Origin of the sequence: Ruegeria sp. MALMAid1280, from assembly GCF_049195285.1 — a bacterium.
Classification (GTDB): Bacteria; Pseudomonadota; Alphaproteobacteria; order Rhodobacterales; family Rhodobacteraceae; genus Ruegeria.
Genome location: NZ_JBMIRT010000049.1, coordinates 166,746 through 221,115, shown reverse-complemented (window position 1 = coordinate 221,115; position 54,370 = coordinate 166,746). Strand labels below are relative to the sequence as shown.

61 protein-coding genes (1 of these 61 running past the window's edge) are annotated in these 54,370 nt (G+C 59.8%); 27 read left to right on the top strand and 34 right to left on the bottom strand.

Translation table 11 applies throughout. The features are described 5' to 3' along the window. The 7 genes from ACOQFT_RS12905 to ACOQFT_RS12875 all read left to right on the top strand — a co-directional run. Positions 1–1,049, top strand: partial view of a phosphoglycerate kinase gene (locus ACOQFT_RS12905; protein WP_421598311.1) — the 3' portion only. The gene continues 142 nt to the left of window position 1, outside the view; 1,049 of the gene's 1,191 nt are visible here — the last part of the coding sequence; its start codon lies beyond the left edge, outside the window; it ends in the stop codon at positions 1,047–1,049. A gap of 65 nt (positions 1,050–1,114) precedes the next feature. Further along, positions 1,115–1,459, top strand: a complete 345-nt coding sequence (locus tag ACOQFT_RS12900) for a lysozyme inhibitor LprI family protein (protein WP_421598309.1) — start codon at positions 1,115–1,117, stop codon at positions 1,457–1,459. Between the two features lie 129 nt (positions 1,460–1,588). Next, positions 1,589–1,888 (top strand): septum formation initiator family protein, encoded by a 300-nt coding sequence (locus ACOQFT_RS12895; RefSeq protein WP_170443389.1) that lies wholly within the window; start codon positions 1,589–1,591, stop codon positions 1,886–1,888. A gap of 175 nt (positions 1,889–2,063) precedes the next feature. Beyond that, positions 2,064–3,053, top strand: coding sequence for a pyruvate dehydrogenase (acetyl-transferring) E1 component subunit alpha (gene pdhA, locus ACOQFT_RS12890; protein ID WP_170443387.1), 990 nt, complete (start codon positions 2,064–2,066; stop codon positions 3,051–3,053). Positions 3,054–3,068: 15 nt separating this feature from the next. Continuing rightward, positions 3,069–4,439 carry a pyruvate dehydrogenase complex E1 component subunit beta gene (locus tag ACOQFT_RS12885; RefSeq protein WP_421598308.1) on the top strand — a complete coding sequence of 457 codons (1,371 nt, stop codon included), beginning with the start codon at positions 3,069–3,071 and terminating at the stop codon, positions 4,437–4,439. Between the two features lie 14 nt (positions 4,440–4,453). Next, the gene (locus tag ACOQFT_RS12880; RefSeq protein WP_421598307.1) at positions 4,454–5,755 is read left to right on the top strand and encodes a pyruvate dehydrogenase complex dihydrolipoamide acetyltransferase; all 1,302 of its coding nucleotides are present in this window, start codon (positions 4,454–4,456) and stop codon (positions 5,753–5,755) included. A 148-nt stretch (positions 5,756–5,903) separates the two neighbouring features. Continuing rightward, positions 5,904–6,053, top strand: a complete 150-nt coding sequence (locus ACOQFT_RS12875) for a hypothetical protein (protein WP_421598306.1) — start codon at positions 5,904–5,906, stop codon at positions 6,051–6,053. A 96-nt stretch (positions 6,054–6,149) separates the two neighbouring features. Here the strand turns inward: ACOQFT_RS12875 and cysE are convergent, their stop codons facing one another. Beyond that, complete coding sequence (gene cysE / locus ACOQFT_RS12870; RefSeq protein ID WP_421598305.1) at positions 6,150–6,959, bottom strand: serine O-acetyltransferase; 810 nt, start codon at positions 6,957–6,959, stop codon at positions 6,150–6,152. An 84-nt stretch (positions 6,960–7,043) separates the two neighbouring features. Here cysE and ACOQFT_RS12865 point away from each other — a divergent pair, with 84 nt between their 5' ends. After that, positions 7,044–7,382 (top strand): TraR/DksA family transcriptional regulator, encoded by a 339-nt coding sequence (locus ACOQFT_RS12865; RefSeq protein ID WP_421598304.1) that lies wholly within the window; start codon positions 7,044–7,046, stop codon positions 7,380–7,382. On the opposite strand, the gene ACOQFT_RS12860 is transcribed toward ACOQFT_RS12865, so the two are convergent. From ACOQFT_RS12860 to ACOQFT_RS12785, 16 genes are all read right to left on the bottom strand, one after another. Then, on the bottom strand, positions 7,363–7,659 hold the full coding sequence (locus ACOQFT_RS12860; protein WP_421598303.1) for a hypothetical protein: 297 nt from the start codon (positions 7,657–7,659) through the stop codon (positions 7,363–7,365). The two genes, ACOQFT_RS12865 and ACOQFT_RS12860, sit on opposite strands and share 20 nt — an antisense overlap. 8 nt (positions 7,660–7,667) lie before the next feature. Continuing rightward, positions 7,668–11,633, bottom strand: a complete 3,966-nt coding sequence (locus ACOQFT_RS12855; protein ID WP_421598302.1) for a baseplate multidomain protein megatron — start codon at positions 11,631–11,633, stop codon at positions 7,668–7,670. Further along, positions 11,634–12,080 carry an NlpC/P60 family protein gene (locus ACOQFT_RS12850; protein WP_421598301.1) on the bottom strand — a complete coding sequence of 149 codons (447 nt, stop codon included), beginning with the start codon at positions 12,078–12,080 and terminating at the stop codon, positions 11,634–11,636. It abuts the gene before it with no gap. Next, complete coding sequence (locus tag ACOQFT_RS12845; protein WP_421598300.1) at positions 12,077–12,964, bottom strand: DUF2163 domain-containing protein; 888 nt, start codon at positions 12,962–12,964, stop codon at positions 12,077–12,079. Before ACOQFT_RS12845 ends, ACOQFT_RS12850 begins: the two co-directional genes overlap by 4 nt. Continuing rightward, complete coding sequence (locus tag ACOQFT_RS12840) at positions 12,964–13,596, bottom strand: phage distal tail protein, Rcc01695 family (RefSeq protein WP_421598299.1); 633 nt, start codon at positions 13,594–13,596, stop codon at positions 12,964–12,966. Before ACOQFT_RS12840 ends, ACOQFT_RS12845 begins: the two co-directional genes overlap by 1 nt. 16 nt (positions 13,597–13,612) lie before the next feature. Further along, positions 13,613–14,275: a phage tail tape measure protein gene (locus ACOQFT_RS12835; RefSeq protein ID WP_421598298.1), complete on the bottom strand. Its 663-nt coding sequence runs from the start codon at positions 14,273–14,275 to the stop codon at positions 13,613–13,615. Next, a complete protein-coding gene (locus ACOQFT_RS12830) occupies positions 14,262–14,471 on the bottom strand; it encodes a rcc01693 family protein (RefSeq protein WP_421598297.1) in 210 nt (69 codons plus the stop codon). Before ACOQFT_RS12830 ends, ACOQFT_RS12835 begins: the two co-directional genes overlap by 14 nt. After that, positions 14,468–14,785 (bottom strand): gene transfer agent family protein, encoded by a 318-nt coding sequence (locus ACOQFT_RS12825; protein WP_421598296.1) that lies wholly within the window; start codon positions 14,783–14,785, stop codon positions 14,468–14,470. The genes ACOQFT_RS12830 and ACOQFT_RS12825 overlap by 4 nt, the downstream gene beginning before the upstream one ends. A 4-nt stretch (positions 14,786–14,789) precedes the next feature. After that, a complete protein-coding gene (locus ACOQFT_RS12820; protein WP_421598295.1) occupies positions 14,790–15,203 on the bottom strand; it encodes a phage major tail protein, TP901-1 family in 414 nt (137 codons plus the stop codon). A 20-nt stretch (positions 15,204–15,223) separates the two neighbouring features. Further along, positions 15,224–15,637, bottom strand: coding sequence for a DUF3168 domain-containing protein (locus tag ACOQFT_RS12815; protein ID WP_421598294.1), 414 nt, complete (start codon positions 15,635–15,637; stop codon positions 15,224–15,226). Continuing rightward, the gene (locus ACOQFT_RS12810) at positions 15,634–15,972 is read right to left on the bottom strand and encodes a phage head closure protein (RefSeq protein ID WP_421598293.1); all 339 of its coding nucleotides are present in this window, start codon (positions 15,970–15,972) and stop codon (positions 15,634–15,636) included. The genes ACOQFT_RS12815 and ACOQFT_RS12810 overlap by 4 nt, the downstream gene beginning before the upstream one ends. After that, on the bottom strand, positions 15,969–16,568 hold the full coding sequence (locus tag ACOQFT_RS12805) for a head-tail connector protein (RefSeq protein WP_421598292.1): 600 nt from the start codon (positions 16,566–16,568) through the stop codon (positions 15,969–15,971). The genes ACOQFT_RS12810 and ACOQFT_RS12805 overlap by 4 nt, the downstream gene beginning before the upstream one ends. Before the next feature lie 178 nt (positions 16,569–16,746). Further along, positions 16,747–17,925, bottom strand: coding sequence for a phage major capsid protein (locus ACOQFT_RS12800; protein WP_421598291.1), 1,179 nt, complete (start codon positions 17,923–17,925; stop codon positions 16,747–16,749). A gap of 35 nt (positions 17,926–17,960) precedes the next feature. Next, positions 17,961–18,506: an HK97 family phage prohead protease gene (locus ACOQFT_RS12795; protein ID WP_421598290.1), complete on the bottom strand. Its 546-nt coding sequence runs from the start codon at positions 18,504–18,506 to the stop codon at positions 17,961–17,963. A 26-nt stretch (positions 18,507–18,532) separates the two neighbouring features. After that, a complete protein-coding gene (locus tag ACOQFT_RS12790; RefSeq protein ID WP_170399828.1) occupies positions 18,533–18,751 on the bottom strand; it encodes a GTA head formation protein, RCAP_rcc01685 family in 219 nt (72 codons plus the stop codon). After that, the gene (locus ACOQFT_RS12785; protein ID WP_421598289.1) at positions 18,744–19,916 is read right to left on the bottom strand and encodes a phage portal protein; all 1,173 of its coding nucleotides are present in this window, start codon (positions 19,914–19,916) and stop codon (positions 18,744–18,746) included. The genes ACOQFT_RS12790 and ACOQFT_RS12785 overlap by 8 nt, the downstream gene beginning before the upstream one ends. A 215-nt stretch (positions 19,917–20,131) precedes the next feature. On the opposite strand from ACOQFT_RS12785, the gene ACOQFT_RS12780 reads away from it, so the two are divergent. Further along, positions 20,132–20,830 (top strand): hypothetical protein, encoded by a 699-nt coding sequence (locus tag ACOQFT_RS12780; RefSeq protein ID WP_421598288.1) that lies wholly within the window; start codon positions 20,132–20,134, stop codon positions 20,828–20,830. A gap of 12 nt (positions 20,831–20,842) precedes the next feature. Here ACOQFT_RS12780 and ACOQFT_RS12775 read toward each other — a convergent pair whose 3' ends face one another. Further along, a complete protein-coding gene (locus tag ACOQFT_RS12775; protein ID WP_421598539.1) occupies positions 20,843–22,069 on the bottom strand; it encodes a DNA-packaging protein in 1,227 nt (408 codons plus the stop codon). A gap of 1,145 nt (positions 22,070–23,214) precedes the next feature. Between ACOQFT_RS12775 and ACOQFT_RS12770 the strand changes: the two genes are divergently transcribed. After that, positions 23,215–24,471, top strand: coding sequence for a DEAD/DEAH box helicase (locus ACOQFT_RS12770; protein WP_421598287.1), 1,257 nt, complete (start codon positions 23,215–23,217; stop codon positions 24,469–24,471). Positions 24,472–24,508: 37 nt separating this feature from the next. Here the strand turns inward: ACOQFT_RS12770 and mltG are convergent, their stop codons facing one another. From mltG to fabD, 7 genes are all read right to left on the bottom strand, one after another. Beyond that, the gene (gene mltG / locus ACOQFT_RS12765) at positions 24,509–25,669 is read right to left on the bottom strand and encodes an endolytic transglycosylase MltG (protein ID WP_421598286.1); all 1,161 of its coding nucleotides are present in this window, start codon (positions 25,667–25,669) and stop codon (positions 24,509–24,511) included. Further along, entirely contained in the window at positions 25,670–26,935 is a 1,266-nt protein-coding gene (fabF, locus tag ACOQFT_RS12760) for a beta-ketoacyl-ACP synthase II (protein ID WP_421598285.1), read from the bottom strand. A gap of 204 nt (positions 26,936–27,139) precedes the next feature. Next, positions 27,140–27,883, bottom strand: coding sequence for a HisA/HisF-related TIM barrel protein (locus tag ACOQFT_RS12755; RefSeq protein ID WP_421598284.1), 744 nt, complete (start codon positions 27,881–27,883; stop codon positions 27,140–27,142). A gap of 120 nt (positions 27,884–28,003) precedes the next feature. Continuing rightward, complete coding sequence (locus ACOQFT_RS12750; protein ID WP_421598283.1) at positions 28,004–28,543, bottom strand: GNAT family N-acetyltransferase; 540 nt, start codon at positions 28,541–28,543, stop codon at positions 28,004–28,006. 142 nt (positions 28,544–28,685) lie between these two features. Next, on the bottom strand, positions 28,686–28,919 hold the full coding sequence (locus tag ACOQFT_RS12745; RefSeq protein ID WP_008756330.1) for an acyl carrier protein: 234 nt from the start codon (positions 28,917–28,919) through the stop codon (positions 28,686–28,688). 212 nt (positions 28,920–29,131) lie between these two features. Next, positions 29,132–29,869, bottom strand: coding sequence for a 3-oxoacyl-[acyl-carrier-protein] reductase (gene fabG / locus ACOQFT_RS12740; RefSeq protein WP_421598282.1), 738 nt, complete (start codon positions 29,867–29,869; stop codon positions 29,132–29,134). Positions 29,870–29,910: 41 nt separating this feature from the next. After that, positions 29,911–30,849, bottom strand: coding sequence for an ACP S-malonyltransferase (fabD, locus tag ACOQFT_RS12735; protein ID WP_421598281.1), 939 nt, complete (start codon positions 30,847–30,849; stop codon positions 29,911–29,913). 171 nt (positions 30,850–31,020) lie between these two features. On the opposite strand from fabD, the gene ACOQFT_RS12730 reads away from it, so the two are divergent. After that, positions 31,021–32,247 (top strand): cytochrome b/b6 domain-containing protein, encoded by a 1,227-nt coding sequence (locus ACOQFT_RS12730; RefSeq protein ID WP_421598280.1) that lies wholly within the window; start codon positions 31,021–31,023, stop codon positions 32,245–32,247. Between the two features lie 54 nt (positions 32,248–32,301). On the opposite strand, the gene ACOQFT_RS12725 is transcribed toward ACOQFT_RS12730, so the two are convergent. Beyond that, positions 32,302–32,874 (bottom strand): YceI family protein, encoded by a 573-nt coding sequence (locus tag ACOQFT_RS12725; RefSeq protein ID WP_421598279.1) that lies wholly within the window; start codon positions 32,872–32,874, stop codon positions 32,302–32,304. A gap of 126 nt (positions 32,875–33,000) precedes the next feature. After that, entirely contained in the window at positions 33,001–33,519 is a 519-nt protein-coding gene (locus ACOQFT_RS12720; RefSeq protein ID WP_421598278.1) for a hypothetical protein, read from the bottom strand. Between the two features lie 283 nt (positions 33,520–33,802). On the opposite strand from ACOQFT_RS12720, the gene rpsF reads away from it, so the two are divergent. From rpsF to ACOQFT_RS12690, 6 genes are all read left to right on the top strand, one after another. After that, a complete protein-coding gene (gene rpsF / locus ACOQFT_RS12715) occupies positions 33,803–34,156 on the top strand; it encodes a 30S ribosomal protein S6 (RefSeq protein ID WP_170399869.1) in 354 nt (117 codons plus the stop codon). Positions 34,157–34,183: 27 nt separating this feature from the next. After that, entirely contained in the window at positions 34,184–34,411 is a 228-nt protein-coding gene (rpsR, locus tag ACOQFT_RS12710) for a 30S ribosomal protein S18 (RefSeq protein WP_005608650.1), read from the top strand. A gap of 12 nt (positions 34,412–34,423) precedes the next feature. After that, positions 34,424–35,044, top strand: coding sequence for a 50S ribosomal protein L9 (gene rplI, locus ACOQFT_RS12705; protein ID WP_421598277.1), 621 nt, complete (start codon positions 34,424–34,426; stop codon positions 35,042–35,044). A gap of 152 nt (positions 35,045–35,196) precedes the next feature. After that, entirely contained in the window at positions 35,197–35,676 is a 480-nt protein-coding gene (locus tag ACOQFT_RS12700) for a transglycosylase SLT domain-containing protein (RefSeq protein WP_421598276.1), read from the top strand. Between the two features lie 236 nt (positions 35,677–35,912). Continuing rightward, positions 35,913–36,614 carry a LuxR family transcriptional regulator gene (locus ACOQFT_RS12695; protein ID WP_421598275.1) on the top strand — a complete coding sequence of 234 codons (702 nt, stop codon included), beginning with the start codon at positions 35,913–35,915 and terminating at the stop codon, positions 36,612–36,614. A 107-nt stretch (positions 36,615–36,721) separates the two neighbouring features. Further along, the gene (locus tag ACOQFT_RS12690) at positions 36,722–37,576 is read left to right on the top strand and encodes an acyl-homoserine-lactone synthase (RefSeq protein ID WP_421598274.1); all 855 of its coding nucleotides are present in this window, start codon (positions 36,722–36,724) and stop codon (positions 37,574–37,576) included. 98 nt (positions 37,577–37,674) lie between these two features. Here the strand turns inward: ACOQFT_RS12690 and tig are convergent, their stop codons facing one another. From tig to ACOQFT_RS12675, 3 genes are all read right to left on the bottom strand, one after another. Beyond that, entirely contained in the window at positions 37,675–39,006 is a 1,332-nt protein-coding gene (gene tig / locus ACOQFT_RS12685; protein ID WP_421598273.1) for a trigger factor, read from the bottom strand. 183 nt (positions 39,007–39,189) lie between these two features. Next, positions 39,190–40,314, bottom strand: coding sequence for a porin (locus ACOQFT_RS12680; RefSeq protein WP_421598272.1), 1,125 nt, complete (start codon positions 40,312–40,314; stop codon positions 39,190–39,192). Positions 40,315–40,617: 303 nt separating this feature from the next. After that, positions 40,618–42,306 carry an NAD(P)H-hydrate dehydratase gene (locus ACOQFT_RS12675; protein ID WP_421598271.1) on the bottom strand — a complete coding sequence of 563 codons (1,689 nt, stop codon included), beginning with the start codon at positions 42,304–42,306 and terminating at the stop codon, positions 40,618–40,620. A 169-nt stretch (positions 42,307–42,475) separates the two neighbouring features. On the opposite strand from ACOQFT_RS12675, the gene ACOQFT_RS12670 reads away from it, so the two are divergent. From ACOQFT_RS12670 to ACOQFT_RS12650, 5 genes are all read left to right on the top strand, one after another. After that, on the top strand, positions 42,476–42,814 hold the full coding sequence (locus ACOQFT_RS12670) for a P-II family nitrogen regulator (protein WP_170325301.1): 339 nt from the start codon (positions 42,476–42,478) through the stop codon (positions 42,812–42,814). Positions 42,815–42,844: 30 nt separating this feature from the next. Next, a complete protein-coding gene (gene glnA, locus ACOQFT_RS12665; protein ID WP_421598270.1) occupies positions 42,845–44,251 on the top strand; it encodes a type I glutamate--ammonia ligase in 1,407 nt (468 codons plus the stop codon). Positions 44,252–44,353: 102 nt separating this feature from the next. Further along, positions 44,354–44,998, top strand: a complete 645-nt coding sequence (locus ACOQFT_RS12660) for an MSMEG_1061 family FMN-dependent PPOX-type flavoprotein (RefSeq protein WP_421598269.1) — start codon at positions 44,354–44,356, stop codon at positions 44,996–44,998. 66 nt (positions 44,999–45,064) lie between these two features. Beyond that, entirely contained in the window at positions 45,065–45,853 is a 789-nt protein-coding gene (locus ACOQFT_RS12655) for a lytic murein transglycosylase (RefSeq protein ID WP_421598268.1), read from the top strand. A gap of 199 nt (positions 45,854–46,052) precedes the next feature. Next, entirely contained in the window at positions 46,053–46,967 is a 915-nt protein-coding gene (locus ACOQFT_RS12650; RefSeq protein WP_421598267.1) for a hypothetical protein, read from the top strand. 20 nt (positions 46,968–46,987) lie between these two features. Here the strand turns inward: ACOQFT_RS12650 and ACOQFT_RS12645 are convergent, their stop codons facing one another. Then, positions 46,988–47,743 carry a heme-dependent oxidative N-demethylase family protein gene (locus tag ACOQFT_RS12645; protein WP_421598266.1) on the bottom strand — a complete coding sequence of 252 codons (756 nt, stop codon included), beginning with the start codon at positions 47,741–47,743 and terminating at the stop codon, positions 46,988–46,990. Between the two features lie 120 nt (positions 47,744–47,863). On the opposite strand from ACOQFT_RS12645, the gene dddP reads away from it, so the two are divergent. Then, positions 47,864–49,207 carry a dimethylsulfonioproprionate lyase DddP gene (gene dddP, locus ACOQFT_RS12640; RefSeq protein ID WP_421598265.1) on the top strand — a complete coding sequence of 448 codons (1,344 nt, stop codon included), beginning with the start codon at positions 47,864–47,866 and terminating at the stop codon, positions 49,205–49,207. A 4-nt stretch (positions 49,208–49,211) separates the two neighbouring features. Here the strand turns inward: dddP and ACOQFT_RS12635 are convergent, their stop codons facing one another. After that, positions 49,212–49,400 carry a hypothetical protein gene (locus ACOQFT_RS12635; protein WP_421598264.1) on the bottom strand — a complete coding sequence of 63 codons (189 nt, stop codon included), beginning with the start codon at positions 49,398–49,400 and terminating at the stop codon, positions 49,212–49,214. Between the two features lie 235 nt (positions 49,401–49,635). On the opposite strand from ACOQFT_RS12635, the gene ACOQFT_RS12630 reads away from it, so the two are divergent. Then, positions 49,636–50,850: an alpha/beta fold hydrolase gene (locus ACOQFT_RS12630; protein WP_421598263.1), complete on the top strand. Its 1,215-nt coding sequence runs from the start codon at positions 49,636–49,638 to the stop codon at positions 50,848–50,850. 10 nt (positions 50,851–50,860) lie between these two features. Here the strand turns inward: ACOQFT_RS12630 and ACOQFT_RS12625 are convergent, their stop codons facing one another. Next, a complete protein-coding gene (locus ACOQFT_RS12625; RefSeq protein WP_421598262.1) occupies positions 50,861–51,190 on the bottom strand; it encodes a hypothetical protein in 330 nt (109 codons plus the stop codon). A gap of 12 nt (positions 51,191–51,202) precedes the next feature. Next, positions 51,203–51,763: a hypothetical protein gene (locus ACOQFT_RS12620; RefSeq protein WP_421598261.1), complete on the bottom strand. Its 561-nt coding sequence runs from the start codon at positions 51,761–51,763 to the stop codon at positions 51,203–51,205. 318 nt (positions 51,764–52,081) lie between these two features. On the opposite strand from ACOQFT_RS12620, the gene purB reads away from it, so the two are divergent. From purB to ACOQFT_RS12605, 3 genes are all read left to right on the top strand, one after another. Further along, positions 52,082–53,386: an adenylosuccinate lyase gene (gene purB, locus ACOQFT_RS12615; protein ID WP_421598260.1), complete on the top strand. Its 1,305-nt coding sequence runs from the start codon at positions 52,082–52,084 to the stop codon at positions 53,384–53,386. Positions 53,387–53,509: 123 nt separating this feature from the next. After that, entirely contained in the window at positions 53,510–53,662 is a 153-nt protein-coding gene (locus ACOQFT_RS12610; RefSeq protein ID WP_421598259.1) for a chitin-binding domain-containing protein, read from the top strand. Between the two features lie 104 nt (positions 53,663–53,766). Next, entirely contained in the window at positions 53,767–54,312 is a 546-nt protein-coding gene (locus ACOQFT_RS12605) for a tetratricopeptide repeat protein (protein ID WP_421598258.1), read from the top strand. Positions 54,313–54,370 lie beyond the last annotated feature (58 nt).

Below are 54,370 nucleotides of genomic sequence, written 5' to 3'. Positions count from 1 at the left end.
TGGCCACCGGTGGCAAGCCCATCCTGCTGGCGCATTTCGGACGTCCGGGCGGCGAGCGGCGCGAGAACCTGTCGTTGAAGCAACTCGTCCCCACGCTGGAAGATGCCTTTGGTTCCTCGGTCCTGTTTGCCGCCGATTGCGTCGGCACCGAGGCCGAACTGGCCGCCGAGGCGCTGCAGCCCGGTCAGGTGCTGCTGCTGGAAAACACCCGCTTCCACGCGACTGAAACCAAGAATGACGCCGATCTGGCCGCCGGAATGGCCAAGCTGGGCGACGTCTATTGCAACGATGCGTTCTCGGCCGCCCACCGCGCCCACAGCTCGACCGAAGCCATCGCCCGCCTGCTGCCCTCATGCGCTGGCCGCCTGATGCAGGCCGAGCTTGAGGCGCTGGAAGGCGCTCTGGGTGCGCCCAAACGCCCTGTGACCGCCGTGGTCGGCGGCGCGAAGGTTTCGACCAAGCTGGAGTTGCTGGGCAATCTGATCACCAAGGTGGACTATCTGGTGATCGGTGGCGGCATGGCGAACACGTTCCTTGTCGCTCAGGGCCTGAACGTGGGCAAATCGCTGGCCGAAACCGCGATGAAAGACACCGCGGTCGAGATCCTGACCAAAGCCGAAGGCGCGGGCTGCACCATCGTACTGCCCACCGACATTGTTGTTGCCGACAAGTTCGAGGCCAACGCCCCGCATCAGGTATTGCCCACCGATCAATGCACCGAGGACGGCATGATCCTGGACGCAGGTCCCGAAAGCGTCGCCGCTATCACCGAGATCTTCTCCAAAAGCCAGACCCTGATCTGGAACGGTCCGCTGGGCGCGTTCGAGATCGAGCCCTTTGACGCCGCCACCAATGCCGCGGCGCTGAAAGCCGCCGCGCTGACCCGCTCGGGGCAACTGGTGTCGGTCGCGGGTGGCGGGGATACGGTCGCCGCGCTGAACGCTTCGGGGGCGGCCAAGGACTTTTCATATATCTCGACTGCTGGTGGCGCATTCCTGGAGTGGATGGAAGGCAAAACCCTGCCCGGTGTTGCCGCGCTGGAAGGCTGAACCGCGCAAATTGGCCGTGTATTCAGAGTCATGGTAAAATCCTCACATTCAGTGGAGATTTTGCCATGAGAGTTTTTGCCTGCCTGATCATTGCCCTGTTTCCCCTGCCCGCTATTGCCCAGTCCAGCTGCGGCGGTCAGACTCAGCTGGATGCGAATTTCTGCGCCAAGGAAAAATGGGAAATCGCCGACCGCGAACTCAACCGGATCTGGAAAGAGGTCAAACCCCGGGCGGATGCGCGTGGCAATGGACAAAGCCTGCTGACCGAACAACGCGCCTGGTTGAAAACCCGCGACGCAACCTGTGAGCCTGAACTGAAAAGCGACGGCAGTGCAGCGCCGATGTTCTACTGGGCCTGTATGGAAGAGCAGACCCTGATCCGCAATCACGCGCTGAACGCATGGCGCTGACAACGTGCAGTCAACAAATTTGGAAATTTGCGAATCAGGGGATTCACAACCCGAATCACCTGTGACATAGTGCGGACAGATGCTCGCAAAGGGCTCGTTATTGAGGCAATTCATACGGCGGTAAACAGAGTGTCCCGTTCCCATCGGCCCGGTTTGGGCGCAGTCGTTTTCTTCATGGTGGCGTTTATGCTGGGTGTGTATTTCACCTTTGCCGCCGTGCAGGGCGACTATGGCCTGTTCCGACGGGTCGAGATTGCGGCGGAACGGGACGCCCTGTCACGCGACCTCGCCAAGCTCGAGGCTGAGATCACCGAGATGGAAAACCTGACCCGCCGCTTGTCGGATACGTATCTGGACCTCGATCTGCTGGATCAACAGGCACGCTCGGTTCTGGGCATGATCCGTTCGGATGAGATCGTCATTCGCTGATCCGGACCAAGGTTTTCGACGAAAACTCTCTGCACGCCAGTATCTTATTCAGCAAAAACGGCCTGTTTCCGCAGGAACGGACGCTGCGTCACATTTCCCCTCGCCAGAAAGCAGGAAATGCTTTATGAGATAGTTTAACGCTAAACTATCTGTCCGAAAGGGGGAGATCGCCACAATGGCTGCGCGAAAAACCACAAAGAAACCAAACGTTTCTGCGGAAGAGCTCAAAACCTACTACCGCGAAATGCTATTGATCCGCCGATTCGAAGAAAAAGCGGGTCAACTTTATGGCATGGGTCTGATCGGTGGGTTCTGCCACCTCTACATCGGGCAGGAGGCCGTTGTTGTGGGCCTCGAGGCCGCAGCCAAGGAAGGTGACAAGCGTATCACCTCATACCGCGATCACGGCCACATGCTGGCCTGTGGCATGGACCCGGGCGGCGTGATGGCAGAACTGACCGGGCGCGAGGGCGGATTGTCCAAGGGCAAGGGCGGCTCGATGCACATGTTCTCGAAAGAGAAACACTTCTACGGCGGCCACGGCATCGTCGGCGCGCAGGTCCCGCTGGGCGCAGGTCTGGCATTTGCCGACAAATACAAGGAAAACGGCGGCGTGACCTTCACCTATTTCGGTGATGGCGCAGCGAACCAGGGCCAGGTCTATGAGACCTTCAACATGGCGGCGATCTGGGACCTTCCGGTGATCTTCGTGATCGAGAACAACCAATACGCCATGGGCACGGCCCAGGCGCGCTCGACCTCGACCAAGGATATCTACCACCGTGGTGAGGCGTTCGGCATCCCCGGTGAGATCGTCAACGGCATGGACGTGCTGGCGGTCAAAGCCGCCGGTGAGAAAGCCGTCGCGCACTGCCGCGCGGGCAAAGGCCCCTATATCCTTGAGGTCAAGACCTACCGCTATCGCGGCCACTCGATGTCCGACCCGGCCAAGTACCGCACCCGCGAAGAGGTTCAGAAGGTCCGCGAACAAAGCGACCCGATCGAACACGTGCGCGAGCTGCTGCTGACCGGCAAACATGCCTCCGAGGATGACCTGAAGGCGATCGACAAAGAGATCAAAGAGATCGTAAACCAGGCCGCCGAATTCTCAAAAGAAAGCCCCGAGCCGTCGCTGGACGAGCTCTGGACAGATATCTACGCCTGAGAGGACGATTAAGACATGGCAACCGAAATTCTCATGCCCGCCCTTTCGCCGACGATGGAAGAGGGCACGCTGGCCAAATGGCTGGTCAAGGAAGGCGACACCGTATCTTCCGGCGACATCATGGCCGAGATTGAAACCGACAAAGCGACGATGGAGTTCGAAGCCGTCGATGAAGGTATCCTCGGCAAGATTCTGATCGCCGAGGGCACCGAAGGCGTCAAGGTCAACACTCCTATCGCCGTTCTGGTCGAAGAAGGCGAAGACGCCTCCGCCCTGCCCGCGGCTGCCCCCGCAGCCGCAGCGGAGACCGAAGCCGCCCCTGCGGCGGTTGAGGCCCCCGCTCCTGCCGCCGCGCCAGCCGCTCCGGTCGTGGACCTGTCGCCTGACTGGCCCGCCGACGCCGAGATGGCGCAGCAGACGGTCCGCGAAGCCCTGCGCGATGCGATGGCCGAGGAAATGCGCGGCGACGAAGACGTTTACCTGATGGGCGAAGAAGTCGCTGAATATCAGGGCGCGTATAAAATCTCCCAAGGTCTGCTCGACGAATTCGGTGCGAAACGCGTGATCGACACCCCGATCACCGAGCACGGCTTCGCCGGTATCGCGGTCGGCTCGGCCTTCGGTGGCCTGAAACCGATTGTCGAGTTCATGACCTTCAACTTCGCCATGCAGGCGATTGACCAGATCATCAACTCTGCCGCCAAGACGCTTTATATGTCTGGTGGCCAGATGGGCTGCCCGATCGTGTTCCGCGGTCCAAATGGTGCGGCGGCCCGCGTGGCTGCGCAGCACTCTCAGGACTACGCCGCATGGTACATGCAGGTTCCAGGCCTGAAGGTTGTGATGCCCTATTCGGCGGCCGACGCCAAGGGCCTGCTGAAATCGGCAATCCGCGATCCCAACCCGGTGGTTTTCCTAGAGAACGAAATCCTCTACGGAAGGTCTTTTGACGTCCCACAGGTGGATGATCTCACTGTTCCACTCGGCAAGGCCCGTATCTGGCGCGAAGGCTCGGACGTGACCATCGTCAGCTTTGGCATCGGGATGCAATACGCGCTGGAAGCCGCTGACAAGCTGGCCGAAGACGGCATCAGCGCCGAGGTCATCGACCTGCGCACCATCCGCCCGATGGACACCGGCGCGATCATCAACTCGGTGATGAAGACCAACCGTCTGGTGACCGTCGAAGAAGGCTGGCCGCAAGGCTCGGTCGGCAGCTACATCAGCTCGGTGGTGATGCAGGAGGCGTTCGATTACCTCGACGCACCCGTCATTACGCTGACCGGCAAGGACGTCCCGATGCCCTACGCCGCAAACCTCGAAAAGCTGGCCCTGATCACCACCGATGAGGTGATCGCCGCCGTCAAACAAGTGACCTACCGGTAAGGAGCGACAGACAGATGCCCACCGAAATTCTGATGCCCGCCCTTTCCCCAACGATGGAGGAAGGCACGCTTGCCAAATGGCTGGTCAAGGAAGGCGACACCGTCTCGTCCGGCGACCTGCTGGCCGAGATCGAAACCGACAAGGCGACGATGGAGTTCGAAGCCGTTGACGAAGGAGTCGTTGGCAAAATTCTGATCCCGGAAGGCACCGAAGGGGTCAAGGTCAACACCGCGATTGCGGTCCTGCTGGAAGATGGCGAAAGCACCGATGACATTGGCAGCGCATCTGCCGCAGCTCCTGCGGCTGCCCCCGCAGCCGCCGCGGGCAACGAGGCTGCCGCACCAGCGGCGTCCGAGGCGCCCGCCCCTGCACCGGCAGCACCGGCCAAGGCCAATGGCGGTCGTATCTTCGCCTCCCCGTTGGCCCGACGCATTGCTGCGCAAAAAGGTCTGGATCTGACACAGATCGCAGGCACCGGCCCGCATGGCCGGATCGTCAAGGCTGATGTCGAAGGCGCAACGGCAACCGCTCCGGCACCTGCCGCTGCACCTGCCGCAACCGCCCCGGCAGCCGCAGCACCGGCAGGCCCGTCGGCGGATGCCGTGGCCAAAATGTACGAGGGTCGCGACTACGAGGAGATCAAGCTCGACGGGATGCGCAAAACCATTGCCGCCCGCCTGTCCGAAGCCAAGCAAACCATCCCGCATTTCTACTTGCGCCGCGATATCAAGCTGGACGCTCTGCTGAAATTCCGCGGCCAACTGAACAAGCAGTTGGAAGGCCGTGGCGTGAAGCTCAGCGTTAATGATTTCATTATCAAGGCTGTCGCTAACGCGCTGCAGCAGGTTCCCGCCTGCAATGCGGTCTGGGCTGGTGATCGCGTTCTGCAACTGAAACCTTCGGATGTGGCGGTCGCCGTCGCCATCGAAGGCGGCCTGTTCACCCCGGTCCTGCAAGATGCCGATACCAAATCGCTGTCCGCCCTATCGACCGAGATGAAAGACCTCGCCTCCCGTGCGCGCGAGCGTAAGTTGGCACCGCATGAGTATCAGGGCGGCACATTTGCGATCTCGAATCTCGGCATGTTCGGCATCGACAATTTCGACGCCATCGTGAACCCGCCCCATGCCGGTATTCTGGCCGTGGGTTCCGGCGTCAAGAAACCGGTGGTGGGCGCTGACGGCGAGCTGGCCGTAGCAACCGTCATGTCGGTTACAATGTCGGTCGATCACCGGGTGATTGACGGTGCGCTAGGCGCAGAGCTGCTGCAAGCCATCGTCGACAATCTGGAAAACCCAATGGTCATGCTGGCCTGATCAAACATCACCCGCCGGGGTCAGGCCTCGGCGGGTGCTCTCACGATCTCAGCCACGATGTGAGCATGCGTGATCGCCGGGCTGGTTGCCCAAACAACCGCACTCTCCCACCTTTGATGCAGACGGCTTTGCAGCCTAAAGGTGGACCATGCGCATTTCTGATTTGACCAAGACCCTGCTTCTGGTTGCCCTGACGGCCACCACGGCACCTGCCGCCGCCATCGCAAAACCCAACAGCTCTCCCGGCGAAAATTCCAAATTCAAGTCCTATGACCCCGCCGTCATCGCAAAGCAGTAAGCAGACCGCAAAAGACGCATTGAACTGCGGAAACAAAGGCGCGAGGAACGCAAGCGCGCGCGGCAGGAGCGGCGCAACAACCGCTCGAACTGATCTCTACTGGTCCTTGCCCAGCATGTGATCCATCGAAACCGAAGGCTGATCGCAGCCCGCCTCTCCCACGATCTTGGCGGGGATGCCCGCGACGGTGGTGCAGGCAGGTACCTCTTGCAACACCACTGAACCTGCGGCGATGCGGCTGCAATGGCCCACCTCGATATTGCCAAGAACCTTCGCGCCGGCACCGATCAGAACGCCATCACCGATCGTGGGGTGGCGCTGCTCCTCTTCCTTGCCGGTTCCGCCAAGGGTCACTGAATGCAGCATCGACACATTGTCTCCGACAACCGCCGTTTCACCGATCACGATGGAATGAGCATGATCAATCATGATCCCCTTGCCGATCTTCGCGGCTGGATGAATGTCGATCCCGAAAATCTCGGACGAGCGCATTTGGAAGAAATACGCCAGATCATGACGGCCCTTATTCCAAAGCCAATGCGCCACACGATAGGCCTGCATCGCCTGATAGCCTTTGAAGTACAGGATCGGCTGCAACAGGCGGTGGCACGCAGGGTCGCGTTCATACACGGCCATCAGGTCCGCACGCGCGGCCTCGATCAGCGACAGGTCATCGGCATAAGCCTCGTCCACGATCTCACGCAGAACCATCATCGACATCTCGTTCGAGCACAGCTTGGCCGACACCCGGTACGACAAAGCCCGTTCAAGGCTGCGGTGGTGCAGGATACAGGCGTGCACCAGACCGCCCATAAGTGGCTCGCTCTCGACGGCCGCCTGAGCTTCGGTGGTGATACGGGTCCAGACCGGATCAACCGGTCTTACGAGACTGCGCTTTTCCAACATGGTTTTTGATCCTTTGCTGCGCCTAGAATGCCATTTAGTTGTAAAAACACCAAACGCAAACCCGTGATTTGCAGGGTAACGAAAATGAATGAAACCGAATTGGCAGGCTTTGCCGCAAGGATTCAGGCCCGATTGATCGAGATTGCGGATCATTCGGCCTCGGAAAAAGACGCGCAGGCCATTGTCGAGCTGGACCAGCAGGCCGTCGGGCGCCTCAGCAGGATGGATGCATTGCAGAATCAGGCCATGGCCAAGGCGCAGCAGGCCAATCGGGATGTCGAGACGCGACGCTTGCAGGCGGCGCTGGCCCGCATTCAGGAAGGGGAATTCGGGTATTGCGAGGATTGCGGCGACGAGATCCCCAAAGGTCGGCTGGACCTCGACCTCGCCGCCACCAAATGCGTCAGCTGTGCATCCGGTTGATCTGGAACCGGATCAGATGACGCAGAACCATTTCAAAACACTGACAATACTGCGGGTCGTCAAAACCCGGTTCATCCGCCAGCCGTCTGTTGCGGGCCGCTGCCATCAACGAGCCATTTCCGAATAGTGGATGAAGCCGCCCGGTATGGCCGACATGTTTGTCGGCCAGTTCCGCTTCGTGGATCATGCGGGTGCAGAGACGATCGCGGTCCACCTGCGGCGCGGCCAGAAGGGCCCGCGCCGCGGCGCTGACATCTCCGTGTAAAACAGGGCGCATGTCGCGGTTTACCCGACTGTCAGGCAGGTCGGCAGGCCCGGCCCGTAGCTGGCCGAGACCTGTGCCACCCGGACCTCATAGGCCCCGCTGAGCCCATCCGCCGTTTGTGCCGCGGCCGTATAGAACCAGTTCGGCGCGCTCACGACCTGTTCCCGCACAGGCGCGCCGTTGACACGAATTTGAACAAGGTAGGATTCGCTCTCTTCCGCCAGCGGCACGTCCAGACCGGCCCAATCGTCCCCGTCCAACCGAGTGCGGCGTATCCAGGACAGCTGGTCGCCTGTGGCCGAGGAAACCGCCCTGAGATGCACCGGCGCATAGGGGCGCAGTCCGTTGCCATCGAAGGTTTCGACAAGGTGGGTGAAGGACGGGTCGTCATATCCCCGCGTCGCCGGGCCGATGCGATAGTGTTTGGTCACCCGCCGCTCGGACCGCAGGAGGCTTGTTTGATAAACCCGCTGATCCAGCAAAACGAACATCGACCCTTCGGGCCAGATATCGGGCATCGTCGCATCTGTCCCCAGTTGGCCACGCAAACGCCCGGACAAGGTATAGATACCTGCCTCCTGCAGAGTGGCATTTGCGAACTGGAAAACCTCCCAGTTGCCGGGTGTCCCATCGCCGATTGCCGCCAGATTGGCGCCGTTCAAAAGGGCCTCACGCGGGCGCGATTCCAGCATCCCGTCGACCAGATTGACCCGCAGTGGCGCACCTTCGTCCCAGATACCCGCACCCGCCTGCCTGAGCGGCGTTTCCGTGAACCCGATAACCGCCTGCCCCGAGATGACCTCTTGCAGTGCATAGTCTTCGTCGCTGGCCGCCGAGTAGACGGCAACACTGCCGGGCCAGGGGTTTGCCGAAGCGGCAAGATATGGGGCGTGCGGCGCTTCCGATCCGGTGATCAGCGGCAAATCCATGAATACGGGCAAGACGGGAACAGGTGCGAAAAAGGGCTTTGCGGTCACCTCGTCATCGGGCAGATCGGACGGCGCATAGAGGCCGGGTTCGATCCGCACCGCGTCAGCCAATTGCAGATCGGCCTGTTCCAGACGGTCGATGCGATACCGCGCACCCTGCCTATCTTTGGTCAGAGTGACGACGTCACCCGCACCCAGGTGCAGCATCGAAGGCGGCAACGCAAACCGGGCTGTCTCGCGCGAGACCCGCGCTTCGCTTAGCCAGCGTTCGGCCGTTTGGCGACCTTCCGCACGCGTCATCGACAAAGGCATCTCGTTCACCGACACGGAATGTGTGCGGGTATCCGGCAGGACAGCCTCTTCTGACACGACGTCATGATCGGCGTCCGATTGCACAAACCGCAACCGTACGCGGCCCGTCAATTCGGCCTCGGCCTCCCGGCGATATTCGACACGTCCTTCGATATCCGCGCTGTCGGCCAGCAAATCACTGTCCAGCTCAACCGGTCTGCGACCGTCGCGCATCCGAAACAGCAACACGCCATCCCTTTCAATCGCATCAAAGCCATAACGCAGCATCAACGGCTGCAGCGCCGCACGCGCGCTGGACACGTCTTCAATCGCATACCCCCGCACCACGCCATACAGCCGCGATACATCGATATGCGTCACCCCGGCGCCGTGGCAGATTTCCGTGACAACCGAGGCCAGAGTGCGCGTTCCCGATCGCCCGTTCAGCCAATGACCGCGTGGGTAGTTCACACCATCGCTCCATTGGCTGCGCAGGTTTGGAAAGGTTGGAAAGGGGCGTGCGTCCCAGGCCCAGACATAGGCGTTTGCCATGTCCACCATCGGACCGCCATATTCATCCGAAACCGGGTTGATTGCCGGATCGGACCAATAGCCCAACATCGCCTTCAGGTATTGCACCTGCATGAAATCGTCGCGCAGACCATTGGAGTATTTCGGCAGGCTGGATTCCGAGGATTTGGGATCAAGAAACTTGTTCGGCTGGTTGGTCCCCTTGTCGATTGCGGCACAACCCAGCTCAGTGAACCAGATCGGTTTTGATCCGGGCACCCAATCCGTCGGGTTGGCCTGCCGAACACCGCCGATGCGCTGGTGGTGCCGGTTTGACCACCAGTTGCGCAAATCCTTGTAGCGCCAGATCCACGGCTCATTGTGATCCTCATCCGTAATCGGTGCACGGATCTGGGCCTCGGCCTCTTCGGGTGAGGCATAGTACCAGTCATAACCCTCGCCGCCTTCGATATTGCCGCGAAGGTAGTCGAGGTCATAGATCGCTTCGGCCCCGGCCTGCGCATCCAGATGGTCCACCCCGTCTCGCCAGTCGGACAGCGGCATGTAGTTGTCGACACCGACAAAATCGATGTTGTCATCGGCCCACAGCGGATCGAGATGGAAATAGCGGTCCCCCGATCCGTCATTGGGCTGATAACCGAAATACTCGCTCCAATCTGCCGCATAGCCGATCTTGGTTTCCGGTCCCAAAATCGCGCGCACCTCTGCCGCAAGCGACCGCAACTGCGCCACAGCGGGAAAACCGGACGCGCCACGGATTTGCGTCAAACCGCGCATCTCGGATGAGATACAGAATGAATCCACTCCTCCGGCAGCTTTGCACAGAGCCGCGTAGTGCAGGATAAACCGGCGCAGACCCCATTCCTGTGGGCCGGTATAGGACACCACTCCGTCACCGACGACAAAATCGCTGGCCTGCGCGGATCCGAAGAACGCGGCGACCTGCGCGTCTGCGGCGGCTGTTTGATCCGGTGACCCGGCACGCCCCGGAGCCTCGCTCAACGTGATCCGGCCGCGCCACGGCAGATGCGGCTGGTTGCCGGCATCGGACCACGGGTCGGGCAATCCGTTGCCCTCAAGCTGGTCCATCAGAATGAACGGATAGAACATGACACGTTTGCCAGAGCCCTTCAGATGCCGGATCGCCTGCACCACCGACTGATCGGCGGGTGTCGCACCATAGACAGGCAGACCATCCTTGTGCCGGACCTGCTGGGCAGAGTTGCGATACACCCCTGCCACGTGCCACGGCATGTTCTCGCCTTCGATGTCCTTGTGCAGAACTTTCGGTTGCAGCTGGCAGGTTCCACACCGCAGATCATCTCCGAACCAGGACACGATCAACGAGGCCGCGCCGCAGGACCCAAGCTCTGTTTGCAGAGATCGGGTGGCGGTTACCAAATCCGACACCCCCGAGGCGGAATTTACATTCGCGGCCCAGCTCTGTCCTCTGCCCTTGGTATAGTTGATCTGTTCGCTGGCCAGGGCATACTCGCCGGTACCTGGCATCAGCGCAACGCCCCGGATCGTTCTGGACAGCGCGTCCGGAGTATCGGGCAAACCCGGTTGTTCCTGCCGCACAACCTCGAACGAAAACTGCGGCACCCGGTTGCCGAAGGATGCCAGTTGCAGGTCCTCAATCACCACATAAGCGGTGCCGCGATAAGCCGGAACGTTGCCTGCGCCCTCAATGGCCTCGATCAGAGGGTCCGGCAATTGGTGATTGCCCCCGTGATAGATGCGCATGTTCAGACTTGCGCGTTCCAGTTCTTCACCGTCCGCCCAAATGCGCACGACATCCGAAATCCAGCCGGCGCCAACTGCAATGGCCAAGGAAATCGAATAGCTGTAGCTGTGCGTGGTCGTTGTGACCTCGGGCGTTTTTGGAGAACCTTTGCCGCCACCGCCTCCGGATTGCGTGGTCGTGCTTGTGCTTCTGGTTTCCAGAAAATCCGACGCCCAGATGACCTGACCGCCCACCCGCATACGTCCGAAAATCGTGGCGACGGGGGCGCCTTCTCCGGTTTCCGTCAGGCGGAACCGGTCCAGACGTCCGGTTTCGACAACTTCGCTGCCACCCCCCATTACCGATTGGCTCATCAGCCGTTGATCGATGACCCGGCCCAGTGTTGCGCCCACTGCGCGGCCGATAACAGCCGTTGACAGCCCCGCAACAGTGCCGCCAATCGCGCCGCCGATCGCGGCCCCTGCTGCGGAGAGAACTATTGTTTCCATTCACTTAACCTCCAGCGGGAATTCAAAACAAGCAACCACCCGGCGGCGCCAGGGGTCGCTCAGCGTGTTTTCGACAACGCCATACCCAGAGTAGGCGTGAATGAATCGCGGCACGGTCCCTGTCGCGCTGACGATGCCGACATGTTTGGCCACACGCCCATCGCGCATCCGGAACAACAGCACATCGCCGGAAGCCACATCCTTGGGTTTCTTTTCGATGAGATGCCGCCGGGCGGCGGCCCACATGCGCTCCTCTCCCTGAGGTTCGGACCAGTCCATGCTGTAGGTGGGAACCGCTTCTGGTTCATGCCCAAGCTGCGCGCGCCACACGCCCCGCAGCAAGCCCAGACAATCCGTGCCTGCCCCTTTGACCGACGCCTGATGCACATAAGGTGTTCCCAGCCAGCTGCGCGCCTCGTCCACAATATCTTGCCTACCCGCGTTCATCGTCTGCTTCCTCCGGTGTTCGGATTGCCTTGCTTTGGCACCGCCATCATCCAGTCTTCACCAGGAAGGTCAGGAAAGCCCTGAAAATTCAAAACATTATTGAAATTCAGACGGCAGACGGACATACTCTTGTCGCATCCGGCCGTCAGCCTGACCCGATCGCCGACGGCCAGCCCCCCGGTGATCCCAGACCAAAGTGACACACTGCGCCCGCCGGAGATCTGCTCATCCTGTTTGATCGAATCCCAAAGCCCGGCCGCCTGTCCCGACACGACATCCAATCTGCCGCGCTTGAACCAACCCGTGTCCCATCCGCTGGCGCCTTTCAGTTGCAAGGCATTGCCAGCGATCAAACTCACAACTTCGGCCTCGGCCTGAAAACCAGAAATGTTAAGGTTGAATTTGCAGGCACTGTCGCCAAGAACCGCGGTGCAGGGTTTCTGATAAATCCTGCCCATAGGCTGGTTCAGCAAATCCGTAAGGCCCCGCAACTCGGCGTGAAACGCGCCACCTGCACGGCGCATCTCTCCGATCGAGCCCCTGAATTGCAGCACGCGTTGTTCGAGCGCGGCCCAATTGACCAACCACGCGCGCACTTCGGCACCGTCGAACCGGCCGGACTCAATATCCTCTTCCGTGACGGCGGCGTCGGACAGCGCGCCCATGGCCTCGGAATTGTCGATGGACAACCCGGTCGCCTGCTCGATTGCCGAGGCCGTCAGGCCGGTGCTGGCCTTGAAGGTCATGCCATCAAAGCTCAGTTCCATGTCATGGTCGGTAAAGCCATATTCCTGCCCGTCGGGACGCCGGATCAACCAGCACCGGCAGGTCGTGGTCAGCCCGCTTTGCAGATGGGTCTGCAGCCCTTGTTTATCGCCGCTCATCAGACACGCACCTCGACTACCGGGACATTGGGAACGTCGCCTGCCTGAAAGCTGGCCACGCTGGTCTGGATTCTGTCGGTGTCGAACCGGACCGGAACGTCAAACTCGAACCCGGCGGTGATTTCCACCTGTTCAGGCGGCGGGGCGTAAAACACGATCCTGCCCGTGGCGAGATCTACCTCGAAATCGACACCCTCGCGCATCTGGTCCTGCTCGAGGCCGATCTTGACCGTGCCGAGCACAGGTTTGACGATCGGGCGGACATAGCTGAAGCCACCGGAACTGTAGGTCTTGACCAACTGGAACTCGGTTGCCGTGCCATCGCCGCGGGCAATCACCTGGTTGTCCTGCGCCACATCAGCCGTTGCCGCCCCCGATTTGTAATCCGACCAGTCTTTCCAGCGAAAGCCGAACATCTGACCCTGGCGGGCCTCGAAAAACGACACCAGCGTTTCGATATCGTCCAGCGACCGCATCCCCAGCCCGGCATCATAGCGCCGCCGGGAATGCGCCCAAGGTGTGTTGCGCTCTTCGAACCCGTTGGCCAGCGTCACGATATCGGTGCGCCGTTCGGGGCCGCCGACCGAGCCAAAGCTCAGGCTGGCAGGAAATCTGACTTCGTGGAAATTCATCACCTGCTCCGTCGTGTTATCTGTTGCGATTGCCGCGCCCCAGGGCGCGGCTCATCTGGGCGGCGATCTGGCCCTGGCTGCGCCGGAACCCCTGGACGTCCGGGGTTGTGATGTTCATCACCACGTTCACCGCGCGCCCACCGCCCGAGGTGCGCACCCCCAACTTGCCATCCGGTCCGCGTGACAGGGGCATGATCGCTTCAGGACCAGCCTCGCCCATCAGTCCGGAGCCACCACGCATTGGGAACGTGGTCGGGCCGCTGATCACGCCGCCATTGGCAAAGGGCATCACGCGCCCCTGAGAAAAGCTGCCGCCGTCGGCAAAGGGCAGAATGCCCTGCACCAGACCGCCAACCGTGTTGGCCAGCATGCCGCCGAAATGATCCGTCACTGGCTTGATCGCCGCCGAGTAGGCTGTTCGGATCATCGAGTTCTTCAGCACGTCCAACGCATCCGACAGGTTCATCCCGTCCAGCACCACACCGTCAAAGGCCTTGCGCAATCCGCCGGACATGCCACGTTCCAAGGTGGCAACGTCTTTGCCGGTCTCCTCAAAGGCGGCGCTGATCCGTTTCATCTGATTGTCGAAAGCCGCCGCCATAGACGCCGCATCCCCCAGCGAGTCGCCAAGCGCCTCGCCCCGTTCCTGCAGGTCGTCAATCCCGTCACGATCCGTCATCACGCTCTCCTTGTTTCTTGTCCGGGTATGCCGCCAACAAGGCGTCCAGACCCGCCCGGTTCATCGACGGCGTCCCTGCGCCCTGCCCCAGCATCAGCCGCAGTTCGGCCGGGGTCAGACGCCAGAACTGATCCGGCGTCAGGCGCAGGCCGGTCATCCCGGCCCGCATCAGGGTGGGCCAGTCGAACCCGCTCACTGCTCCGGCACCATGAAGGCCCGCGCCAGCAGCTCGGCCGCCGCGCGCGCGCCCGCCATCGGGCCGCCCTCAATCTCGGCGCGCAGCAGATCGGCGCGGGCCACATCGACCCCACCGCCTCGCAGCCCCGCCACGATCAGCGCCAGCACGTCACCGCTGGAAAAGGCGCCACCTTCGAACCGCTGCACCAGTTCCACCAAAGACCCGGTGCCCAGTTCCTGTTCCAATTCCGCCAAAGCGCCCAGCGTCAGCTTGAGCACCCGCCGCTTCCCATCGATGGTCAACGCCACCTCGCCCGTCCACGGATTGGCCATCGGATTACAGCGCCGTAAAGGACAGAGCGCCGGCACTTGCCAGGCTCATCTCATAGGTGGCCTCACCGTTATGCGAGCCCGCATACTCGATACCGGTCACCTGAAACGCGCCTTCGACGATGCCGAAATCGGGAATGATCACCTGAAAATTCGGCGTCTCGCCATCAAAGAACAGCTGCCGCGCCCGTTCATCGGTGCCTGCGTCCTTGAACACGCCAGAACCCGAGATCGCAGCAGATTTCACCCCTGCCCCCGACAGCAGCTCGCGCCATCCGCCCTGGCTTTCAAGGCTTGTGACATCCACGCTTTCCGCGTTGAAACTGACCCGCGTGGCCCGCAGCCCCGCGATGGTCTCGAACAGGCCCGAGCCGTTCATATCCACTTTGACCAACAGGTCTTTTCCGTTCTGGGCAGCCATATACTCTCTCCGTTGATTGCTTAGTCGTCTTCCACGCGGGCGCGGAATCTCAGGTCGATCTGGCGGACAGCGCCGCCGGTTCCCGTACGCCGGGCCGAGGCGCGCTCGAACCACAGGCCCACCAGTCGCCCCCGATCCAGGTTCAGCGCGGCGCCCTCAAGCGCGTCACACACCGCCCCGGCAAGGGCCTTGGCGGCACCAAAGCCGGCCGCTTCGGACATCACCGATACCGTGAACCGATGCACGGCACCTGCGCCCGTCCGGTCCGAGGCGTCCTGCACCTCTTCCGGGCCCAGCGTCACATTGGTCTGGGGCACCGATCCGGTGGGAACCGCGTCATAGATCGCGGCACCGGAAAGCGTGCTGACCCGCGCATCGCCGGAAAGCTGCTGATACACCGCTGCCTGCAAGGCAGCTGAAACCCCATAGCTCATGCCGCCACCTCTTCATCTGCGAAACAGGTCAGGTACTGGCCTCGCGGGTCGCGTTCAGCGACGGCGCGAATGACAAAACGCCGTGTGCCCTCCGCAAAACGCTGATCCGGCGAGGGGCGCATGGCCGATCCTTCCGGCGCGCCGCGCACCACAATGCGGTATCCGACGCGCGAGACGGGTACTCCTGCCACCTGCCGCTCGGATCCGCTGCGCGCGGTGACCTCGGCCCAGACCATTCCCAGCGCCTGCCAGGTTTCGGTGTATCCGCCCGCACCATCGGCGCTGCGCACCGGGGCCTCGAGCACCAGCTTTCGGTTCAGTCGCGGCGTCTTCATTGCGCTACTCCTGCGCCGAAACGCACAGTGCGGTAGCGTTGGATCAGACTGGTTACGCCAAAGGGCATACATCCAGCGCCCAGCGCCGTTTCATCGCGATATTCATAGTAGTGCGCTGCCAGCAGCAGCACCGCTTGCCCCAGATCAGCGGGCAAACCGCCCCAATCGGTGGACATGCCGGCGGTGAATGCAATCTTCACCGCGCCGCCTGTCGCGATCGTTGGCAGGCTTGACCCCGCCGAGCGCAACCGGGGGCGCTGGCTGTCCTGCTCCAACCGATACGCGTCCGCGTCCAACGCAGTTTCGTCACCCACTGCATCCGTCACAGTCACCGCATCAATCGACGCCACCGGAGCCACCGGAAGAACCTCGGCCGCCTGATCCCGCCAACCGTTCAGGCGCCACGAAAAACCGCGTTCAATCAGAACTTTGCCGGTGCGCGCTTCAATCGCGGCAATGGCGGCCCGCAGAAAGCTTTTCAGCACCTCGTCCTGCACATTGTCCTCGGCAAAGCCCGTGCCCAGCCGCAAGTGCGCCTTGAACTGATCCACCGGCAGCGCCGCATCCGCGATGGCGGTTTCTTCGATCAACATCATCCATTCACTCCGCAATCTCGGCCCCCTCCGGGGGTCGTCACTTCAGGAAATTGGCGGGCACGCGCCGCCCCACGTTGCTCGGACGGAGGGGAGCAGCTAGACAACGCAGGGGATCTCACCCCGGCCCGTACCCGCCGCCCGAAGGGCCGGTTGCCCGGCCCCCCGGATCCGCCACCGCTTAGGCGGTGCCGAATTTCACCAGCTTGATTGCGGCAAAGTCGCTCACGTCGCCGCCAACGCGCTTGGTCGCGTAGAACAGGACATGCGGCTTGGCGCTGAACGGATCGCGCAGGACGCGCAGGTCGGGACGTTCGGCGATGGTGTAACCGGCCTGGAAGTCACCGAAAGCAATCGAGAAGCTGTCGGACGCCGCATCCGGCATGTCCTCGGCAATCAGCACCGGGTAACCCATCAGGCGCGCAGGCTCACCCGCGGCCAAGCCATCGGACCAAAGGAAGCGACCATCGCTGTCCTTAAGCTTGCGGATCAGACCAGCGGTTTTCGAGTTCATCACGAAAGTACCGTTCACGCGGTACTGGGCGCCCAGCGCATAGACCACGTCGACAATCGCATCCGCTTCGACACCACCGTCGATGCCGGTGGGCACGTAGCCGATATTGCCCCAGGCCCAGACATCATTGTCGACCTTGGTGTGGTCCAGAATACCCTTCGGCTTGTCGGCGCCGTCGCCCGAGATGAACGCAGCCGCCTCGGCGCGGGCGAACTTGTCGGCGATACGACCGGCCAGCCAGCCTTCGACGTCAAACGCGCTGTCATCCAGCAAACGTTGCGAGGCTTTGGGCAGGGCGCTCAACTCGTGCAGCGCAATCGAGATGCGGTCGATCGAAGGGGTCGCGGTTTCGGTCGCGGCCGAAGTTTCATCGGCCCAGCCCGCGCCCACGTCAGTGTGGTCGATCAGCACGTCGAACGAATTCGCCTCGACATTCACCACCGACGCAATCGAGCGGATCGAAGCGGTGGATTTCAGCACCGATTTGATGATCTCGGCGGTTTGCGGATCGACCAGGTAACCGCCATCGCTGTTGACCGCGCTCGACAGCGATTTCGACTCCATCTCAAGCCCGCGCAGGCCGTCATCTTCGCCCGATCGGACATAGGCATCAAATGCTTTCTGATGTGGTGCGCCATCTTCGATCGAGGCCGCAAGGTGCGGACGCGCCGCGATGGTTGATTTACGATCCAGCATGGTCAGTCGCTCTTCTGTCTGTTGCAGTTTGGTTTTAACTTCAGCCTTCAGGCCCTTGAATTCGTTCACGAAGCCAGTCATCGCCTGCTTCACCTCCTGAACCAGGGACGCACCCTCTCCGGTCAAGGCCGGGGTTTCGGTCTTGCTCATCAGCACTTCCATTTCTTGGGTGGGATTGAGGCGCGCTAGGGTCGCGCCAGCTCCTGCCGGGCGCCGTTGAACACCTCGGCAATACTGCGCAGGGTCTCGTCGGCGTCGGGATAAAATCCCTTTGCCGCCACCCGCGCACTGGGCAGCATCGGGAAGGTCACCAGCGACACCTCCCACAGCTCCAGTTCGGTGAGGACCCGCTGGCCCTTGTCATTCTTCACAGCCCGCCTGGTGCGATAGCCGATCGACAGGCCATCCATCGCGCCCGCACGGATCAGCTCCGCCGCCTCGCGGCCCTTTTGCGTGCTTTCCAGCAGGCGCCCCTTGACCCAAAGGCCCTTGTCGTCCTCACGCACCTCATCCCAGACGCCGATGGGTTGCGCCGGGTCGTGCTGCCACAGCATCTTGACTCGCTGGCCCGCCTTTTCCAACCCGGACAGCGAGCTGCGATAGGCCCCTTTCTGTACCACGTCACTGCCCTGATCGACCTGACCGAACAGGCTGGCATAACCTTCGATCACCGCATCCTCGGATACCGAAAGCCCGTCTCCGAACCGTGCAAACTTGTGTTCCAAATCCATGAACACCTCCTCGTAAGCTTTTGATTTCACGGCGTGGCCGCAAGGAACGATTGAAACACCTGCGCCAGGATCACTGCCGCGACGCCATAGACCGTCAGCCACAGCCGCTTTTCCAGCCGTTCCATCATCTCTTCGATCTGATCCAGCCTGCGGCACAGATGCGCGTGCTGAATTTCGGCCACCCGTTCATGCGCCGCCAGACGAAGGCCCGGCGCGCAGTCGAATGGCGGATACCCTTCAGCCATCCGCATCCTCCGCCAACGCCGGAAGACCCAGCAGAGACCGCTTTTCCGCATCGGTCAGGAACTCGGCCCGGCTGACCCGCGTCCATTGTGCGTCCCGCTCGGCTGCCAGTGCGGGCACCTGATCCAGATCAGGCTTCAACACCAGATCCTCACCCGTATAGCCCGAGAGCCATTCCGACACCGCCGCCGCCACCCGCGTCACCAAGGGCAAAACGGTCAGGCGATAAAACGCCCGGTTGGCCTCCTGATAGTTCGAATAGGTCGCGTCGCCCTGGATCCCCAGCAGCATCGGCGGGACCCCAAAGGCCAGCGCGATCTCGCGGGCGGCGGCTTCCTTGGTCTTCTGAAATTCCATGTCGGATGGCGAGAAACCCATCGGCTTCCAGTCCAGCCCCCCTTCCAGAACCATCGGCCGACCGGCATTGCGCGCGCCGCGGTAATTCTGTTCGATCTCGTCGCTGAGGCGGCGGAACTGGTCCTCGGCCATCACGCCATGACCGTCGCCACCCTTCCAGACCAGCGCGCCGGAGGGCCGCGCCGCATTGTCCAGCAGCGATTTCGACCAGCGAGATGCACTGTTATGCACATCGATCGCCATCGCCGCCGCTTGCATCGGCGAGAACCCGTAATGGTCGTCCTGCGGATGGAAGGACTTGATGTGGCAGATGGCATCGGCGGCAAACCGATGGGTCTTACCCCCGACCGTGTAATCATACGCCTTGGGCCATCCATCGGCCCCCGGCACGACGCTCATCCGGTCCGAGCGAAGAACGTGCAGTTCCACCGGCAATCCGTCTTCGGCCTGAACCGCCTCAATATAGGCATTGCCCGACAGCAGCAGCTGACCGAACACTGCCTCCATCAACTCGGCCCGGCCTTGCGCTGCGTTCGGGCGGCGCATCAGGGTCAGAATAGGGTGCACGTCATATCGCTGTTCACGGTCCTGCAAGACCAGAGGCAAGGCCGCTGCCGCCTCGGCAATCAGCTTGACCGAGCGAAACCCCACCGGGTTGCCGGAAAACCCCGTCCGCGTCAGAGTTACAGTGTCCCGAGGGCTCCAGGCCACGCGCCCGCCTGTCTGCCAGGCCACCACGGGTCCGGCCGCGCTGGCCTTTGCCTCGGGTGCTTCCCCGGCCGCTCCACGACGCAAGAAATCGAATACCATGTCCAGATGCTCCTTTCTGTCGCCGCTGTGTCCGGCTTGTTGAAAGGAGTTATGAGGGAAAGAAGTTTAAGCCTCGGGAATGGGGCGTACGGGGGTTGGGCAACAGGTAGTTAAGAAACGACCCCATCGGACAATTCCGTAATCAATGAATTACGACATTGAGTTTTTCTTTCGTAACCAGCACAAAGACTAAGGAAGTTGGAACATTACGCTTAATGAAACATCACTTTTTCAAAGCGGCTTTGTCCGCGATAAGCCTAGCCTCCGCATTTTTCTGGAGCAGTATCGCGGCTGCCGACAGCTTGGCGTTTCACGTGCCGAACGAATTCCGCATTTGCGCTGAAACACCATACAATATCGGAGAAGAGGTGTTCCGCGAAGATGGAAAAATGGTCGCGTTTCCATATTGGGCTGGGCTGGAGGAAGCCCCGGAAGTAATCTTGGTTCCTTCCGAAAACACCAATGACATTCAACGAGACCTAATTGAAACTAGCTGTTCTGGCTTCAAGGTACTCAGCAGTAATCTCGACCTTATCTTCGACTACGATGAAACGTACCCACTTCGCGTTGGATATTATGCTTGGGTAGAGCTCTTACTAAAATACAGTGAAGCCGAGGCTTCCTCGCGGCGAATTGGGCGTAGCTTCTACTACGTCGCTGCAGCAGCAGAAGCGCTTCGCGACGCAGCTTCCGCTTGCCTTAACTTCCCATCCTCTGAACTATCATTGGATCGGTTTTGCAATAAGCGAGACTTGGTTCAGCGGGCGCAGCTGATACAGCAGTTTCAACGCCGACTAGTCTCAGCAAACTATACGGAAGAAGAGGTTAACCCGGATGCGGTGCTCGAATTCGACCGGATCGTTTCATCCTCACTCGCACAAGTTGATGACATCTCAGCAAAATTGCCGGACTAACGCCTAGTTTCCTCAAAGACTCCGCACCCTCGGCCTTCTAAACACCCCCGCAGGCCCCACAACCAGCTCATGCAGTGCCCAGACCAGCGCATCGACCCGGTCGGGTGAGCCCTGCCCCTCGAACCCGCGCGCCGTCATCTGGCACATCTGCTCCTCAAGCGCGTCCAGACCGACCGTATGAGACACCCGCCCCTGCTCGTACAACGCCGCAACCGGCTCGGCCCGCGCCACCTTCCCGCGCGACGCCCGCACCGCGCGAAACGGGACCAGAGGGTCCACCTGCCGCACGACTTCCTCTACCAGTTGCCCGCCCTGATTGACCTCGGCCACCAGCCGCTCGGCTCCGAATTCCTCCATAGCGTCAATCGCTGCCTGCGCCCAGCCCGCCGGACCAACGCCCTGCACCGTCCGGTCGGCCAGCACATAGGCGCGCCAGTCCTCGGGTGGTCCTTGTAGCTGCGCACCGACAACCACGATCCCGCAGGCATCCGCATCCGCCCCCGCCGTCACTGCCGGGTCCAGCGCCACCACGATACGGTCCAACTCGGGCACCTTTTCGACCCGCGCCGCGTCCAGCATCGAGCCTGTCCACAGCGCGCCCTCGGCATCCGACAGCAACAACCCGTCCAGTTCCTGCCTTCCCAGCCGCGTGCCCGCATAACGCGCACGTACCTCGTCCAGAAACGACTCCGCCAGATTGGCCCGGTTCGCCTCGGTCGGCGCATGGGTCTGTACGGTGGACGGAGACGCCAGCAGCGCTTTCAAAACCTTCACATTGCGCGGCGTGGTCGTCACACAGACCCGAGGCCGCTCGCCCAGACGCAACGCGAATTGCAGCATATCCCAGGTCTCGCCCGCCTTTTTCCACTTGGCCAGCTCATCCACCCAGGCCGCATCGAATTGCGGCCCCCGCAATCCTTCGGGATCATGCGCCGAGAACGCCTGTGCCTCAGCCCCGTTGGGCCAGATCAGCTTGCGTTCGGACGCCTTCCACTGAGGCCGCCGGTCCGGTGGCGAACAGTGCAAGATCCCGCTATCGCCAAAGATCATCACATCGCGCACCTGATCGAAGGTCTCACCGACCAACGCCACGCGGCTGGCTTCACCACGGTCCAGCGGCTTTGACCCCTCGACCATCGACCGCACCCACTCGGCCCCGGCGCGTGTCTTGCCGGCCCCGCGCCCGCCCATGATCACCCAGGACCGCCAGTCGCCCTCGGGCGGCAATTGATGCGGCAAGGCCCAGAACTCAAACAGGAAAGGGAGGGCACACAGCCCCCCCTCCCCGATCTCACTCAGAAATCTGTCCCGAACCGCAGCATCGGCGGAGGCGAGCCAACCTGCACCCGATTTCAAATCGAGCGCGCTCAAGGTCGAGCGCATACCCCCCTTGGGCAATTCCGGCTTGTCTGTGATGTTGTTCGACAAAGCTTGTCTCCACTTTCTGACAACTTCGGATCAGCCCCTCTAACTGCCCGAGTTGTTTGGCTGTACCAGCCAGGTCTGCATCCTCCCCGGTTCCGATTTGCCTGCGCAGTTCTTCCGCTGCTTGGCGCAAACCGCGAATGGATGTCTCAAGCGACTGCAAAAGTTCCGCCGTCTGGGACATCCGCTCTTCCGGGGTAATCAAAGTCATGTTTGCCTGTGACCTCATGCGTGAGTTTTTCCGCACGAGAGAAACGAAAAACGGCCACCGGGTTTCCCCGGGGCCGTTGCCCACTTCTTCTAGCATGACACAGCTTATACGAGAATAAGCGCGCAAAGTCAATGATTTGCGCAACAGGGGCGCAACACCCAGCGCACGCACCGAATTAAGAAAACCTGAACGACCACGCGCAGGACAGTTGGATTGCCAGCCTTTCAGACCGCCACTCTGGGTGCGACGACGGGAGGATATTCCCTACACACTGCATCCCCTTCACGTGATGGGACGGGCGCCAATGAAGCGATGAATCCCTCAGGCAGATGAGGATGCCCGCGCTTTTTCAGTCTGGCTAAATACCAGGCGAAAGACGTGCTTGCTGCAGTCATAACAAATCCACAGAGGTCGTGTTCTCTCTGGGGCGAGGTAATACCGGGGATGTGGTCTATCCTGCCCCCGCCCCATCAGTGACCATATCAAAGCTTGACAAATTCGTGCGCAGGCTGCATGTGCCGCAGACCAAGCGCTGACGCGTGAGCATCTGGGCCGTAACGGTCCCCCACAGCGCTACTACACATCTCCTAGTTCCCCTTCACGCAGGGTTCTTGATGCGACGGCCGGATTTATGGGACTCGCCCGTATGTCCCGAGGCTTCGCAGAAACCCTGCCGGTCACGCTGTTCGCGTGGCCTTTCGCTTGTGTCCGGTGCGGAAAGCCGTCCCGGATTTAAAAGGAATGATACTTGTTCGACTTTGACATGCTGGGCCTTGCCCCAGCCCTGAATGACGCGCTGCAACGCGCCAACTTTACCCAACCCACACCGATCCAGAACCAGGCGATCCCGCTGGCCCTGAAGGGTCACGACATCCTTGGACTGGCCCAGACCGGCACCGGCAAAACGCTGGCCTTCGGCCTGCCGCTGATTGACCATCTGTTGAATCAGTCTGGCAAACCCGCGCCGAAAACGGTAAAAGCCCTGATCCTGGCGCCGACCCGCGAATTGGTGAACCAAATCGCCGAAAGCCTGCGCAATCTGACCAAGAAAACGAAACTGCGTGTCGCCACTGTGGTTGGCGGGCAATCCATCGGCAAGCAGATCTCGTTCCTGTCGCGCGGCACCGACATTCTGGTCGCCACCCCGGGCCGCCTGATCGACCTGATGGAACGTGGCGCCGTTGACCTCAGCACAGTCCGCCATCTGGTGCTGGATGAGGCCGACCAGATGCTGGACATGGGCTTTATCCACGCACTGCGTAAAATCGAGCCCGCCCTGGGCACGCCACGCCAGACCATGCTGTTTTCGGCGACGATGCCGAAATTGATGGAGGAACTCAGCCAGTCTTATCTGACCAATCCGCAACGGGTGCAGGTGTCACCTCCGGGCAAGGCCGCAGACAAGATCACGCAATCTGTCCATTTCCTTGACAGGGCCGAGAAACCACGGAAGCTGCGCGAAGTTCTTTCAGCGGACATGGACGCCCTGACGCTGGTCTTCGCCCGCACCAAGCACGGGGCCGAGAAACTGATGAAAGGTCTGGTGGCGGACGGATTCAACGCCGCCTCGATCCACGGGAACAAAAGCCAAGGGCAGCGTGACCGCGCAATTAAGGCGTTCCGGGCCGGTGAAATCAACGTTTTGGTCGCCACCGATGTGGCCGCGCGTGGGATTGATATTCCCGGCGTTGCCTATGTGATCAATTATGACCTGCCCGAGGTGCCCGACAACTATGTGCACCGCATCGGTCGCACGGCCCGCGCCGGACGCGAGGGTGAAGGTATCGCCTTCTGCGCACCGGATGAACTGGATCAACTGCGCCAGATCCAGAAGCTGATGAAGATCGAAATCCCGGTCGCCAGCGGAACCATGCCCGAGTTCGCCGAGCCCAAGAAACCGCGCAAACGTGGCGGGTTCCGGGGACGTAGACCGCACGGGGCAAATGAGGCGTCGAAACCCGCGCCGTCCAAACGTCGCCGTCCACGCCGACGCCCCGCCGCGTAAAACAGAAAGGGCCGCGTTTTTCGACGCGGCCCTTTTCTTAGTTGCTCGAGCTGTTTCTCTCGGCTTCGATTTCTCGCCATTTGGCAACGTTGCGGTTGTGCTCATCCAGCGTTTCCGCGAAAGCGTGACCGCCTGTTCCATCCGCAACAAAGAAGACGTAATCCGTCTCTTCCGGCGCCACGGCGGCCTCAAGGCTTGCAAGTCCCGGATTGGCAATTGGTGTCGGCGGAAGACCATCGATTACGTAAGTATTCCATGGTGTTGCCCGGCGAAGCTCACTCCGGCGCAGACCGCGACCCAGAACGCCCTGACCCTTGGTGACGCCGTAAATCACGGTTGGGTCCGTCTGCAGCTTCATACCTTTTTCCAGCCGGTTCACAAAAACGCTTGCCACCTGGCCGCGCTCATGCGGGACGCCAGTTTCCTTCTCAATGATCGAGGCAAGGATCAGCATCTCTTCGGGGCTGCTGATTGGCAAATCACCCTGGCGACTTTCCCAGACCGCGTTGATCCGCAACTGTTGCTTGTCCTGCATATCCTGCAGCACGGCCGCCCGGTCATCGCCCGGGGCCAGTTCATAACTGTCGGGGGCCAGCATACCCTCGGCCGGGATCTCGGACACTTCACCGGTCAGCGCGTCGATGCCCTTCAGCGCCTCAACCACTTGCCACGAGGTCACACCTTCGGCGACCGAAACACGATAGCGAGTGTCGGAATCCTGACGCTTCTCTGCATACTCGGCAGGGGCTTCCTCTTCACCCGCCTCAAAGCTGGCGATCTCAACAAAGTCCAGCGTGGCCGGGTCCAACTCACGCACGCGGGTCTGAACCCGTGTCACACCAATGCGATACTCGATCTCGGACCCACAGGTGCTGGCGCCGCTGCTGGTGATCTCGTCGATGATCTGCTCCATCGACGCACCTTCGCGCACCAGAAAGCTGCCTGCTTTCAATTGCTGGGCCTTGTCGGTGTAATCCGCCCCCATCCGGAAGATCATGGCATTGCTGATCGCGCCATCATCTTCAAGCTGCTGGCTGACGCGGGTCATATTCGATCCGCTTTTGACCTGCAGGCACATGGCGGATTGCAGCGGGCCCTCGGCCTTGTACTGCGACTGCCCCCACAGGATCAGACCGCCGATCAAGAACAGGCTGACCACCAGGATGGTCAGCGCGTTCGATGCCAAAGCCCGCCACATTTAGCTGGCCTTTCCGAAGATCACGCTCGCGTTGGTGCCGCCAAAGCCGAACGAGTTCGACAGGGCCACGTTGATCTCACGCTCACGCTTTGCGTTCGGCGCCAGATCAATCGGGGTTTCAACCGCCGGGTTTTCCAGATTGATTGTCGGCGGTGCCACCTGATCGCGGATCGCGAGGATCGAGAAAATCGCCTCAATCGCGCCAGCCGCGCCCAGCAGGTGGCCGGTGGCCGATTTGGTCGAGGTCATGGTCGCATTGCCGGCATGATCGCCCAACAGGCGCTCCACAGCCCCCAGTTCGATCGTATCCGCCATGGTCGAGGTGCCGTGGGCGTTGATATAGTCCAGATCCTTCGGTTCCAGCCCGGCGCTGCGCAGGGCGGCTTTCATCGAACGCTCGGCCCCGTCGCCATCCTCAGACGGCGCTGTGATGTGATAGGCGTCGCCGGACATGCCATAACCCAGAACCTCGGCGTAAATTTTCGCGCCGCGGGCCTTGGCGTGTTCATATTCTTCCAGCACGACAATGCCTGCGCCCTCGCCCATGACGAAACCGTCACGATCGATGTCATAGGGGCGGCTCGCCTTCTTGGGGTCATCGGCATATTTGGTCGACAGTGCCTTGCAGGCGTTGAAGCCCGCGATGCCGATCTCGCAGATGCAACCTTCACCGCCACCTGCAACCATGACGTCTGCATCACCCGCGCGGATGATGCGGCTGGCATCGCCAATTGCGTGCGCACCGGTCGAACAGGCCGTCACAACCGAGTGGTTCGGACCTTTGAAACCGTGACGGATCGAAACCTGCCCGGAGGCCAGGTTGATCAGGGCGCCGGGAATAAAGAAGGGTGACACGCGACGCGGACCCTTGTCGCGGATCAGGTTGGCCGTATCCGCGATGGACCCAAGGCCACCAATGCCAGAGCCGATCAGAACGCCGGTGCGCAGACGCGCCTCTTCGTCCTCAGGCGTCCAGCCCGCATCTGCACAGGCCATGTCGGCCGCAGCGATGGAATACAGGATAAAGTCCTCGATCTTGCGCTGCTCTTTTGGCGGCATCCAATCATCGGGGTTGAAGGTTCCATTGGTGCCGTCTCCACGCGGCACTTCGCAGGCATAGGTCGTGGTGACCCCGCTTGCCTCAGCGTCGAACTGAGTGATCGGGCCTGCACCGGATTCTCCGTCCAGCAGCCGCGACCAGGTTTCCTCGACCCCACTGGCCAACGGAGTGACCAATCCCAGACCGGTTACAACGACTCTGCGCATGAAATGCCTCTTGCCTGCTTCCTGTTTGAGAACCGCTCATACCCCGGCCCGGGGGCCGGGGGCAAGAGCAACGGCATATTCCCTTCCGGCAGCATCCTGCCAAAACGGAAAGAAATTCCGCCCGTCACCACAAGAACGGCTCAGAATTGACAAAACCGCCCGCTGCCTCGATCGGCAGCGGGCGGTTTCCGAATTGTCCGTCAGTTACTGGAACTGTGCGACCGGTTCATGTGCGGTTTTGGCCACTTCCAGTGCCTCGGCCAGATCAAGCGACTTGCGGAACAGCGCCCGCCCGACAATCGCACCCGATATATTCGAGATGTAGGCCAAGCGCGAGATATCGTCCGCCGTGCGCACCACACCGCTGGCGATGATCGGGGTGCGGGATTTCTCAGCAAGACCGGAGATCAGGCCCAGTTGCGCCTCAACGTCCTCCATATCGCTGTCGATATCCGTTACCAGAATGGCGGCAAACGGGGTATCGGCGAACGCCTCGATATAGGCTTCCGGGGTGAAAGCACTCTGGCTGCGCCAGCCCTCGGTCATCACCTGACCTTGCCAAACATCCACGGCCAGAACGATCTGATCCGGATAAAGCTTGGCAAGTTCCTTGACCAGGATCGGATCCCAGGCGGCCAATGTACCAAGGACGATACGTCCAGCCCCCTTGTCGATCCAATACTCAACCTGCTCGCGGGTGCGCATACCACCCGCCAGTTGCACCGACATTTCAGACGAGCGAATGATCTCTTCGACCAGCTCGGCGTTGGTGTCCCGCCCTTCGATCGCGTCGAAATCCGTCAGTTGCATCCAATCCGCACCTGCGGCTGACCAACCACGCGCTGTTTCAACAGGGTCCACGTGCCAGATCATCGCTTCGTCCAGACGGCCCTTTTCCAGCGTCACACACCGGCCGTTCTGCAGTTCCATTGTGGGGTAAATCCTCATGAGCACGCTCCTCCGCTCATTCGCATTGCAATTCACTGTACCATACACGCCCGCAGAATCGCGAATGCCACCAGTTTCGGCAAACTGAGGACATTTTGCGGCATCACAACCAAGTTGAGACTAAAGGCGCGCGGGCGGTCCGTTCCGGCGCAGCAACACGACCGGAGTGTCGTTGTATTTGCATTCGCGCATCACCGTGTAACCCAGCTTTTGGGCCAGCTTCTGCGAGACTGAATTCGCCGAATTCACCATTGCCACCAACGGTCCGGGCATGATGCGGTCAAACCAGTCATGCGCAGCCTGGGCAGCCTCAAACCCCAACCCCTGGCCTTGTGCCTCGGGCACCAGAATCCATCCGGCTTCGGGAAAACTGTCGAAATCATCGCCCAAAGACCGGTTGCCATAGAAAAAACCGGCCTGCCCGATCATCAGCCGATTCGATTGTTGCAACACGGCCCATTGCCCGAACCCGGCCATCTGCCAATGCCCGGCATTGCGCAGAAACGAATCCCATGCCTCACCACGCGAACGCGGCTTGCCGCCAATATGGCGCACGATACATGGGTTGCGCCAAATCTCGGCGAACCGGTTGAAATCCTCGGGCCGCATGCCGCAAAGCATCAGGCGCGATGTGTTTATAGTCGGGGTGGATCGTATCATGCCCTGCCCGCTCAAGATTATTGTGCCTCAGGGGGATCGTTGCGAACGTAGCCTTACCCTGACAAGCCCGAAATCTGAACAGGCATAAAAAAACGGCGCCTCCGTTGCCCGGAAGCGCCGTTTTTATGAGATTTCGAAGCGATCAGGACGCTTCAGAGATGAATTTGACGGCGTCGCCAAAGGTCTGGATGGTTTCGGCTGCGTCATCCGGGATCTCGATGCCGAACTCTTCTTCGAAGGCCATGACCAGCTCAACGGTATCCAGGCTGTCGGCGCCCAGGTCGTCGATGAACGAAGCGTTCTCGGCTACTTTGTCTTCTTCAACACCCAGGTGCTCAACAACGATCTTTTTAACGCGATCTGCGACGTCGCTCATGTCTATTCCTCATTCCATTTTCAGGGCGTAGTGCCCGGTTCAGCCCTTGCCCGCTCAGGCTGGCTTTGATTTTGCCCGGTCCGGGCGGTTTGGGTCCCCGAATTACCGGGAAAGTAGAAGGCCGACCCTTTGGCCGACCCCTGCATACATGCGCCGCCTATAGCACAGACAACGCCCAAGGCAAACGCTTTCGCGCCCGCCTCGGTCTGCGATCACAACATGGCCATACCGCCATTCACATGCAAGGTCGCTCCTGTAACATAACCCGCTTCAGGGCTGGCAAGGTACAGAACTGCCGCAGCAATTTCCGATGGCTCGCCCATACGACCGGCCGGAACCTGTGTCAGGAGGGCGGATTTCTGATCGTCTGTCAGCTTGTCGGTCATCGCCGTAGTGATGAAGCCTGGCGCCACCGCGTTGGCCGTGATTCCGCGGCTTGCGACCTCGCAGGCCAGAGACTTGGTCATGCCGACCATGCCCGCCTTGGACGCGGAATAGTTGACCTGACCCGGGTTTCCGGTTGCACCTACAATAGACGAGATATTGATGATCCGACCCCAGCGCGCCTTCATCATGCCGCGCAGAACGCCCTTGCACAGCTTGGCAGTGGCGGTCAGGTTCACGTCGATCACGCTCTGCCATTCCTCGTCCGACATGCGCATGAACAGGTTGTCCCGCGTGATACCCGCGTTGTTGACCAGAATATCGACCGACCCCATTGCATCCGCCGCCTGTTTCGGCAGCGCCGCAACGGCTTCAGGATCACTCAGGTTGCAGGGCAGCACGTGGACGCGCTGGCCCAGCTCATCCGCCAGTGCCTGCAGCGGCTCGACCCGTGTACCAGACAGCCCGACAGTGGCGCCAGCGCCGTGCAGCGCGCGCGCGATATCGCCCCCGATACCACCCGAAGCGCCTGTGATCAGCGCATTCTTACCTGTCAAATCAAACATTCGGTTTCCCTTTTCGTGCGTCCCAACGGGACGTTTTCAACTTACGATTCGGCCTGGGTGACCTTTTGCACGTCTTCCGGCGTGCCAACGGCCTTGCCCGCAATGTCGCGGTTGATCTTGCGGATCATGCCCGACAGCGCCTTGCCTGCGCCGATCTCCCATGTCTCGGTGACACCCTGCGCGGCCATGTACTGCACGCTTTCGCGCCAACGGACCGAACCGGTGACCTGTTCGACCAGCAACTGGCGGATCAGGTCCGGGTCGGTGACCGCTTCGGCGCGTACATTCGCAACCAACGGCACAGCAGGAGCCTTAATTTCAACAGCGGCCAGAGCCTCGGCCATCACGTCGGCAGCAGGTTGCATCAGCGCGCAATGGAACGGTGCACTCACCGGCAGCATCACCGCGCGCTTGGCGCCTTTTTCCTTGGCGATCTCAGCCGCGCGTTCTACGGCGGCCTTGGCACCCGAGACCACAACCTGGGTCGGGTCGTTATCGTTTGCTGCCTGACAGACTTCGCCCTGCGCGGCCTCTTCGGCCACGGCGCGGACAGCGTCCAGATCAAGGCCCAGAATGGCGGCCATTGCGCCCTCGCCCACCGGCACGGCGCTTTGCATCGCCTGACCACGGGTGCGCAGCAAACGCGCCGTATCTGCAACCGACAGCGCGCCAGCAGCGGCCAGTGCCGAATATTCACCCAGCGAGTGACCGGCGACAAAGACTGCATCGGTCACCGAAACGCCCTCGGCCTCCAGCGCGCGCATTGCGGCCATCGAGGTCGCCATCAGCGCCGGCTGCGCATTTTGCGTCAGTGTCAGGTCCGCAATGTCACCTTCCCAGATCAGGCTGCTCAGCTTTTCACCCAGGGCTTCGTCGACCTCGTCGAACACTGCCTGAGCAGCCGGGTATGCCTCGGCCAGAGCCTTGCCCATCCCAATGGTTTGGGCGCCCTGCCCCGGAAAAACGAATGCGCGTGTCATTGCGACCTCTTGGATGACGTTAGGTTGCCGGGGGGTGTAAACCGAGTGTGGACGCGGCACAAGCATTGCCTGACCTCTGCACTGTGGCACTTTTTATGTGCGCATCACGCTATTGAGTCCTGATCCCATGGCTTTAGGTTGAAATCAGCCACCCCAGCCCCGGAGCAACAGATGCCCTCGACCAATACCTTTTCCAGTTATGGCAGCGTGACCAAGACGTTCCACTGGCTGACCGCCCTGCTGATATTCACGGCGCTGCCGCTGGGATGGGTCGCCAATGATCTGGCTCATGCGATCTATGACCCTTCGATCCCGACCACCGAGGACGATATCGCCCGGGCGACCCGTCTGTTCTCGTTGCACAAGACCGTGGGGGTCACTGTTTTCTTTGTCGCCCTCGCCCGCATCCTGTGGGCGGTGACACAGACCAAGCCGGGGCTGCTGAACGCCGAGAACAAACCCGAAGCCTTCGCCGCCGAGACCGTACACTGGATGCTCTATGCTTCGCTGGTTCTGGTGCCGCTGACCGGCTGGTTGCATCATGCCGCATCCGAAGGGTTCGCACCGATCCTGTGGCCCTTTGGGCAAAACCTACCCTTCGTACCCAAGTCGCCCTTTGTCTCCGAGGTCACGTCCGGCCTGCACTGGCTGTTCATCTGGGTTTTGGCCGGGTCTCTGGTCCTGCACATCGCCGGGGCCCTCAAGCATCATGTGGTCGACAAGGACAGCACCCTGCGCCGCATGTTGCCCGGCCATTCGGACGCGCCCGAGCCCCCTGCGCAACACCATTCACTGATTCCGGCTGTCGCGGCGCTGGCGGTCTGGGTGGCGATTTTGATCGGCGGCTGGTCCATCGGCATCTTCTCGGACCACTCCGCTGCCGCAACCGACACCGCCGAACTGACCGAGGTGCAATCGGACTGGCAGGTGCAGGATGGAGACCTATCCATCACCATCGCCCAGTTGGGCAGCCCGGTGACCGGCCGTTTCTCCGACTGGACCGCCGCAATCGCCTTTGAAGAGCCAGCCGAACCGGGGCTGGCCGGAACCGTGGACGTCACAATCTCGATCACTTCACTGACATTGGGAACGGTGACGGATCAGGCCATGGCCGCCGATTTCTTTAACAGCGCCCAGTTCCCGACGGCCCAGTTCAAAGCCGACATTTACAAGACAGACACCGGATATGAGGCGCGTGGCCCCCTGACCATCCGAGACAAATCGGTGGATGTCGTACTGCCATTCACCCTCGACCTGCAGGAAAACACCGCCGCGATGGCTGGAGAACTGGAGCTCAACCGTCTGGATTTTGACGTTGGCAGCTCTCAGCCGACCGAAGAGTCTCTGGGCTTTGGGGTCGTGGTCTCGGTCAACCTGACCGCTGAACGAGAAAACTAAAAAAACCGCCGGGGCAACACCACGGCGGTTTCATTTCAAAGGATCGTAGCCGGCTTATTCAGCCTTCTGTGCCTCGATCGAAATCCGGACTTCAACTTCGTCACCAACGAACGGCGCAAACTGGCCCAGTTCGAAATCGCTGCGCACAAGCGTGGTGGTGGCATCAAACCCCGCCCAGGGCTTGTTCGCCATCGGATGCTCACCCACTTGGTTCAGCTTGGCATCCAGCACAACCGACTTGGTCACGCCGTTCATGGTCAGATCGCCAGTGATATTGGCGGTGCCCTCGCCGGTGACCTCGATACCAGTCGAAGTAAAGGTGATCATGTCACCTTCGGCCACGCCAAAGAAATCCTCGGTCATGAAGTGATCTTCGCGCGGCTTCCAGCCGGTGAAAATCTCGACCACGGGCATCGACACGGAAACGCTGGATGCGGCGGGGTCTTCCTGATCGAACATGATCTCGCCTTCAAAGCCCGAGAACATGCCGGTCGTGGTCGAGAAACCAAGGTGGTTATAAGTGAAGACCACCTGGCTGTGGCTGGGGTCCAGAGTGTATTTCTCGGCGCTTGCAAACGCCGAGGTCGCCGAAACGGCCAGTGCAGCAGCAAGAAGGGTGGATTTCATGACAATCTCCGCAATTTTGTGAATGCAAACCTGTTGGGTTGCTCAATAACAAAAATGTGCTGCCTAAAGGCAGCACACAAGTATTATTCTCTCACAGTTTCTGTTCTTTCGTGAACAGAATAAATCTTAGGCGAAGATTGTTACACTTCCGCTCAGTTGCCCTTTCAGCGCCCGGCCGACATCCGCCGACTGTAGCGGCAGCTTCATCAGCAAGCTGCCATCGACATCGAACAACTCGACCTGTTCGTCGTCAAAGCGCGCACCGCCCAGCGTGTCATAGCTGCGGCGCAGAACGGTTTGCGGCCGTCCGTTTTCGTTCTTCTGCAGTACCCGTACCTCGCGGCGGATCGGGTCGAAATAAGCGTCAGGACGGGCATCAAGGATCTGGATCGTCAGCAGGCTGACCCCGACCAGCAGGAACATCAGCGACGCGGCCAGTTTGATCGGCCAGACCTCGGTTCCCATGGCAGAACCATCCATCAGCCACATGGAAAACGCCATCACGATCAGAAACGCCCCCGCAATGCGGGCCAGAACCATTCGGACTTTCCAGTTCGGCTCGAACCCGATCAGCACTGGCACGGATTTCTCATAGTTCGCGGATTTTGCGGACTCTTCGAATGCATTCGTATTCATCGCGGTCATATCTCTCACCCTGTTTTCAGGTTGCCGTCCTGGGTCCGGTTTCTCCGGATGCTCCCCGGTATGAAAACAACTTTGAGCCGAAAAACGTCAGGAATTGGGCAGTGCGGTGGAATTAGCGCGACTTCACCAAGGCACCGGTGGCAGGGCTTGCCCCCCGGGCTGAAACGTGTATATGGGGCCATCCTTCGCAAATCACATGAATCGCGCAGCCTCTCGTGGCAGGGTCGCGAAGGACAAAACGGCCCAGCCTATGAAATGCGCCTTGATAGAAACAGGAGTGCACATGCCACTGTATGAGCATGTAATGATCGCGCGTCAGGACCTGTCCAACGCGCAGGCAGAAAGCCTCGTCGAACATTTCGGCACCGTTCTGGCTGACAACGGCGGCAACGTCGTCGAAAGCGAGTACTGGGGCGTCAAGACGATGGCCTACAAGATCAACAAGAACCGCAAGGGTCACTATTCCTTCCTGAAGACCGACGCCCCCGCCGGCGCCGTTCAGGAAATGGAACGCCTGATGCGCCTGCATGAAGACGTCATGCGCGTTCTGACCATCAAGGTCGACGAGCATGCCGAGGGCCCCTCGGTCCAGATGCAGAAGCGCGATGAGCGCGAAGGCCGCCGCGAGCGCCGCTGATCAACGCCTGACGAAAGGACATAAACCATGGCCGCAAAACCATTTTTCCGCCGCCGCAAGGTCTGCCCGTTCTCGGGTGAGAACGCGCCGAAAATCGACTACAAAGACACCCGTCTGCTGCAGCGCTACATCTCTGAGCGCGGCAAGATCGTACCTTCGCGCATCACCGCCGTTTCGGCGAAAAAGCAGCGTGAACTGGCCCGTGCTATCAAGCGCGCGCGCTTCCTCGCCCTGCTGCCCTACGCCGTGAAGTAAGGAGAGACTGATATGCAAGTTATCCTGCTGGAACGCGTTGCGAAACTGGGTCAGATGGGCGACGTCGTGGACGTCAAGCCTGGCTACGCCCGCAACTTCCTGCTGCCCCAAGGCAAAGCGCTGAGCGCATCGAACGCCAACATCGCGTCGTTCGAAGCCCAGAAAGCGCAGCTTGAGGCCCGCAACCTGGAAACCAAGAAAGAAGCTGAAGCACTGGCTGAAAAGCTGGACGGTCAGCAGTTCATCGTGATTCGCTCGGCATCGGATGCTGGCGCTCTGTACGGTTCGGTCACCCCGCGTGACGCCGCAGACGCCGCGACCGATGCTGGTTTCACCGTCGACAAGAAACAGATCGCCCTGATCGCGCCGATCAAGGAACTGGGCCTGCACTCGCTGGCAGTCAAACTGCACCCCGAGGTCGAAGTTGAGATCAAGATGAACGTTGCCCGTTCGGAAGAAGAAGCCGAACTGCAGGCATCGGGCAAATCGATCCAGGAGCTGGCAGCGGAAGAAGAAGCCGCCGCTGAATTCGAGATCGCCGAGCTGTTCGACGACATCGGTTCCGCTGCTTCCGACGACGAAGAGCTGGTTGCCGAAGAAGCTCCGGCTGAAGAAGACGAAGCCAAAGCCTGATCCGGCTGAGGTGAGATTTGAAAAGGCCGCACAATTTGTGCGGCCTTTTTTCTTGCACACGCCAAACGGGCAAAATTCGGCCAGAATTATGACCTATGCTTGCACGCGGCTTCGTGTTTCCTATCATCGCGGCTGAATTTCGGAGTACTCAGATGACATCTTTCTTGCGCCGCAGCGTCCTCGCCATCTTGCTGACAGCCCCCTTGGCCGCCTGTGGCGGGCCAGACAAGCCAACACAGGATGCATTCGATCCACCGCTGTACCCCAACGAGACGCCCGAGCTGCGCGCATCGATCAACCATTGGGCGGACCATTACGAGGTTCCGCGCGAGCTGGTGCACAAGCTGGCAATCCGCGAAAGCACCCATCGACCCTGGGCCGTAAACCGCCCCTATTACGGCTTGCTGCAGATCCTGCCTGCCACGGCGCGTTCGATGGGTTATTCCGGAAATGCCAAGGGGCTGCTGGATGCGGATACCAACCTCGAATTTGCAGGCAAGTACCTGCGTGGTGCGTGGCTGCTTTCGGACGGTAACCAGCAACGGGCGATTTTTCTGTATGCCAAAGGGTATTACCCGGAAGCCAAGGCACGAGGTATGCTGGTCGAAACCGGGCTTCAACCTTCACGGTAGGATTTTGAAACCCTTCGCATAGGATATTTTGAGCACAACCGATGAAATAGTGTCCAAAATGCTTATTTCCCAACAATACCTATCCGAAATGATCGGTCAGTTTCCCATTGTCTTGTCATATTCCGGAAAATGTGCTGTCCTAATTTACTCAAGGTAAGACAGTTACACCCTGGGTAAGGTTCTGGCCCGAAGACACCATCGGGTCTCAAATCTAGTTGTGGTTCGCAGGCGCAAAAATGGAAGTAGTCGATCTGAGTACACTGTCAGGTTCTGAAACTCGGTTTACCGAGTTTCTGCAACAGGTGTGCGAAAAGTTTGAAATGGACCATGCAGCCTATGCCGGAATGAACCCGTCAGAGGGGAAAGTTGCAGGCCACGTTACCTATAATGACGATTGGAAGGAACATTACCAGAAGCACGACCTGGTAATGATTGACCCGACCCTGCACATGGCCAAGCGCAGCATCGCTCCGGTTGACTGGAGCCGCTTGGAGCGCAGCCCCAACTTCCAACGCGTTTTCCGGGACGCCCATGATTTTGGCCTGTCCAGTCAAGGGGTTACCATTCCCGTCCGCGGACCATACGGCGATGTAGGGTTTCTAAGCGTGACGCGTAATTGCCCCCAGGAAGAATGGCGCAAACTCTCTGCCCACACCATCAGTGACCTTCAGGCCATGGCAGTACACATTCATGACAATGTGATGACCTCGGACGCGTTCACCGGTGCGCTGTATCACCCCAACCTGTCCACCCGTGAAGCAGAGATTCTGCAATGGGTTGCAGCAGGGAAATCGCAGCAGGACATAGGCGACATTCTCTCTATCTCCCACCGTACGGTCGAGGTCCACCTGCGTTCAAGCCGGGAAAAGCTGTGCGCGCTGACCACACCACAGGCCGTGGGGCGTGCCATCGCAGTCGGGCTTATCGGCACGGGTTGAACACAATAACCCCACAATCCGAACAAAATACGGGAAACCCCCAATAGATATTCCCCCTCGAAACTGTAACGTTTGGTTTACCGAACAACCACTCGAAGGGGGAAGAAATGATCATCGTAGTAGATGGGCTGAACAGACATCTGTTCGGCGAAGTTCTTGACGAAATGTTCGAGTTGAGAGCGCGCGTATTTGGCGACCGTCTCGGATGGGATGTCAAAATTGAAGATGGCAAAGAGATCGATGAGTTTGACCACCTCGATCCGACATACGTAATCGGGTTCGACGACGAGGGGAATGTCGTCGCGGCCGTGCGTGCCCTTCAGACCACCGGCCCTCATATGCTGGCCGATGTTTTCTCGGCCATTTTGGACGGAGAACCGCCAATTCGAAGTGCGACGCTGTGGGAATCCACCCGCTTCTGCGTCGACACCCAACGATTGACCCGCGGCAAAGGCCAGAATTCGTTGTCCTACGCCACTTGCGAACTGATGATTGGTTCGCTGGAATATGCCAAAGCTGCAGGCGTCCAGGACATTGTCACGGTCATTGATCCGGTAATGGATCGGGTCCTCAAACGCTCGGCCTGTGCGCCTTACGACTATGTCGGGAAAACCGTGCCGATGGGCAAGGTTTCGGCCCTGGCGGCTCTGGTGGATTGCACCGATGAACGCATCGCCAGCCTCCGGGAATTTGCCGACATATCGGAGAGCGTGTTTCTAGAAGAAGATCAGGCTCTGGCTCTGTTCAACAGCAAGAAACCGGCCGACCCGAGCGTTGCGAACCGCGACCATCAACCACTGACTGAGCTTGAAAAGTACTTTGTCGAACAGATGCATTCAGCAACAACGCAAGACGAAGTCAACAATATCCTGAAACTGATCGAAGCGCTTTCGGACCGTTTCACACCAGAGCAGAAGACCGCTCTGTTAAGTACCCCCCGTGCTTTTGCTCATGAGGCCTGACCCCCTCACCTCATAGTACAAAAGCCACCCACCGGAGCCGTCTGATTTACAGGCGGCTCCGCTTTTTTATGCCCATGTTCTAGATGGGCGGAAGAGGATTATTCCTCTTCCAGTGCCTCAACGGCTTTTTGCAGGTCGTCTTTGCTGATTTCCTTGTCGGCAACCTGAGCCAGCTCGACGATGTAGTCGATGACCTTGTCTTCAAAGATCGGCGCGCGCAGTTGCTGCTGCATCTGGGCGTTCTGCTGCACGAACTCGAAGAACTGGCGCTCTTGACCCGGGTACTGACGCGCCTGGTTCATGATCGCCTGGGTCATCTCGGCATCGGTGACCTCAACCTCGGCCTTCTGGCCCAGCTCGGCCAGCAGCAGGCCCAGACGCACGCGGCGCTCGGCCAGCTTGTTGTGCTCATCGGTGGGCTCGATCTCGCCGTGGTCGTGACCTTCCACTTCCGGGTTTTCTTCGTGCCACAGCTGGTGAGCGATCTGCTTGGCCTCAGCTTCAACCAGCGACGGCGGCAGGTCGAACGACACTTTCACGTCCAGCGCGTCCAGCAGAGCGCGCTTCATCACCGCGCGCGACGCGCCGGCATATTCGGCTTCCAGACGCTCGGCGATTTGGCCTTTCAGCGCGGCCAGATCTTCGGCTCCGAACTTGGTGGCCAGTTCGTCGTTAATCTCGGCGGCGACGGGCTCTTTCACCTCTTTCACGGTGCAGGTGAAGACGGCGTCTTTACCGGCCAGGTGCTCGGCACCGTATTCTTCGGGAAACTTGACGTTGACGTCTTTTTCTTCTTCGGCCTTCACGCCAACCAGCTGCTCTTCGAAGCCGGGGATGAAGCTGTTCGAGCCCAGAACCAGCGGATAGTCTTCCGCCGAACCGCCTTCGAATTCTTCACCGTCGACCTTGCCGACAAAGTCGATCACGACCTGGTCGCCATCCTTGGCTTTCGAGCCCTTGCGGCGCGCTTTGAAATCCTGCGCAGTTTCGGCCAGGTTGTTCAGCGCTTCTTCGATGGCCGCGTCATCTGCCTTGACCACCAGCTTTTCCAGTTCGACCGATTTCAGGTCAACTTCCGGAATCTCGGGCAGCGCTTCATACGACATCGCGACCTCGACATCGTCGCCTTCTTTCCAGTCCTCGTTGGTCATCTTGACCTCGGGCTGCAGCGCGGGGCGTTCACCGCTGTCTTCGAAATGCTTGTTCATGGCGCCGTCGATGCTTTCCTGCATCGCTTCGCCCAGCAGGCGTTGGCCGTACTGCTTTTTCAGCAGCGCCATCGGCACCTTGCCTTTGCGGAAACCCTTCATTTCGATTTCAGGCTGCGCTTCGACCAGTTTTTCGTTCACCTTGTCGTCCAGCTCAGCCGCGGACACTATGATGTTGTAGCCGCGTTTCAGACCTTCGTTCAGCGTCTCGGTAACCTGCATTATGGTAGTCCCCATAGGATTCGGGGCGCGCAAAACGGCGCGCCGGGCAAATTTGACGCCTTCTATTTGCCCAGCCGCCCGCGTGCAAGGGGCAAAGCCCGGATCGGTCTTGTTTTGCCGCCGATTTGAACAAAAAAAGCGCCCCGGAATGAACCGGGGCGCTTGTCCCTCAGACCACCTGGATCAGAACTTCCAGAGCGCGCCCAGAACCCACGCTTCGTTTTTGTCAAAATCGACGGTGTCGTCGAAATCGTGGTTGCGGTATTTCAGGTAGGCATCGGTATTGATGCTGTCGATCCGCTGAACGACCGCAATACCCCAGGATTTGGTGCTGGATCCCTCGTTTTCGAAATCCGAGCCGTCAAAGTAATCGATACCGACACCAGTTTTACCCCATGACACCCAGTCGCCTTCATAGGCCAGCTTGGTGTACCAGTAATCCGGATCGCTGGCCCCTGTCGCCGTGTCGTCCCGCGTACCCAGGGCGGCCGTAAAGCTGAAGCCGCTGGGCAGAAGAACCGAAGCGGACCCGATCGTGTCTTTCCGCTCACCCGGGCCGTCGTCGAAATCACGCACCGCATAGGCCACGCTTGCAGCAAATTCGACGCCGTTGGCGAAGGTGTTACCGTAAGAAAACGCGATATCGTAATAGTCGTCGTCATCGCTGCTGGACAGGATGTTCTGACCATAAGCAATCGCGGCCGAGAACCCGTTGAAATCCGGGGTGTCATAGCGAATGCGCCCGCGACGCCCTCCGTCAAAGTTGCTGGACGAGTCGCCCACGGTGATGTCGCTCAGAATACCGTCAGTTCCACGATAGAAGAAGGCGCCGTTTTCGTCGTTGGTGAACGAATACAACGCCGTTCCGACATAGGACAGATCAGTTTCGGCAGCCCCATCCGAGGCCATGCTGCCCTGACCGGCCGAGAATTTACCGTAGCCACCTTTCAACGAGAAATCGACGTGGCGGATATCGCTGCGCGTCCAGCCATTGGTATTTGTCCCGTCCTGGTTGGCCGTTCCCGTGCTTGGCAGGCCCAGCCCGGATTCAAACCGGAACATGAACTCGTTGCTGCCGTAGGGCTGCATCAGCCGCAGACCAACGCGGCTGTTGGACAGATCATTGTCCAGCAAACGAGTCTCGGTTTCCTCACCATCATCGACGGATACGATCACCGGGTCGAACTGACCGTATAGCTCCACATAGCCGCCGCTGTTGTTTTCGTACTTCAAATCAGCCGCGGCAGGAATTGCCGTTGTCGCGGCCAGCACAGCAGCCATTGAAGACAGTTGTAGTTTCTGCGTCATTTCATTCACCTTGAAATTTCCGGCTTTCGATGCCCCTCTATCGCGCAGTTGCCACAGGCATTCCAGCGGTTAGCAGCGGTAGTTTCAAAGCATTGCAAGCCTGCCACTCGGACATTGAAGGTCGACCTTAATTCCCATTTAATCAACGTGTTACCTGCGATCGCATCGCAGCCAGAGATCCACTCCAAGGGAATTCTGACGCCCGGCTATGCGTCTGGCAAACACTCGCTTTGACACTACCGCAGACCGGTCGGCCAAATGCCGCCGAAGGCCTGACAGATCGGCCAAAAACCGCCTGCAAATTCATATATTAAGTTGATTGAAAACTTTGGGCAGCTGCTCGGGCAAGTCTTCCGCGATAAGCCCCGGGCCAAACGTGCGCGCGCACTCCACGTGCAGCCACGCCGCCGTTTCCGCCGCCTGCATCGGCTCAAACTCGCGGGCCAGAAGCCCGGCAATAAAGCCTGCCAGCACATCGCCCGAGCCCGCGGTCGCCAACCACGGAGCCGCGCGCTCGTAAAAGGCCGCATTGATGGAACACCTCCCATCCGGGGCTGCGATTACCGTGTCCGGCCCCTTGAACAGGATCACACAACCTGCCCGCTCGGCGGCCTCGCGCGTTGCATCCACTTTGGAATAGGCCGGGCCTGCGGTAGGTGTTGCCGCCAGCTTCTCGGCAATATCCGGGAATAGCCGCGAGAATTCTCCTCCATGTGGCGTCAGCACACAGTTTTCGTGGAGTTGTGAGAACAACACTGCCGGATCATCTGCAAACGCCGTCAACGCGTCGGCATCCAGAACCGTTGCACGTTTGGCGTTTAGGGCAGCCGGCACCAATTCCCGCGCGCGTTCTATACCTAGTCCCGGACCGAGGCAAAGGGCGTTCAACCGCTCATCTTTCAGTGCATCGGTCAGGCCATCCACGCCCTCAACCCGATGCAACATGATGGCCGTTACCTGCGCCGCGACCTCCATCTGAGCAGCCGAAGGCACCGCCAAAGTCACCAACCCCGCCCCAATGCGCAAAGCCCCCCGCGCCGCCAATCGCGCCGCCCCGGTTTTGCCCGCGCCACCTGAAAGGATTACCGCGTGGCCGTGGGAATATTTGTGTGGACCCAAATTCGACCTTTTGTCGAGGTCGAACCCAGGCCAAATGCGCCCAGACATTCCCTTTGGTCGATCAAACTCCAAACCGATAACACAGTCCTTTGGCCTTGGGAGTTGGAGATGTCCGTGATGTCTGTCCTCAACCCCCAACCCGATATCGACGACGCGAACCGACCGACTGGTATCAGACAGGGCTTGGCCGATTTTCTTTCTGTGAAAGACAACTGTAAGATCAACTCGAAACAACCGTTTTGACGCGTCCTTTTCCCACCAGTTCCAACGGGTTTCCAAGTCCCGTTCTTCGTCACCCGTGATTTCCGGCATCTCAGGGAAAAGAACCTTGCCGCTATCCGTGTCGAACCCGGATAGGCAATCAACAGCGACACGATGGAACGGAGCAAGCGACGGATGCCTTTCGTCCACATCGCGCGCCTCGACCGAATGGTAGGCCGTTGCCAAATCCAGTGGGATAGCGCGGGACAGACCTGTGCCAAACATTGCGTCAACCAGAACATCCGGACGATCGCCCTGCCCCACAGCTTCGGCGGTCAAGTTTTTGGTCGGTCCGAGCGTTCTCCACCGCCCATAATTCTTACGCGCGTCCGGCGGCAGTTTCATTGGGTCCCCGAATAGAAAGACCTCAACCTCCCAACCCCACTCTTTCAGTAAGCGGGCAACAACAAAACCATCGCCCCCATTGTTCCCCGGCCCGCACAGAACCACAGCCCGGCCATGCGATTTTGCCAGATCCGGCCACTCCTCGAATATCGCCTCGACAACGCCCCGCCCGGCTCGTTCCATCAGCTCCAGCCCGGTCACTTCACCGGACTCAATCGCGGCCTGTTCGATGGCCCGCATCTGCGCGGCAGTCAGCAATTCCGTCATCTCAATTCCTCCGGCGATTCAATTCTGATTACTTTTTGTGCAAGTCGGTCAAAATTTCACCTGCCGCCTTTTTTCTCGGCATACACACGCCGCCATTTTCGCAATCAGATTGCCGAGTGATCTTAGACGTGATCAGTGCCTTTCTGACAAGTGTTATAGGGAGCCCGGGATGAAGAAGATCGAAGCGATCATCAAGCCGTTCAAACTGGACGAAGTGAAAGAGGCGCTGCAGGACGTGGGTGTCCAGGGCCTCAGCGTGATCGAGGTCAAAGGGTTTGGCCGTCAGAAAGGCCACACCGAACTCTATCGCGGTGCGGAATACGTGGTCGACTTTCTGCCCAAGGTGAAGGTCGAGGTCGTACTGGACGACGATCAGGTCGATGCCGCCATCGAGGCCATCGTTTCGGCCGCGAAAACCGACAAAATCGGCGACGGCAAGATCTTTGTCTCGCCCGTTGAGCAAGCCATTCGCATCCGGACCGGTGAAACCGGCTCGGAAGCGCTGTAATCGAACACTCCAAGTAGAGGAATAGAGAGTATGAGCAAGGACGCAGTTCTTCAGCTGATCAAGGACGAAGGCGCCGAATACGTCGATGTTCGTTTCACCGACCCGCGCGGCAAGCTGCAGCACGTCACCCTGATGGCCGATCAGGTTGACGAGGACTTCCTGGAAGAAGGCTTCATGTTCGACGGTTCGTCCATCGCGGGCTGGAAGTCGATCGAAGCCTCCGACATGAAGCTGATGGTTGACACCGAAAGCGCCTATGTCGATCCGTTCTACGCGGAAAAAACCATCTGTGTGCACTGCTCGGTTGTCGAGCCCGACACCGGCGAAGCCTATGAGCGTGACCCGCGCGGCACCGCTCAGAAAGCCGAAGCATACCTGAAAGCATCGGGTATCGGCGACGTGGCCTATATGGGCCCCGAAGCCGAGTTCTTCCTGTTCGACGACGTCCGTTTCTCGAACAGCATCAACAAGGTATCCTACGAAGTTGATGCAACCGACGCGTCGTGGAACACCGACACCGAATACGAGATGGGCAACATGGGCCATCGTCCGGGCGTCAAAGGTGGTTACTTCCCGGTCAATCCGATCGACGAAGCGCAGGACCTGCGGTCGGAAATGCTGTCGACCATGAAACGCCTGGGCATGAAGGTCGACAAGCACCACCACGAGGTTGCCTCGTGCCAGCACGAGCTGGGTCTGATCTTCGACAGCCTGACGAAACAGGCGGACGAACTGCAGAAGTACAAGTACATCATCCACAACGTTGCGCACGCCTACGGCAAATCGGCCACTTTCATGCCGAAGCCCATCGCAGGTGACAACGGCACCGGTATGCACGTGAACATGTCGATCTGGAAAGACGGCAAGCCGCTGTTCGCTGGCGACAAATATGCCGACCTTTCGGACGAAGCGCTGTACTTCATCGGTGGTATCCTGAAGCACGCCAAGACCCTGAACGCCTTCACCAACCCGGCGACCAACAGCTACAAGCGCCTGATCCCCGGCTTCGAAGCCCCGGTTCTGCGCGCCTACTCGGCCCGCAACCGTTCGGGTTGTGTCCGTATTCCGTGGACCGAAAGCCCGAAAGCCAAGCGCGTCGAGGCTCGCTTCCCCGATCCGGCCGCAAACCCCTATCTGGCTTTTGCCGCGCTGCTGATGGCCGGCCTGGACGGCATCAAGAGCAAGATCGATCCGGGCGAAGCCATGGACAAGAACCTGTACGACCTGCCTGCCGAAGAACTGGCCGATATCCCGACCGTTTGCGGCTCGCTGCGCGAAGCTCTGGAAGCTCTGGCATCCGATCACGACTTCCTGCTGCAGGGCGACGTGTTCACCAAGGATCAGATCGACGGCTACATCGCGCTGAAGATGGAAGAGGTCGAAACCTACGAGCACACCCCGCACCCGGTTGAATACGGCATGTACTACAGCTGCTGATCCGGATTTGGGTTTACATCTGCAAGGGCGTCCAATCGGGCGCCCTTGTTTCGTTTGGCATGATCTTTCACACTTGGGGCCATCATAGTCAGGAGAGATTCAATGCCAGCTGACGATCCCTTCTCGCAATACTCCGACTTCGTGACTTCGGGGGAAGAACTGGAGCGTATTACCGGCGCGCCCCTGCCCCAGATCATCGCCAAGGAACTGCCTGCGCTGGACCAGATGTGCCGCGACTTTATCGCAGCCTCGCCATTTTGCCTGATCGCCTCGGCCAATCCGGAAGGGCATCTGGATATCTCACCACGTGGAGACCCCGAAGGTTTTGTTCAGGTGATTTCGGACACATTGATGGCAATCCCTGACCGCCCCGGCAACAAGCGCGTGGATACGTTTCACAACGTCCTGCTGGACCCGCGCGTCAGCCTGATCTTCTTTGTCCCCGGCAAGATGGAAACGCTGCGCATTCGCGGCACCGCCCGGATCTGCGCCGATCCCGAGCTGTTGCAAGGAATGGCGGTGACCAACCGCGCGCCCAAGCTGGCCCTGCTGATCCATGTCGAAACGGTGTTTGCCCATTGCCCCAAATGCGTCATCCGCTCGAACCTGTGGCAGCCTGAAAAATGGCCGGACTCGTCGAACTTGCCAAACATGAACGCGATGATGGTCAAACACGCCAAAATCGACAAAACACCCGAAGAGTGGTTCGAAACTTTGAAAGATACCGGAGAGCTGGATCTGTATTAACTCCTTTGAGGATTACGATTTGCAGCCTACTCTTGCTCTCAACTTTTATTTGACCGGATTTTGCTGATGTTACGATTTGCTTTGATTTTCGCCCTGTCCCTGCCAACGCTCGCAACGGCCGCCCCCTGCGGCAACACCAGCAACGGTTTCGAGACCTGGAAACAGGATTTCGCGAGACAGGCCAAGCGCGCCGGTGTGAAAAAGAAAGGTCTGCAGGCGTTGGCGCAAACCCAATACGCCACGCGCACCATTGCCGCAGATCGTAACCAGAAAAGCTTTAAATACTCGCTGGACAAATTCATGCGGGTCCGCGGCGCCGAAACGATCGTAGCCCAAGGGCGCAAGCGCAAGGCACGCAATCCGCAGTTCTACGCTGCGCTGGAACGGCAATACGGTGTCCCCAGCGGCGTGCTGATTGCGATCCACGGGATGGAAACAGGGTTCGGGAATTTCATGGGCGACAGCCAGGTTGTTTCCGCAATCACGACACTGGCCTATGATTGTCGCCGATCCGAGTTCTTTATCCCCCATGCCATAGGGGCGCTGAAACTGGTCGATCAAGGCAGCATTACGACCGCCACCAAAGGGGCAAAGCATGGCGAATTAGGGCACACTCAATTCCTGCCCGGCAATGCGCTGGTCTATGGGGTCGATGCCACCGGCGACGGTCAAGTGGACTTCTACAATATCACTGACGCACTGGCCTCAACCGCGAATTTTCTACGTCAGAAAGGGTGGCAACCGGGGCGCGGCTATCAACCGGGGCAACCCAATTACACTGTGATCCAGCAATGGAACGCGGCCTCGGTCTATCAGCAATCCATCGCGATCATGGCAGCCCGAATCGACGGCTGATACGCGCCATGTTTCAGCGCCAATCCACCGCAATCCAGCCACATTATTGCCACAGATGTTAAGCGGCCCCTAAAATGCCTAGGTTTCCAATGAGTAATCAATCCCGCCGATTTTTCATTTTTTTTCATTTTCGCCAAAATCTGCCCCATATCCGTTGTTAACCTGTTTCCCAGAACAGGATACGACAAAGGAATGCGTGGTGACTTCGACGCACAGCTATCACGGCGGTCTTCAGTTCAACGGGGAAACCGAGGGCGCGATTGAGCGTTTCAGCGCCATCGTTGCAACGACCTTGGGGGACTATGGTCACCTGGTCGAACGCAAAAACATGCTGAACAAGACCGAGGCCAGCATTGTATCCAGCCAGTATCTGGTTCGCCTGACCCTGGACACTCAGATGGTTGGCGCAGAGGATCGGTTCGAACGTCTTGACCGTGCTGCAGGGCTGAAGACAGCCAGCAGACCGATTGTAACTCTGCCGAAAAACCGGCTGACAATCACGCTTTCGCCGGTTTCTCCGTTGTTGGATGACAGCGAAATCTCTGAGCTTATGCTGGTGGTCATTCTGTACCGTATGGTCGATATCTGCGCGACGCAGCGTGTCGAATGGCTGTCACCCAATACGATCCTGACCGTTGAACAGTTCATGAGCGCGTTCGACACTTTGACGCCCTCAAAACCACGAAACAGAAAACAGATTTTCGAGGCAGTGACAGGCCCGTTTGCGGGGCTGAACATTCCTGACGAAGAAAACCTGGGCGAGCCACAAAAAAAGGCGCTGACACAAGCAGCCCGGCCGATCCAGTTGTCTGACGAGCAATTGCTCAGCATCGCTTTTCGGACAGAAACCAACGAGCAGCCTACTGATGGGGACGAAGACACGCGCCCCCTCGACCACGACAAGCCCAGTGATATCCTGCGACTGACCAGTTGGGGATTGACCGGCGCCGTGGCCAGCGTGTCAGTTCCCATCGCGGTCTCTGTGGCCGCTGTGAACCTGATCAGGGGCGAAGATTTTCGCCTGAACACTCAGGTTCTTGCCTACACCGTCGCAATTTCTGCTCTCAGCACAAGCGGAGCTTTCGCCGGTGTCGCTAACGCGTTGGGCATGTAGTACTAAACTTCAATACCCTCCTAGGAGGCCCCGCCGTCAGGCGGGGTTTTCCATTTGTGCAGGCGCTGCGCCTCTAGCACGTAGGTATGGATCGAAAAGACCACCGCCCGCGTTTCCGGCAGGCGCAATAATGTCTGACGTTCGCTGCGCAGGAACCGGGCGGCCCCCGGATCGCCAACCTCGCGCCGGTCATTGGCGCTGCGGGGCTGGTACAGTTCGGCGTCCTCATACCATAACGCATTGAACCGCCAAAGCGGTCGCCCCGGCTGTATCCCGTCGAACAGGCGCTGCACCCGGCGGGCAATATTGGCGTCATAACCGGACACCGGGATGTGGATGTCGATCAGGGGCCGCATGAACTTTTCCGACAGGCGCCAACTGGCAGGAAAACACAGAATGGCGGCGGTCAGGACGTGTTGATCCGCGTATTTTTGCAGGATGCAAAAGTCCTCCTGCACCAGACGGCATAATGTGTCCAAAGGGCGTGTGCGGTCGATTTCAACAACCTGCCCGTCCGGACGGGTGACCTGATCGGTACGGCCCGGATAGACGTGATGCAGGACCAGTTCCAAAAGCTCCTGCGCCGCAGGTTCGGCTGCGGAATCCAGCGCCAGAACGTCCAGGCGCCGTTCCCGCAAAAGCACCTCGCGCCGCTGCATCTGCCCGGCAAACGCATCGTCGCAATGCAGCCAGTCATCCATGCTTGCCGGTAGGATCCCCGGCAATGGGCGCGGGGTCAGCGGGTCAAAAGGGATTGAGGTCTGAAGGATCGTCATGACATCGACCTATCACCAGTTCACTGCATTGTCGGCCCAAAAGCGACGGGTGCGCCGTCGCAAACTTTCAAGACGCTTGGAAAATGATTCTTCACGCTAAAGGCAGGCAGGGAGGCCATCATGAACCAGCACTATCGCGACAGCCGCAAGATCGACCCAAGCAAGGGCGCAACACTGGGCGATGGCACTCCAAACGAACTTGACCGGATCGAGATCGGCCCGACGCAGCTGGCTTTTGCGGAATGGGAATCCGCCGGCCTGGCCCTGCCCGATCTGGCGCGAATGCGGGAATTCCGGTGGAAACGCCTGACCAAAGCGATCGTTGAACGGGGCTATGGCGGGCTGCTGATGTTTGATCCGCTCAACATCCGTTACGCTACCGACAGCACCAACATGCAGCTGTGGAACACCCATAATCCGTTCCGTGCGGTGTTGCTGTGCGCAGACGGGTACATGGTTATCTGGGACTACAAGAACTCCCCGTTCCTGTCGAAATTCAATCCGTTGGTGCGTGAACAGCGCTCGGGCGCGGATCTGTTCTATTTCGACCGCGGCGACAAGGTAGATGTGGCAGCCGATGTGTTCTCGAACGAGGTGCGGTTGCTGATCGACGAACATGGCGTCGGCAACAAACGTCTGGCTGTCGACAAGATCATGCTGCACGGTCTGCGCGCGCTAGAGGCGCAGGGATTCGAGATCATGGAAGGCGAAGAGGTCACTGAAAAGACCCGCGCCATCAAGGGGCCGGATGAGATTCTAGCCATGCGCTGCGCAAGCCACGCCTGCGAAACCGCCGTGGCCGAGATGGAGAAATTCGCCCGCGCCAATGTGGGCGATGGCAAAACCTCCGAGGATGATATCTGGGCCGTTCTGCACGCCGAGAATATCCGGCGCGGTGGTGAGTGGATTGAAACCCGCCTGCTGGCCTCGGGTCAGCGCACCAACCCGTGGTTTCAGGAATGCGGGCCGCGGATCACGCAGAAAAATGAGATCATCGCCTTCGACACCGACCTGATTGGTTCCTATGGCATCTGCATCGACATCTCGCGCACGTGGTGGATCGGGGATGAGAAACCCCGCCCCGACATGGTCTATGCCATGCAGCACGCACATGAGCACATCATGACCAACATGGAGATGCTGAAGCCCGGCGTGATGATCCCCGAGCTGACCGCAAATGCACATAAGCTGGACGACAAGTTTCAGGCGCAGAAATATGGCTGCCTGATGCATGGCGTCGGTCTGTGTGATGAATGGCCATTGGTCGCCTATCCGGACAAGGCAGTGGCTGGTGCTTACGATTATCCGCTCGAACCCGGCATGGTCCTGTGCGTCGAAGCCGCCGTCGGTGAGGTTGGCGGCGACTTCTCGATTAAGCTCGAAGATCAGGTGCTGATCACCGAGGACGGGTATGAGAACCTGACCACCTATCCGTTCGATCCACAGTTGATGGGCCAGGTTTAAGGCCTCAATCAGGCCAGGTGGAGCGCCGAACGTTGCCGTGCCAGTCCTCGGACGGGATGGTGATTTCAGGTGTGGCCGATGCCGTCGGCCAGATCTGACCCAGCGTGAAGCCCAAAACTCCGGTCAGGGCGATAACGATCAGAAGATCGGGGCGGAAAACAACGCCGCGCGGGGCGGATACGGTATGGGACATGTGAGCCTCCTTGGCTTGCTGTGTTTGATAGCTGCAAGATGGGGGCATTCTTTTAATTATTAAAACGAATATTTATCAACAATCACATCACAAATATTGAACCATTAAGGTATTCGCCTCGCTGGCCGGAAAGAGCTCACTTTCCTCACCTTCCCGTGACGCGTCTTACAATGGGGTTGAGGCACCAGCCCGAAGTACACACTATTGGCTCCATCCCGACACGTAAGGAATAGCCATGCCCACCGAACGCATTACTTTTGCCGGTCACGACGGCAACCAGTTGGCTGCACGCCTGGATCTGCCGGATGGGCCAGTACTGGCGACGGCATTGTTTGCGCATTGTTTTACCTGCTCCAAGGACATCCCCGCCGCCCGCCGCATTGCCGCCCGTCTGGCTGCGATGGGCATCGCCGTTTTACGCTTTGATTTCACCGGGCTTGGTCATTCGGACGGAGAGTTCGCCAACACCACCTTTACCTCGAATGTCGAGGACCTGATCGCCGCTGCGCGTTTTCTGGTCGGGCGCAATATGGCCCCGGCCCTGCTGATCGGTCACTCGCTTGGGGGCGCAGCCGTTCTGCGCGCCCGGTCCGGTATTCCCAGCGTCAAGGCTGTGGTCACGATTGGCGCGCCCGCCGACCCCGGCCATGTCGCCCACCATTTCGAGGGCGCCCTGCCCCAGATCGAACAGGACGGATCGGCCGAAGTCATGCTGGGGGGCCGTCCCTTCCGCATTGGCAAGGCTTTTGTCGATGACATATCGGAATCCGCTTTGACCCACGCGATTGCCGAACTGACAGCGGCCCTGCTGATCCTGCACGCGCCGCGTGATGAAACCGTCAGCATCGACAATGCCAGCACCATCTTTCTGGCCGCAAAACACCCCAAGAGCTTTGTTACGCTGGATGATGCCGATCACCTGATCACCCGCGCCTCGGACGCGGAATACGCAGCCGACGTGATTGCGGCATGGGTGACGCGATATATCCCTCTTAGCCCGCCCGCACCGCCCCCCGGCGCGCCCGAGGGCGTTGTGCGCGTGACCGAGGTTGATCCCTCGGGCTTCCTGCAGGACATCCAGTCCGGCCCCCGGCATCACGCGGTGGCGGATGAGCCCGCCTCGTATGGCGGCACCGACAGAGGCATGTCGCCTTACGGGTTCGTTTCCTCGGGTCTGGGCGCGTGTACGTCGATGACGATCCGCATGTACGCGCGACGCAAGCGGTGGCCACTGACCGGCATCACCGTCGATGTCTGCCACAACAAGGTGCACGGGCAGGATGCCGGGCTGGCCGGAGATGGTAAGATCGACCAGTTCCGCCGCAAGATTCGTCTGGAAGGCCCGCTGGATCCGGAACAGCGCGCCCGGCTGTTGGAAATCGCCGACAAATGCCCCGTTCACAGAACGCTGGAAGGGTCAGCCCAGATCACGACGGAATTGCTGGCCTGACCCGGACACGCTATCGGCGCGGGCGCCCGGCTGGGCGGTGAATCGGCGGTCTGGCCACGGGCGGACGCGCCACAGGTGGGCTGGGCCGCGCCGGAGGTTTGGCGATCGGCGGTGTTGGCCGTACCGGAGGCCTTCCGTTCGGCGGGTTCGGACGCACCGGTCTGTCGACATCAATATCCACATCGACATCGTGGTAATAGTCGTTCCACAGCATCGAGTCATAAAACGGGTCATAGCCATACCCAACCCCAACCGTGACTCCATCACAGGCCGACAGTGAAAAACTCGCAGCCCCAAGGCCCAGCGCAAGAATCAGACGTTTGATCGGATTGGTGGTCATCGGCGCCTCTCCTTACTGCAGGGCCCGGAACGACGCGAAAACGTCGTTCAGAACGTCGACATAGGCCCGGTCGGCCCCGTCGCGCAGGATCGCGACAATCACGGCCACGCGGTCTCTTGGCAGGTCGATCACGGTAGCGGTGAAGTTGATACCCCGCCCGTCGCGGGTGCCGGTGCCCCGGATCACACGCGCCGGCAACCCGCCGATCCGGGTGTCGGTAGTGCTGGCAACCGTCGGCTCCTTGACCAGAAACTTGTCGATATCCTCCAGATACCGCAGGCCACCCTCAATCGACGCGACCCCCGCCGGTGAGACAAACCCCATCCAGACATTGTCATCGGTCACGGGCCGAAGCCCCATGACGCGCGCAACAGCACGTGAATCGCCCAATTCGGTGTCCTCAATCTCGCGCGGGCCGCCGGTGCGCACGACCCAGAAGTCGGGTACGGCAAAGCTGAACAACGCGCGCCCTGCATCGGTATAGGTAACCGGAGTGTCCGCCGAAGCCGGAGCCACCGCCCCAAGCCACAGGGCGGCGCAGGCAGCCAGGGTCGAGCCAGATAAAATACGCATATCTCAATAACCTGATGATTTCTGTGGCATCAGATTGCCCGCTACGGGCGGGATTTGTCCAGCCTCTCAAAAACGGCCTGAAGCTCACGGTGCCCTGGCGAAAGAGGCGGATGTTCACGCGCCACTGACCCGATCAAAACGCCTGAATAACATCTCCGGTCAGATAACGGACCTTTTTGGCGGCCAAAACGTGGGGTCAGAGGGTTAGAATCAGGGCAAACCGTCTCATCTGCACACTCGCATCTTGTTCCTTTGACGGCTCGGGTTTAAACCCCGCGGCATCGCCTCCTGCCAAATCACGATAAGGTGCAGCTGCCAATGATCCCACGTTATTCCCGCCCCGACATGGTCGCCATCTGGTCACCCGAGTCCAAGTTCCGCATCTGGTACGAGATCGAGGCCCATGCCTGCGACGCCATGGCCGATCTGGGCGTGATCCCGCGCGAAAATGCCGAGGCCGTGTGGAAAGCCAAGGACGTGGAATTCGACGTGGCCCGCATTGACGAGATCGAGGCCGTCACCAAACACGACGTCATCGCCTTCCTGACCCACCTGGCCGAACATGTCGGCAGCGAAGAAGCGCGTTTCGTCCATCAGGGCATGACCAGCTCGGACGTGCTGGACACCTGTTTCAACGTGCAGCTCACCCGTGCCGCCGACCTTCTGATCGCCGATCTCGAAGGCCTGCTGGCTGCCCTCAAGCGTCGCGCGATTGAACACAAGGACACCGTCCGCATTGGCCGCAGCCATGGCATCCACGCCGAGCCAACCACCATGGGCCTGACCTTCGCCCGTTTCTATGCCGAGATGGACCGCAACCTGTCCCGCATGCGCGACGCTCGCGCGGAAGTCGCCACCGGCGCGATCAGTGGAGCGGTTGGGACCTTCGCCAACATTGACCCGCAGGTCGAGGAACATGTCTGCGACAAGCTGGGTCTGGTGCCCGAGCCGATCAGCACGCAGGTCATTCCCCGCGACCGCCACGCCGCGTTCTTTGCCACGCTGGGCGTCATCGCCAGCAGCATCGAAAACGTCGCCGTCGAAATCCGCCACATGCAGCGGACCGAAGTGTTGGAAGGGGCCGAGTTCTTCTCGATGGGTCAAAAAGGCTCCTCGGCCATGCCGCACAAGAAAAATCCGGTTCTAACCGAGAACCTGACCGGACTGGCACGCATAGTCCGCGCAGCGGTGATCCCGGCGATGGAAAACGTGGCGTTGTGGCACGAGCGTGACATATCGCATTCCTCGGTCGAACGGATGATCGGGCCGGATGCCACGATCACGCTGGATTTTGCGCTGACCCGTTTGACCGGCGTGATCGACAAGATGCTGATCTTCCCCGAAAACATGCTCGAGAACATGAACAAGTTCCCCGGTCTGGTGATGAGCCAACGGGTTCTGCTGGCGCTGACCCAAGCCGGTGTCAGCCGCGAAGATGCCTATGCCATGGTTCAGCGCAACGCGCTGAAGGTTTGGGAACACCGCACCGATTTCAAAGAGGAACTGCTGGCAGATGCCGACGTCACCGCCGCGCTGAGCCCCGAAGAGATCGAAGAAAAATTCGACCTCGGCTATCACACCAAGCATGTCGACACGATCTTCGCCCGCGTCTTTGGCGAATAAGTCCTGACCGATCAAACGGTTCAAAAGGGCCCGGGTTGCGCAACGCGATCCGGGCCCTGTTTTTTTGCCAAACCGGGCAATATCGGCTATGGTGCGCGCGTATTTCCGAACGGGAGAAACAGCATGATCCGCACTCTTCTCTGCGCGTTGGCCCTTGCGTGTTCCGCATCCGTGGCTGTGGCCTGCAGCGGGCACTCCAAACAAACCCAGTCCTGCGCACCGGGTACATATTGGGACGCTGAAAGCCAAACCTGCGCGAAAAGCGCCAATAGTTGAAAAACTTCTTTCCTACCTGTGAATAAAAGCGAGCAGCCGATTGTTAGCTTTTTATCAGATCGCGCTATGCTTGATCAGAGCAGCCCAAAGAACGGAGTAGGAAAATGCGCCTCGTATTAATTTCAGCTATTGCCCTTCAGGCCTTTGCCTTCGCTCCGGCCCTATATGCGGCCGGCGGTGGCGGTGCCACCACCCCACCGAAACCCACCAACACGACAAGGAAATGCTTGTTCGGACGTGTCTACGACAAAGATGCGGGCCGCTGTGTCAAACCGAACAAAACCAACTTTACTCAGGATGAGCTGTACGACGCCGTTCGCGAGCTGGCCTATGATGGACAGTTCGAGAACGCGCAGAACATCCTGCGCATCATGGATCAGAACGATGATCGCGTGCTGACCTATTGGGGCTTCACCTACCGCAAAATGGGTGAGCTTGAGCTGGCGAACCTTTTCTACACCAACGCCATCGAGGCCAATCCCGACAACATCCTGGCCCGCAGCTATATGGGTCAGGGCTTTGTGACCGAAGGTAAAACCGATTTGGCGATCGAACAGTGGCGCGAAATCAAGGCGCGTGGCGGAGAAGGCACCTGGGCCGAGGCGTCCTTGCGCGAAGCAATCCGCACCGGGCTGACCTATAACTACTGAGCTTCAGTCTTTCTTTACCCGACTCTCCTTAATCTGCCTGTGGAACAGTACTTTGGCA

Bases quoted from the DNA above. Each gene is read 5' to 3' on its own strand.
- purB (WP_421598260.1), top strand. From the start codon at position 52,082: ATGATCCCACGTTATTCCCGCCCCGACATGGTCGCCATCTGGTCACCC.
- ACOQFT_RS12660 (WP_421598269.1), top strand. From the start codon at position 44,354: ATGCCAGCTGACGATCCCTTCTCGCAATACTCCGACTTCGTGACTTCG.
- fabF (WP_421598285.1), bottom strand. From the start codon at position 26,935: ATGCGCAGAGTCGTTGTAACCGGTCTGGGATTGGTCACTCCGTTGGCC.
- ACOQFT_RS12745 (WP_008756330.1), bottom strand. From the start codon at position 28,919: ATGAGCGACGTCGCAGATCGCGTTAAAAAGATCGTTGTTGAGCACCTG.
- ACOQFT_RS12855 (WP_421598302.1), bottom strand. From the start codon at position 11,633: ATGGAAACAATAGTTCTCTCCGCAGCAGGGGCCGCGATCGGCGGCGCG.
- ACOQFT_RS12645 (WP_421598266.1), bottom strand. From the start codon at position 47,743: ATGACGATCCTTCAGACCTCAATCCCTTTTGACCCGCTGACCCCGCGC.
- ACOQFT_RS12750 (WP_421598283.1), bottom strand. From the start codon at position 28,543: ATGATACGATCCACCCCGACTATAAACACATCGCGCCTGATGCTTTGC.
- ACOQFT_RS12675 (WP_421598271.1), bottom strand. From the start codon at position 42,306: ATGACGGAATTGCTGACTGCCGCGCAGATGCGGGCCATCGAACAGGCC.
- glnA (WP_421598270.1), top strand. From the start codon at position 42,845: ATGAGCAAGGACGCAGTTCTTCAGCTGATCAAGGACGAAGGCGCCGAA.
- ACOQFT_RS12845 (WP_421598300.1), bottom strand. From the start codon at position 12,964: ATGAGCGGCGATAAACAAGGGCTGCAGACCCATCTGCAAAGCGGGCTG.
- rpsR (WP_005608650.1), top strand. From the start codon at position 34,184: ATGGCCGCAAAACCATTTTTCCGCCGCCGCAAGGTCTGCCCGTTCTCG.
- ACOQFT_RS12835 (WP_421598298.1), bottom strand. From the start codon at position 14,275: ATGACGGATCGTGACGGGATTGACGACCTGCAGGAACGGGGCGAGGCG.
- ACOQFT_RS12790 (WP_170399828.1), bottom strand. From the start codon at position 18,751: ATGGCTGAAGGGTATCCGCCATTCGACTGCGCGCCGGGCCTTCGTCTG.
- pdhA (WP_170443387.1), top strand. From the start codon at position 2,064: ATGGCTGCGCGAAAAACCACAAAGAAACCAAACGTTTCTGCGGAAGAG.
- ACOQFT_RS12610 (WP_421598259.1), top strand. From the start codon at position 53,510: ATGATCCGCACTCTTCTCTGCGCGTTGGCCCTTGCGTGTTCCGCATCC.
- mltG (WP_421598286.1), bottom strand. From the start codon at position 25,669: ATGTGGCGGGCTTTGGCATCGAACGCGCTGACCATCCTGGTGGTCAGC.
- ACOQFT_RS12695 (WP_421598275.1), top strand. From the start codon at position 35,913: ATGGAAGTAGTCGATCTGAGTACACTGTCAGGTTCTGAAACTCGGTTT.
- ACOQFT_RS12690 (WP_421598274.1), top strand. From the start codon at position 36,722: ATGATCATCGTAGTAGATGGGCTGAACAGACATCTGTTCGGCGAAGTT.
- ACOQFT_RS12815 (WP_421598294.1), bottom strand. From the start codon at position 15,637: ATGAGCTATGGGGTTTCAGCTGCCTTGCAGGCAGCGGTGTATCAGCAG.
- ACOQFT_RS12785 (WP_421598289.1), bottom strand. From the start codon at position 19,916: ATGGTATTCGATTTCTTGCGTCGTGGAGCGGCCGGGGAAGCACCCGAG.
- rplI (WP_421598277.1), top strand. From the start codon at position 34,424: ATGCAAGTTATCCTGCTGGAACGCGTTGCGAAACTGGGTCAGATGGGC.
- ACOQFT_RS12725 (WP_421598279.1), bottom strand. From the start codon at position 32,874: ATGAAATCCACCCTTCTTGCTGCTGCACTGGCCGTTTCGGCGACCTCG.
- fabD (WP_421598281.1), bottom strand. From the start codon at position 30,849: ATGACACGCGCATTCGTTTTTCCGGGGCAGGGCGCCCAAACCATTGGG.
- ACOQFT_RS12670 (WP_170325301.1), top strand. From the start codon at position 42,476: ATGAAGAAGATCGAAGCGATCATCAAGCCGTTCAAACTGGACGAAGTG.
- rpsF (WP_170399869.1), top strand. From the start codon at position 33,803: ATGCCACTGTATGAGCATGTAATGATCGCGCGTCAGGACCTGTCCAAC.
- ACOQFT_RS12700 (WP_421598276.1), top strand. From the start codon at position 35,197: ATGACATCTTTCTTGCGCCGCAGCGTCCTCGCCATCTTGCTGACAGCC.
- dddP (WP_421598265.1), top strand. From the start codon at position 47,864: ATGAACCAGCACTATCGCGACAGCCGCAAGATCGACCCAAGCAAGGGC.
- ACOQFT_RS12720 (WP_421598278.1), bottom strand. From the start codon at position 33,519: ATGACCGCGATGAATACGAATGCATTCGAAGAGTCCGCAAAATCCGCG.
- fabG (WP_421598282.1), bottom strand. From the start codon at position 29,869: ATGTTTGATTTGACAGGTAAGAATGCGCTGATCACAGGCGCTTCGGGT.
- ACOQFT_RS12840 (WP_421598299.1), bottom strand. From the start codon at position 13,596: ATGAATTTCCACGAAGTCAGATTTCCTGCCAGCCTGAGCTTTGGCTCG.
- ACOQFT_RS12820 (WP_421598295.1), bottom strand. From the start codon at position 15,203: ATGGCTGCCCAGAACGGAAAAGACCTGTTGGTCAAAGTGGATATGAAC.
- ACOQFT_RS12795 (WP_421598290.1), bottom strand. From the start codon at position 18,506: ATGGATTTGGAACACAAGTTTGCACGGTTCGGAGACGGGCTTTCGGTA.
- ACOQFT_RS12605 (WP_421598258.1), top strand. From the start codon at position 53,767: ATGCGCCTCGTATTAATTTCAGCTATTGCCCTTCAGGCCTTTGCCTTC.
- ACOQFT_RS12730 (WP_421598280.1), top strand. From the start codon at position 31,021: ATGCCCTCGACCAATACCTTTTCCAGTTATGGCAGCGTGACCAAGACG.
- cysE (WP_421598305.1), bottom strand. From the start codon at position 6,959: ATGTTGGAAAAGCGCAGTCTCGTAAGACCGGTTGATCCGGTCTGGACC.
- ACOQFT_RS12780 (WP_421598288.1), top strand. From the start codon at position 20,132: ATGAAACATCACTTTTTCAAAGCGGCTTTGTCCGCGATAAGCCTAGCC.
- ACOQFT_RS12810 (WP_421598293.1), bottom strand. From the start codon at position 15,972: ATGAAGACGCCGCGACTGAACCGAAAGCTGGTGCTCGAGGCCCCGGTG.
- ACOQFT_RS12800 (WP_421598291.1), bottom strand. From the start codon at position 17,925: ATGAGCAAGACCGAAACCCCGGCCTTGACCGGAGAGGGTGCGTCCCTG.
- ACOQFT_RS12850 (WP_421598301.1), bottom strand. From the start codon at position 12,080: ATGAACGCGGGTAGGCAAGATATTGTGGACGAGGCGCGCAGCTGGCTG.
- ACOQFT_RS12635 (WP_421598264.1), bottom strand. From the start codon at position 49,400: ATGTCCCATACCGTATCCGCCCCGCGCGGCGTTGTTTTCCGCCCCGAT.
- ACOQFT_RS12900 (WP_421598309.1), top strand. From the start codon at position 1,115: ATGAGAGTTTTTGCCTGCCTGATCATTGCCCTGTTTCCCCTGCCCGCT.
- ACOQFT_RS12625 (WP_421598262.1), bottom strand. From the start codon at position 51,190: ATGACCACCAATCCGATCAAACGTCTGATTCTTGCGCTGGGCCTTGGG.
- ACOQFT_RS12865 (WP_421598304.1), top strand. From the start codon at position 7,044: ATGAATGAAACCGAATTGGCAGGCTTTGCCGCAAGGATTCAGGCCCGA.
- ACOQFT_RS12805 (WP_421598292.1), bottom strand. From the start codon at position 16,568: ATGATGTTGATCGAAGAAACCGCCATCGCGGATGCGGCGCTGCCGGTG.
- ACOQFT_RS12620 (WP_421598261.1), bottom strand. From the start codon at position 51,763: ATGCGTATTTTATCTGGCTCGACCCTGGCTGCCTGCGCCGCCCTGTGG.
- ACOQFT_RS12825 (WP_421598296.1), bottom strand. From the start codon at position 14,785: ATGGCCAATCCGTGGACGGGCGAGGTGGCGTTGACCATCGATGGGAAG.
- ACOQFT_RS12755 (WP_421598284.1), bottom strand. From the start codon at position 27,883: ATGAGGATTTACCCCACAATGGAACTGCAGAACGGCCGGTGTGTGACG.
- ACOQFT_RS12860 (WP_421598303.1), bottom strand. From the start codon at position 7,659: ATGCGCCCTGTTTTACACGGAGATGTCAGCGCCGCGGCGCGGGCCCTT.
- ACOQFT_RS12680 (WP_421598272.1), bottom strand. From the start codon at position 40,314: ATGACGCAGAAACTACAACTGTCTTCAATGGCTGCTGTGCTGGCCGCG.
- ACOQFT_RS12885 (WP_421598308.1), top strand. From the start codon at position 3,069: ATGGCAACCGAAATTCTCATGCCCGCCCTTTCGCCGACGATGGAAGAG.
- ACOQFT_RS12655 (WP_421598268.1), top strand. From the start codon at position 45,065: ATGTTACGATTTGCTTTGATTTTCGCCCTGTCCCTGCCAACGCTCGCA.
- ACOQFT_RS12875 (WP_421598306.1), top strand. From the start codon at position 5,904: ATGCGCATTTCTGATTTGACCAAGACCCTGCTTCTGGTTGCCCTGACG.
- tig (WP_421598273.1), bottom strand. From the start codon at position 39,006: ATGCAGGTTACCGAGACGCTGAACGAAGGTCTGAAACGCGGCTACAAC.
- ACOQFT_RS12880 (WP_421598307.1), top strand. From the start codon at position 4,454: ATGCCCACCGAAATTCTGATGCCCGCCCTTTCCCCAACGATGGAGGAA.
- ACOQFT_RS12630 (WP_421598263.1), top strand. From the start codon at position 49,636: ATGCCCACCGAACGCATTACTTTTGCCGGTCACGACGGCAACCAGTTG.